Origin of the sequence: Streptomyces sp. NPDC102270 (genome assembly GCF_044766405.1) — a bacterium.
Classification (GTDB): Bacteria; Actinomycetota; Actinomycetes; order Streptomycetales; family Streptomycetaceae; genus Streptomyces.
In genome coordinates this window covers 170227-227528 of record NZ_JBIWLX010000013.1, presented here as the reverse complement: position 1 = coordinate 227528, position 57302 = coordinate 170227, and the positions used below count along the sequence as shown (strand labels likewise).

50 protein-coding genes and 1 pseudogene (2 of these 51 only partly in view) are annotated in these 57302 nt (G+C 67.6%); 12 read left to right on the top strand and 39 right to left on the bottom strand.

The annotated features are described in order from the left end of the window. Together ACIRP7_RS27815 and ACIRP7_RS27810 are read right to left on the bottom strand one after the other, a co-directional pair. Positions 1–618, bottom strand: partial view of a hypothetical protein gene (locus ACIRP7_RS27815; protein WP_403664759.1) — the 5' portion only. Its footprint begins 75 nt before the window's first position; 618 of the gene's 693 nt are visible here — the first part of the coding sequence; it begins with the start codon at positions 616–618; the stop codon falls past the left edge of the window. A 5-nt stretch (positions 619–623) separates the two neighbouring features. Beyond that, positions 624–1529, bottom strand: coding sequence for a helix-turn-helix domain-containing protein (locus ACIRP7_RS27810; RefSeq protein WP_403664757.1), 906 nt, complete (start codon positions 1527–1529; stop codon positions 624–626). Positions 1530–2652: 1123 nt separating this feature from the next. Here ACIRP7_RS27810 and ACIRP7_RS27805 point away from each other — a divergent pair. The 4 genes from ACIRP7_RS27805 to ACIRP7_RS27790 are packed head-to-tail and all read left to right on the top strand — an operon-like array spanning position 2653 to position 6302. Then, complete coding sequence (locus ACIRP7_RS27805) at positions 2653–3132, top strand: XRE family transcriptional regulator (RefSeq protein WP_403664755.1); 480 nt, start codon at positions 2653–2655, stop codon at positions 3130–3132. 43 nt (positions 3133–3175) lie between these two features. Continuing rightward, the gene (locus ACIRP7_RS27800; RefSeq protein ID WP_403664753.1) at positions 3176–3688 is read left to right on the top strand and encodes a hypothetical protein; all 513 of its coding nucleotides are present in this window, start codon (positions 3176–3178) and stop codon (positions 3686–3688) included. Continuing rightward, positions 3685–4893 (top strand): MAB_1171c family putative transporter, encoded by a 1209-nt coding sequence (locus tag ACIRP7_RS27795; protein ID WP_403664751.1) that lies wholly within the window; start codon positions 3685–3687, stop codon positions 4891–4893. Before ACIRP7_RS27800 ends, ACIRP7_RS27795 begins: the two co-directional genes overlap by 4 nt. Beyond that, on the top strand, positions 4890–6302 hold the full coding sequence (locus tag ACIRP7_RS27790; RefSeq protein ID WP_403664749.1) for an amidase family protein: 1413 nt from the start codon (positions 4890–4892) through the stop codon (positions 6300–6302). Before ACIRP7_RS27795 ends, ACIRP7_RS27790 begins: the two co-directional genes overlap by 4 nt. Before the next feature lie 355 nt (positions 6303–6657). Here the strand turns inward: ACIRP7_RS27790 and ACIRP7_RS27785 are convergent, their stop codons facing one another. The 3 genes from ACIRP7_RS27785 to ACIRP7_RS27775 all read right to left on the bottom strand — a co-directional run bounded on the left by ACIRP7_RS27785 (position 6658) and on the right by ACIRP7_RS27775 (position 9441). Next, positions 6658–7497 carry a transposase family protein gene (locus ACIRP7_RS27785; protein WP_403664747.1) on the bottom strand — a complete coding sequence of 280 codons (840 nt, stop codon included), beginning with the start codon at positions 7495–7497 and terminating at the stop codon, positions 6658–6660. 596 nt (positions 7498–8093) lie between these two features. After that, complete coding sequence (locus ACIRP7_RS27780; protein WP_403664745.1) at positions 8094–8540, bottom strand: hypothetical protein; 447 nt, start codon at positions 8538–8540, stop codon at positions 8094–8096. A 445-nt stretch (positions 8541–8985) separates the two neighbouring features. After that, complete coding sequence (locus ACIRP7_RS27775) at positions 8986–9441, bottom strand: hypothetical protein (RefSeq protein ID WP_403664743.1); 456 nt, start codon at positions 9439–9441, stop codon at positions 8986–8988. A 298-nt stretch (positions 9442–9739) separates the two neighbouring features. On the opposite strand from ACIRP7_RS27775, the gene ACIRP7_RS27770 reads away from it, so the two are divergent. Then, positions 9740–14527: a tetratricopeptide repeat protein gene (locus ACIRP7_RS27770; protein ID WP_403664741.1), complete on the top strand. Its 4788-nt coding sequence runs from the start codon at positions 9740–9742 to the stop codon at positions 14525–14527. Beyond that, complete coding sequence (locus ACIRP7_RS27765) at positions 14524–15174, top strand: DUF6338 family protein (protein ID WP_403664739.1); 651 nt, start codon at positions 14524–14526, stop codon at positions 15172–15174. Before ACIRP7_RS27770 ends, ACIRP7_RS27765 begins: the two co-directional genes overlap by 4 nt. A gap of 735 nt (positions 15175–15909) precedes the next feature. Here the strand turns inward: ACIRP7_RS27765 and ACIRP7_RS27760 are convergent. The 23 genes from ACIRP7_RS27760 to ACIRP7_RS27650 all read right to left on the bottom strand — a co-directional run bounded on the left by ACIRP7_RS27760 (position 15910) and on the right by ACIRP7_RS27650 (position 39750). After that, positions 15910–16770 (bottom strand): helicase associated domain-containing protein, encoded by an 861-nt coding sequence (locus ACIRP7_RS27760; protein ID WP_403664737.1) that lies wholly within the window; start codon positions 16768–16770, stop codon positions 15910–15912. Positions 16771–16857: 87 nt separating this feature from the next. Next, complete coding sequence (locus tag ACIRP7_RS27755) at positions 16858–17607, bottom strand: transposase family protein (protein ID WP_403664735.1); 750 nt, start codon at positions 17605–17607, stop codon at positions 16858–16860. 42 nt (positions 17608–17649) lie between these two features. Next, positions 17650–19107 (bottom strand): DEAD/DEAH box helicase family protein, encoded by a 1458-nt coding sequence (locus tag ACIRP7_RS27750; RefSeq protein ID WP_403664733.1) that lies wholly within the window; start codon positions 19105–19107, stop codon positions 17650–17652. Between the two features lie 418 nt (positions 19108–19525). Continuing rightward, the gene (locus ACIRP7_RS27745; RefSeq protein WP_403664731.1) at positions 19526–20455 is read right to left on the bottom strand and encodes a LuxR C-terminal-related transcriptional regulator; all 930 of its coding nucleotides are present in this window, start codon (positions 20453–20455) and stop codon (positions 19526–19528) included. 199 nt (positions 20456–20654) lie between these two features. Further along, on the bottom strand, positions 20655–21080 hold the full coding sequence (locus ACIRP7_RS27740; protein WP_403664730.1) for a hypothetical protein: 426 nt from the start codon (positions 21078–21080) through the stop codon (positions 20655–20657). Between the two features lie 50 nt (positions 21081–21130). Next, positions 21131–22369, bottom strand: a complete 1239-nt coding sequence (locus ACIRP7_RS27735; protein WP_403664728.1) for an acyl-CoA dehydrogenase family protein — start codon at positions 22367–22369, stop codon at positions 21131–21133. A gap of 58 nt (positions 22370–22427) precedes the next feature. Further along, positions 22428–22964, bottom strand: a complete 537-nt coding sequence (locus ACIRP7_RS27730; RefSeq protein WP_403664726.1) for a GAF domain-containing protein — start codon at positions 22962–22964, stop codon at positions 22428–22430. After that, entirely contained in the window at positions 22961–23590 is a 630-nt protein-coding gene (locus ACIRP7_RS27725) for a GTP-binding protein (protein ID WP_403664724.1), read from the bottom strand. Before ACIRP7_RS27725 ends, ACIRP7_RS27730 begins: the two co-directional genes overlap by 4 nt. Continuing rightward, entirely contained in the window at positions 23571–23936 is a 366-nt protein-coding gene (locus ACIRP7_RS27720; protein ID WP_403664722.1) for a DUF742 domain-containing protein, read from the bottom strand. The genes ACIRP7_RS27725 and ACIRP7_RS27720 overlap by 20 nt, the downstream gene beginning before the upstream one ends. 1 nt (position 23937) lies before the next feature. Beyond that, positions 23938–24414 carry a roadblock/LC7 domain-containing protein gene (locus ACIRP7_RS27715; protein WP_403664720.1) on the bottom strand — a complete coding sequence of 159 codons (477 nt, stop codon included), beginning with the start codon at positions 24412–24414 and terminating at the stop codon, positions 23938–23940. An 89-nt stretch (positions 24415–24503) separates the two neighbouring features. Next, positions 24504–26021 carry an ATP-binding protein gene (locus ACIRP7_RS27710; RefSeq protein WP_403664718.1) on the bottom strand — a complete coding sequence of 506 codons (1518 nt, stop codon included), beginning with the start codon at positions 26019–26021 and terminating at the stop codon, positions 24504–24506. 330 nt (positions 26022–26351) lie between these two features. Next, complete coding sequence (locus ACIRP7_RS27705) at positions 26352–26546, bottom strand: hypothetical protein (protein ID WP_307169379.1); 195 nt, start codon at positions 26544–26546, stop codon at positions 26352–26354. 410 nt (positions 26547–26956) lie between these two features. Further along, positions 26957–28057 carry a hypothetical protein gene (locus ACIRP7_RS27700; RefSeq protein WP_403664716.1) on the bottom strand — a complete coding sequence of 367 codons (1101 nt, stop codon included), beginning with the start codon at positions 28055–28057 and terminating at the stop codon, positions 26957–26959. Position 28058: 1 nt separating this feature from the next. Beyond that, on the bottom strand, positions 28059–30149 hold the full coding sequence (gene fxlM / locus ACIRP7_RS27695) for a methyltransferase, FxLD system (protein ID WP_403664714.1): 2091 nt from the start codon (positions 30147–30149) through the stop codon (positions 28059–28061). A gap of 13 nt (positions 30150–30162) precedes the next feature. Next, complete coding sequence (locus ACIRP7_RS27690) at positions 30163–31422, bottom strand: lanthionine synthetase C family protein (protein WP_403664713.1); 1260 nt, start codon at positions 31420–31422, stop codon at positions 30163–30165. Continuing rightward, positions 31409–34513, bottom strand: coding sequence for a lantibiotic dehydratase (locus ACIRP7_RS27685; RefSeq protein WP_403664711.1), 3105 nt, complete (start codon positions 34511–34513; stop codon positions 31409–31411). The genes ACIRP7_RS27690 and ACIRP7_RS27685 overlap by 14 nt, the downstream gene beginning before the upstream one ends. 85 nt (positions 34514–34598) lie before the next feature. After that, positions 34599–34775, bottom strand: a complete 177-nt coding sequence (locus tag ACIRP7_RS27680) for an FxLD family lanthipeptide (protein ID WP_403664709.1) — start codon at positions 34773–34775, stop codon at positions 34599–34601. Between the two features lie 36 nt (positions 34776–34811). Next, positions 34812–34943 carry an FxLD family lanthipeptide gene (locus ACIRP7_RS27675; protein WP_078935889.1) on the bottom strand — a complete coding sequence of 44 codons (132 nt, stop codon included), beginning with the start codon at positions 34941–34943 and terminating at the stop codon, positions 34812–34814. Between the two features lie 185 nt (positions 34944–35128). Beyond that, the gene (locus tag ACIRP7_RS27670) at positions 35129–35971 is read right to left on the bottom strand and encodes an SAM-dependent methyltransferase (RefSeq protein ID WP_403664706.1); all 843 of its coding nucleotides are present in this window, start codon (positions 35969–35971) and stop codon (positions 35129–35131) included. Continuing rightward, on the bottom strand, positions 35961–37130 hold the full coding sequence (locus tag ACIRP7_RS27665) for a protein-L-isoaspartate O-methyltransferase (protein ID WP_403664704.1): 1170 nt from the start codon (positions 37128–37130) through the stop codon (positions 35961–35963). The genes ACIRP7_RS27670 and ACIRP7_RS27665 overlap by 11 nt, the downstream gene beginning before the upstream one ends. Beyond that, entirely contained in the window at positions 37127–37618 is a 492-nt protein-coding gene (locus ACIRP7_RS27660) for a LuxR C-terminal-related transcriptional regulator (RefSeq protein ID WP_403664702.1), read from the bottom strand. The genes ACIRP7_RS27665 and ACIRP7_RS27660 overlap by 4 nt, the downstream gene beginning before the upstream one ends. A 312-nt stretch (positions 37619–37930) precedes the next feature. Further along, positions 37931–38596: a DUF6415 family natural product biosynthesis protein gene (locus tag ACIRP7_RS27655; RefSeq protein ID WP_403664700.1), complete on the bottom strand. Its 666-nt coding sequence runs from the start codon at positions 38594–38596 to the stop codon at positions 37931–37933. A 653-nt stretch (positions 38597–39249) separates the two neighbouring features. Beyond that, the gene (locus ACIRP7_RS27650) at positions 39250–39750 is read right to left on the bottom strand and encodes an ATP-binding protein (RefSeq protein ID WP_307169368.1); all 501 of its coding nucleotides are present in this window, start codon (positions 39748–39750) and stop codon (positions 39250–39252) included. A 163-nt stretch (positions 39751–39913) separates the two neighbouring features. On the opposite strand from ACIRP7_RS27650, the gene ACIRP7_RS27645 reads away from it, so the two are divergent. The 3 genes from ACIRP7_RS27645 to ACIRP7_RS27635 are packed head-to-tail and all read left to right on the top strand — an operon-like array spanning position 39914 to position 42789. Next, positions 39914–41314 (top strand): helix-turn-helix transcriptional regulator, encoded by a 1401-nt coding sequence (locus ACIRP7_RS27645; protein ID WP_078935891.1) that lies wholly within the window; start codon positions 39914–39916, stop codon positions 41312–41314. Next, positions 41311–42192 (top strand): phosphotransferase family protein, encoded by an 882-nt coding sequence (locus tag ACIRP7_RS27640; RefSeq protein ID WP_403664697.1) that lies wholly within the window; start codon positions 41311–41313, stop codon positions 42190–42192. The genes ACIRP7_RS27645 and ACIRP7_RS27640 overlap by 4 nt, the downstream gene beginning before the upstream one ends. Before the next feature lie 15 nt (positions 42193–42207). Then, a complete protein-coding gene (locus tag ACIRP7_RS27635) occupies positions 42208–42789 on the top strand; it encodes a GNAT family N-acetyltransferase (protein ID WP_403664695.1) in 582 nt (193 codons plus the stop codon). 99 nt (positions 42790–42888) lie between these two features. Here the strand turns inward: ACIRP7_RS27635 and ACIRP7_RS27630 are convergent, their stop codons facing one another. Next, entirely contained in the window at positions 42889–44166 is a 1278-nt protein-coding gene (locus tag ACIRP7_RS27630) for an IS701 family transposase (protein ID WP_403664693.1), read from the bottom strand. A gap of 171 nt (positions 44167–44337) precedes the next feature. On the opposite strand from ACIRP7_RS27630, the gene ACIRP7_RS27625 reads away from it, so the two are divergent. Next, a complete protein-coding gene (locus ACIRP7_RS27625) occupies positions 44338–44853 on the top strand; it encodes a DinB family protein (RefSeq protein ID WP_403664691.1) in 516 nt (171 codons plus the stop codon). Positions 44854–44867: 14 nt separating this feature from the next. On the opposite strand, the gene ACIRP7_RS27620 is transcribed toward ACIRP7_RS27625, so the two are convergent. Next, positions 44868–45742 (bottom strand): IS5 family transposase gene (locus ACIRP7_RS27620; protein WP_403664980.1). Its coding sequence is split into 2 segments (ribosomal slippage): positions 44868–45385 and positions 45385–45742, totalling 876 coding nucleotides; the frame shifts between segments, so codons are not numbered across the junction. Positions 45743–46058: 316 nt separating this feature from the next. On the opposite strand from ACIRP7_RS27620, the gene ACIRP7_RS27615 reads away from it, so the two are divergent. Both ACIRP7_RS27615 and ACIRP7_RS27610 read left to right on the top strand, forming a co-directional pair. Further along, positions 46059–46532 carry a TrmO family methyltransferase gene (locus ACIRP7_RS27615; RefSeq protein WP_403664689.1) on the top strand — a complete coding sequence of 158 codons (474 nt, stop codon included), beginning with the start codon at positions 46059–46061 and terminating at the stop codon, positions 46530–46532. A gap of 740 nt (positions 46533–47272) precedes the next feature. After that, positions 47273–48943, top strand: a complete 1671-nt coding sequence (locus tag ACIRP7_RS27610; protein ID WP_403664687.1) for an FAD-dependent oxidoreductase — start codon at positions 47273–47275, stop codon at positions 48941–48943. 89 nt (positions 48944–49032) lie between these two features. On the opposite strand, the pseudogene ACIRP7_RS27605 reads toward ACIRP7_RS27610, so the two are convergent. From ACIRP7_RS27605 to ACIRP7_RS27565, 9 genes and pseudogenes are all read right to left on the bottom strand, one after another. Continuing rightward, a pseudogene (locus tag ACIRP7_RS27605) lies at positions 49033–49790 on the bottom strand (IS5 family transposase). Between the two features lie 118 nt (positions 49791–49908). After that, positions 49909–51183 (bottom strand): serine hydrolase domain-containing protein, encoded by a 1275-nt coding sequence (locus ACIRP7_RS27600; protein ID WP_403664978.1) that lies wholly within the window; start codon positions 51181–51183, stop codon positions 49909–49911. Positions 51184–51233: 50 nt separating this feature from the next. After that, entirely contained in the window at positions 51234–52154 is a 921-nt protein-coding gene (locus tag ACIRP7_RS27595; protein ID WP_403664685.1) for an aKG-HExxH-type peptide beta-hydroxylase, read from the bottom strand. 104 nt (positions 52155–52258) lie between these two features. Beyond that, a complete protein-coding gene (locus tag ACIRP7_RS27590) occupies positions 52259–52423 on the bottom strand; it encodes a hypothetical protein (RefSeq protein WP_167347975.1) in 165 nt (54 codons plus the stop codon). A gap of 114 nt (positions 52424–52537) precedes the next feature. Then, positions 52538–53434 (bottom strand): protein kinase, encoded by an 897-nt coding sequence (locus ACIRP7_RS27585; protein ID WP_403664683.1) that lies wholly within the window; start codon positions 53432–53434, stop codon positions 52538–52540. An 11-nt stretch (positions 53435–53445) separates the two neighbouring features. Further along, entirely contained in the window at positions 53446–54090 is a 645-nt protein-coding gene (locus ACIRP7_RS27580) for a hypothetical protein (protein ID WP_403664681.1), read from the bottom strand. After that, a complete protein-coding gene (locus tag ACIRP7_RS27575) occupies positions 54087–54821 on the bottom strand; it encodes a hypothetical protein (protein WP_403664679.1) in 735 nt (244 codons plus the stop codon). Before ACIRP7_RS27575 ends, ACIRP7_RS27580 begins: the two co-directional genes overlap by 4 nt. Next, positions 54818–55444 (bottom strand): hypothetical protein, encoded by a 627-nt coding sequence (locus ACIRP7_RS27570; protein ID WP_403664677.1) that lies wholly within the window; start codon positions 55442–55444, stop codon positions 54818–54820. The genes ACIRP7_RS27575 and ACIRP7_RS27570 overlap by 4 nt, the downstream gene beginning before the upstream one ends. Then, positions 55441–57302: the 3' portion of a radical SAM protein gene (locus ACIRP7_RS27565; RefSeq protein ID WP_403664675.1), read on the bottom strand. It continues 25 nt past the right edge of the window; only the last 1862 of its 1887 coding nucleotides appear in the window; its start codon lies beyond the right edge, outside the window; its stop codon occupies positions 55441–55443. The genes ACIRP7_RS27570 and ACIRP7_RS27565 overlap by 4 nt, the downstream gene beginning before the upstream one ends.

Here is a 57302-nt window from a genome sequence, read left to right as displayed (position 1 = left end):
TGCGTTGCCCCGGGCACTTCCGTCGAGGCTGATGCGACGGCGGCGGCAGGGCTCGCCCCTGTCGGCGTGACACCAGTCGCACGGCACGCTCAGGACGTCCGGTCCTCCGGCGGCGATGGCGGCTTCGCGGGCGGCGCGGGCCGGGCGGTACGGGGCCAGCTCGGCGCGCACAGCCGGCGGGATGTAGGAGCCGACGGCGGCCATCTGGTCTTTGAGCCCCGGCCGGTGTCGCCCCGCGGTGATCCCGCGGTGAGCTGAGGGTGCGGCCACTCCGGCAGCCACGGCATCTCGCGCCGCCAGCAGCTCCGCCCGCCAGGCTTCCGGATTGTCCGGGTCGGCCCTGGGGGTCGGGTCGGTGTGCCGGGCCAGACGGTCGCGGCGGTGCACCTGCCATTCGCGGGCCACATCGGCCGGCAGGATCGGGTACGGCGAACTCACGATGCGCTTGCGGACGATCTCGCGGACGTCCCAGCCCTGGCCGGTGGCCATCGGGACGTCGCCGAGCAGCTCGTGCCACATGGCGAGCTGGTCGCGGGCCTCGCCCGCGTCGGTGCGGATGGTGCGCGGGTCCAGGCGGCCGACATAGGTGAGCACGGCAGCAACTTCGCGGCGGTTCAAGGCAGTTACTCCGTTCCAGTCGGTTCATCGACGGCAGCGAGCAGGGCGGCCATGTGCGCGTCGGCGCGGGTCATGCCGACCTGCGGCGCGGGAGTGCCGCCGGGCAGGGCGTAGAGGTTCGGGCGCTGGGGGGCGGGGCTGTGCTCGCGGGCGATCCAGGTCCGCCAGTCGGCAGCCCAGGCGGCGGCGGAGCGAGGGCTCCAGGTGCTGCGGTGGTGGCGCCACTTAGCGTCAGCGGCCTGGACGCCGTGCTCGCCGAGGCGGGCGAGATGCCCCTGCTGCTGAGCCCAGGACAGGCTCGCGTCGTCGACCTGCCAGTCCGCGGCGGAGGTGAGGCCAGCAACACCACTGCTGCTGTACCTACGGTTCACCTTCGGTTCACTACGGTTCTGGGGGTCAGGTTCAGACCCGGAGGGGGGTTGGATTCTGACCCGGGGAGGGGTCAGGTTCTGACGAGGGGGTGTAGATTCTGACCCGGTCAGATCCTGACGACGGGGGTCGGATTCGGACCCCGTCTTCGGCCAGATGCCGTGCTTGCGCAGCCGCTCGTCGTTCAGCTCGGGTACCGGGTCGGCTTCGGTCAGGGGCTCGACGTAGGTGCCGGGGTCGTCCTCCCGGGCCGCCGCGACCTTGGCCAGCCATGCAGCGGCGCGCGGGAGCCGATAGACCGTGCTGTGCTGCGGGCCGCCGAGGTCGTCGAGCACCTCGAGTTCGCCGCTCTCGGCCAGCGCGACCAGGGCGCCGCGCACGGCGTTGCGGCTCGCGTTCGTACGCTTCATCAGCGAGGTGAGGGACGCCCAGGCGACGCACTGCTCGTCGGGGATCCGGTCGGCGATCGACAGCAGAACCAGGCGCGCGTTTCCGCGGCTGGCGCTGTACTCCCATGCCCATTCGCGGGTGTCCCGGCTCATCGGGTCACCGCCCAAACGGGCCGGGTGCTGGGGGCCGGCTCCGGCGCGAGAACGCCGGGCAACCGGTGCGTGTCCAGGGAGCCAGGCGGCGAAGCGAGGACGGCTGCCGCGCGAGCCGGGGGCACCGGCCCTTTGCGCAGGGCAGGCGGCATGTAAGACTCTCCTCCGTAGTGAAACCCGCGCCGGTGCGCCTCGTAGGAAAGGACCGGTGCGGTGAAGGTGGGTAAATCTCCGCCCTTGCCGGGGCAGGAGTACCATTTGGCGTTCGGCGTCCGGGAGTTACCGCTCCTTGGGCGCCGTCGCTGTGTTCGGGCCTATCTCACCCGGCTGGATCGCGCGTTCCGCATATGGCTCCTAGCGTCGTCTGCCGCCGGGCGGGGTGCCCGGCGGGGGACGACGAACATATGCAGACCCTGCGGCAAGATCCAGACCTTGCTAAAGGACTCTCTACAAGTCGCAACGGAGGGCGGCGGCACCTGTGCCTACGGGTTGAGGCAGCGGGCCGCGATACGGGCAGCAGGCGGATCGCCCCGACGTACTCGGAGATGACCTTCAGCGCCCCTCGCGTCTCATGCCACAGCGCAGCGCAGTGGCGAACAGCGTGAGTCCGGCGGAGCCGAAAATGGCAGCGGGCTCGGCGGTACCCGCCATGGCGAGCAAGTCGGCGGCGAACCGCCGGCTGGTCTCGGTCGGCGTCGGAGGTGCGGGCGATGCTGGCGAGTGAAACGACCCACACCGTGGGCGCAGACGGCCGCGCCGCTCCGGTGCAGTCGCGGCGACGCAGAGTCGCCCATCGGCCCACGAGTATGGCGAGGGCTGGCAGCGCGCAGCGGTGCCCGAATGACCTCACAGAATTACCCGCACGGGCATCACGAAGGGGATCGAGCGTTCCCACTGTGGCCTCTGTACCTTCTATTCGAAGATCAAATGTGTTCTGGAATCACGGACGCGCGACTAATCCCGCCAGGCAAAAGTGACACGTGTCACGCATGCCATGCTCACCTCTCGGTAAAAACGGGCAGACCATCCCGAAAGATGGACGGGCGAACGCGGGGGGCGTTTGCAAGGTAGAACTTTCCATACGCAAGATCGGTGCGTCAACTGGCGTTAATCGCGGAGTACAGTGGCTGAACCGCTGTTAACCAGCACCCTGGAAAGGATCATGGAAGAGCCAACCGAGGAACCGATGGAGCTTCACGCGAAGAAGCTCGGTGACCGGCTCAATCGCCTGTTTGAAGCGGTCCACCCGCCCGATCGTGGCCCGTACAGCAACGCTGAAGTGGCTGAGCTGATGGCTGAGCGAGGGCTTGAGACGGTGACGTCCACCTACCTGTGGATGCTGCGCACCGGGCGCCGTGACAATCCGACGAAGCGTCATCTTGAAGCCCTGGCAAGGTTTTTCGGGGTACCTGCCGCCTATTGGTTTGACGATGAGGTCGCCGAAAAGACCGCAGAGGAACTGAAGTTGCTGGAATTGCTCCGTGATTCCAAGATCAAAAACGTTCTCCTTCGCCTGTCCGACGTCTCGGCGGACGGAAAGGAAGCGGTTCTCGGTCTCGTGGACGGCGTGCGAAAGATGGAGGGGCTTCCGCCCTCCAAGTAGCCCCAATCCTGACCTAGTTCAGGAAACGATCAAGGAAATGAAAATGTGGTCCACGGGTAGGTGGCGCCAGGGTGACCCCCTGGCCGAGCTGAAGCTCCCCGACGTCACGAACATCCGCGACCTACGCGACGAGGTCTCTCGTCGTACGGGGCGCGAAGTGATCCTGCAGCCGCAAGAGCAGGCTCCGTCAGTCTGCGGGGCGTGTGCCGTCCTTGAGGCCGTCATCTACGTGTTCTACGACCCGCGGACCAGCCCCCTGCATCAAGATCAGATCATCGCTCACGAGTTCATGCACCTGTTTCTTGGGCACCACGAGACCCGCCCAATGTCCGCCTTGGCGCCAGCGCTCATCACCACCATGGACCCGGCCATCGTGCAGATGATGCTTGGGCGGACCAAGTACGACGAGGCGCAGGAACGCGAGACCGAACTCCTCGCCTCGCTCCTGCAGCGCGGGATCATCGACCGGTGGCTGCGCAGCGACGAGTCCTCCGGCGACGAGGTCCAGGACCGGGTCGCGCACACCCTGCTGCGCAGGCGGGAGGCTCGACGGTGAAGGACCTACTTCACCCCATCAGCCTCGTGGTCGCCGTCCTGGGGTTCCTCTGCCTCCTGAGGGATATCCCCGCCCGGCGCCGCGACCCCGCCACCACGGCCCTGGCCGCCGTCTTCCTGCTGTCGGGCCTGTCGTTCCTGTTCTCCATCACCCCGATGTGGAACTACCTCGACCGCGTCCTGGGCACCGTGAACGTCTCCGTTCCCCTGGCCCAGGGGTGCGTGATCGCGCTGATCGCCTGCCAGCAGGTGGTCCTCACCTACTGGGGATCGCCGCCGGGCATCGCCCGCAGGAGAGCGCGGGCCTGGCTTGGCGCCGGCCTGGCAGTGATCGCGGGGCTGCTGGTGCTCTTCGCCCTGCTGACGCCCAGCGCGCCCAGGCCGATCGACTTCACGCTGTACTACGCGCACGACAACCTGTACGACGCGTATCTCACCCTGTACGTCACCGCGTACACGGTCGGTGAGGTGTTCCTCGCCCGAGGCTGCTGGCGCCTTGCCGGGCGCAGCGGCCGTACCTCTGTCCGCGTCGGCCTGCGGCTTGTCGCTCTGGGTGCCGTCGTCACCTTCGGATACAGCGGCGTCCGGATCGGCAACGTGATCGCCGGCGCCTTCGGCACTTCCCTCGTGGGCTGGGAGAACTTCGCCTGGACGTGCGGCGACGTCGGCGCCATGCTCACCCTCATCGGTTGGCTGGTTCCCACGATCACCGACCAGGCCAAGAACGTCCAATACCGGTTCAAGCAGCACCTTAGCTACTACCGCCTGCGCCGCCTGTGGATGGCCTTCTACAGCGAGGCGCCCGAGATCCGTCTGCCAATCGACCGGGGCGATCCCGCTCAGAGCCGCCGTTTCCGCAGCATCGGGTTCAAGCTCTACCGGCGGGCGGTCGAGATCCGCGACGGCCGCTTCGTGATCCGCCAGTACCTCGACGCAGGCGTCCGCGAGAGCAGCGAAGCTCGCCACAGTGCGCGAGGGCTCTCTGGCGAGGAGCTGGACGCCGCTGTCACGGCCGACCAGATACTCGCCGGCATCGCCGCCCGCAAGACGGGCGTGCGTCCCCATCCCGACCGGCTCACCGACTTCGCCGATACCGACCCTGAGACCAGCCAGCCGATGGACGACATCGATGCCCTCCTCGCCGTCGCCCGCCACCTTCCCCGTCAACGTGCCCGCACCCCCCACCCCGAGCGAGCCTTCGCATGACCGACCTGACCCGCCAGCCCGCGCACGTCCAACTGCGCGCCCTGGAACGCCGCGAAATCTCCAGCCGCGAGCTGCTCGACCTCCACCTCGATCGGATCGACGCCAGCACCATCAATGCCGTCATCACCCGCGACGACGACGCGGCCCGGCAAGTCGCTCACACCGCCGACGAGCGCCGAGCCCGTGGCGAGGCCAGCGGGGTCCTCGATGGCCTCCCGATCACCATCAAGGACAGCTTCGAAACGGCTGGCCTTCGCACAACCAGCGGAGCCCAGGAACTGGCGGACCACATTCCCGATCAGGACGCCGACGCTGTCGCGCGGCTCCGCCACCAAGGCGCGGTGATCATGGGCAAGACCAACACCCCCGCCTACTGCCAGGACCTTCACACCGACAACGCCCTCTTCGGCTCCACGCTCAACCCGCACGACCCAGCGCGGACGGTCGGCGGCTCCTCCGGTGGACCTGCCGCGGCGGTCGCCGCCCACCTCACCCCCGCCGACCTCGGCAGCGACCTTGCCGGCTCGCTGCGCCTGCCGGCCCACTACTGCGGGGTGTACGGACTGCGTCCGACACACGGACTCGTCCCGGCCCGCGGCCATGTTCCCCGGCCGCCGGGCTGGCTCACCAGCAGCGACATGATCACGCCGGGCCCCCTGGCTCGCCACCCCCGAGACCTCGACATGCTCCTCACCGCGCTCACCACACCAGCACCGGCTGAGGGCACACCCTGGCGCGTAAATCTGCCGACGGTCGGCAAGAGCATCGAGCAATTGAGTATTGCGATCTGGGCCGATGACCCGAACTGCCCCGTCGACCACGAGACCGCACAGGCCCTAATCACCCTTGAGGAGACGCTGAACGCAGCCGGAGCCCTGGTCCGACACGCACCCGGACCTGTTGGCTTCACCGACTCCACACGCCTGTTCGAACAGCTCCTGCACGCCACCGCGACGGCCGCCACCAACGACGAAACGGCTGCCGCTGAACTCGCTGCCACACGACAACTGAAGGACGACGACACCAGCCCCCGCGCGATCTTCCTCCGCCACCGGACCCAAACCCACCGCAGCTGGCTGCGCGCGAACGAAGAACGCGCCCGACTTCGATCGGACTGGCAGCGGTTCTTCACGGAACACGACGTCCTCGTCACACCGGCCGCACCAACACCCGCGATCCCGGCAGGCAGCCGCACCTTTACGGTCGACGGCCAGGAGCGGAACTTCTTCGACCAGACCGGCTGGACCAACCTCACCAGCCACATCGGCCTTCCCAGCCTGGTCGTACCAGTGACCACGACCACCCAGGGGCTGCCCATTGGCGTCCAGATCATCGGCCGGCCGTACGCGGACCGCGTTCTGCTTGCGGTGGCGGACGGACTGGCATCCTTGCTTCGTGCCTCTGCGTGAGGACGCAGCCATCGTTCCTAAGTTGGACGCTGCCCGGGCTCACCGACGACGCCCGGTAAGATGGTCGGGGAGAGTACCGGAGTCTGCGTCGGCTCCTGCAGCGCATCCAGCGGCCGGGGCTGGGGCTCGGGTACGTCACCTGCTGGCATAGGTGTTCTGGACCCGTGGAAAGCTCCCGAAGACCAGCGGCGTCCTGCTGTCTGTCTGATGGGGCCCTGGGCACCCACGGCTTCGCGAGCGGTGTGGATCCAGTGAGCACTGTGCATCGTGATGTTGCTGGTCATGGGTCTGGTGTGCGTGGGGTTCGGGACGCTCGTGCTGGTCGTGGGTGGATGACTTCGGTGAAGATCGTCGGTCACCGGGAGACTTCACGGTTCGTGAGGACGAGCAGGGACCTGACCAGGGCGGTCGCCCACGTCGGGTCGGTGCGGACCTTGCCGAGCACGCGCCAGTTCTTGAGGTGGGCGAAGCCGTGCTCCACGGGTGCCCGGACCGCTGCCAGCGCGGTGTTCGACAGCTTCTGGCCGCGGGTCAGGGGCCGGATCCGGGCGGCCTTGTAGCCGGTGATCACCGCCGGGTCGGCGTCGGGACCGCTGTCGTCGAGCCCGACGAAGCCCAGGTCGGCGATGGCGCCGAGGCCGGCCGCCCGCAGCCTGGCGGTGAGCTGGTCGTGTCGGCAGGCGGTGATCTCCGAGGTCCGTCCGGGTCGGGCCGCCGAGACCCAGAGGAGTCGGCCGCGGTCGTCGGTGAGCGCGATGACGAGCAGGCCATGGCATTTGCTCTTGCCGGAGTAGTTCTTCCGGTTCTCTTTGCCGGTGCGTCGCCGGGTGCGGATCAGCGTGCCGTCCAGAAGTACCACCCCGCCACCCTTGTGGGTGATCTTTTTGAGGGCTCGGTCCAGGCGCGGGGCGCGGGCGGCCAGCAGGCCGACGACTTCTCTGACCCACCGGGTCACGCTGGTGCGGTGTATCCCGTTGCCACCGGCCAGGTCGCCCGGCCGCTGGTCACAGCGCAGTACCGCGAGCACGATGGTGGCGATCTTCCCCGCGGGCAGGGCGCGCCACCGTGACCTGATCTTCTTCAGGTGGCCGCGTATCAGGCCGGCGAGCCAGTTCAGGGTGGCACTCGACAGCGGCAGGCGGGCAGTGTAGACAAGGCCGTCAGGGCCCTCGACGGGATGGTTGTTTTTCTTCACACCAAACTCAACTACCGCCGGGGGCCAATCAGTTACGCCCCCGCCCGCGCAGCTACTGCCGCATCAGGCAGCCATTCGTCGTCGGTGTGCGTCCGGGTCAGTGTGTCTCAGGGGAACCGCTTTACCGGGTCGGGGCAGGGTGTGGCGAGACGCGCAAAGTCGTCGGCTTGCCGGGCTTGGAACCGGCATCACCGAGGTAGTAGACAGCTCCGGATTCACGACGAGGTGTGTTCACGAGCAGCCAGCCGATGATCTGCCCCCGTGTGTCCCGAACTTGCCAGGGATCGGGACCTGCTCCCCAGTACACCTGCTGATCACTGCGGTCTCCGGGGGCGAGACGACCGCTCATGTCATGGCAGTCACGCCCACGGCTGTCGGCACACTCGAACAGAACAGCTGGGGAGCCGGTGTCATTGACGAAGGCGACGGAGCTGAAGTTGGCGGGGTCTGTGGGATCCATGGTCGTCGGATCGCAAGCACTCAGAACTCCCGCGACGAGTGCGACGACCAGCCAGGCTCTGTGTGGACGAGTACCCAAATCAAACCTCCGTTCGGCGACGAGAGCCTACAGAAGGCGAACGTTGCCCGACGTGGCGCTACGGACGTGCGGTGAACCGCCCGTCAGGGCGTTTGTGGAGCCAGCCGCGGTCGGCGAGCTTGGTCATCTTCGCCCGAAGCGGCTCCAGCCTGCCGCGCAGCGACACGTCCAGGTCCAGTCGCTCGCCAACCGCTCTGACCTGCACCGGGCCGTCCGCCTCCCGCACGATCACCAGGATCCTGCGGTAGTCACCCGGCAGTGCACCCTCGTCGGCCGCGTCGCTGCGGTGCGGGATCAGCAGGACCGCCCGCCCGGCCACCTTCGCCGACAGCGGAGCGGCCGCCTCGACATCGGCCTGGGCCTGCTCGGCCAGACGATTCAACACCCGCTCTGCGATCGCCAGTTCCTCCCGCTCGACCTGCACCTCCTGCAGCTGCTTGGTCAACTGCTCGGCGAGAGCATCCAGTTCGCTCCGGCGAGCGGTGATCCACTGCCGCTCCTGCATCTCCGCAGCCTCCCGCGGTCTCATGGCGTGCCGACTTGCTGACGGATCGTAGACTGGGCCCCTCACGGGCGCAGCCGAACCCGGCAGACTGTCGGAACCGGACATGCCCGATGATCTACGCCGTGGTCATCAGCCGCCGACCGGCATGAGTACCCGAATCGTCACTCACACCAGACCCGTGACCTGCGATTTCACGATGCACACCACTCAGTGGTGTTACTCCCGCTGGACCGTGCCTTTGCGGTCCGCCGGCCCGCCGCCCTGCGCTGCTCGCACACGGCCTGTGCTGGCGTCCGTCGCAGGGGTGTGAGGATGCCCGCTAAGGAGCCGGACGAGTGCCTCGCTGAGCTTGCCCTCGACCTCGTCGGTGAGGTCCTTCCCGTCCGCAGTGACCACTCGCACGGAGTTCGTGCTGGCGGTGGTGGCCCCTTTCCGTCCGCTGCGGTTATCGGGTTTCGAAGGCCACGTGCAGGGTCGCCTTCGAGGACGTAACGGCAAGGACATACCGTCCCTTGCCGTCGCGGCCGACGCAGACGGAGATGTCGTGCCGTCCGTTCAGGCGTGTCTCGCGCTGACGGAGTTCCTTGCGGATCTCTACCGGAAGCATCTCGGAATCAGCGATGGGAACGAGAGCGGGCAGGGCGGCCGGAGCGCCAGGGTCGGAGCACAGCCGCTCCACCAGCGCGCGGTACTCCGGCCATGACTGCGGTACCGGGCGTCGCTTCCCGTCCTGGAATAACTGGTAGTCGGAGCGTTTCCATCCTCGGCTGCTGCGTCGGAAAACGGTCTCGATGCGCAGGCGACCGTTGACGTGCGTGAGGCGGATGGCGACCGCCCCCTCGTAGGCGATCACCGGCCTGACCCCGGTTCGACGAGCCATGAGGTCGGCTTCACGCTTCACTGGCAGCGGTATGAACGACTGTTGCATGGAGGGGACTTGGGGTGCGGCGGGCACTTCGGATGGCTCCGTTCCTTACTGGGGCGGTTCGGCTGTCCTTGGGCTCGCTCCTCATCCGAGCCGATCGGTACAGAGGTGACGTATCCGGCCTCAGCCAGCGGCCGGGGTGGCAGGAGCCGCGTCGGTACGGCGCGGCGCAAGAGCGCAGACGGGGGAGACCACGAGGACCAGTCAGCCAGGTCTCGCTACGATTGTCGTAAAAAGGGGGTGAGATTGCGGTCTGTGAATCTAGGCTGCATATATGGGGGTTCCCGCGCGGCTGCGCATCACCGTCGACGAGGTGGCATTCGAGCATGGCGGCGTGATGGCGCGGCACCGTCCAGGCGGGGAAAGGGGTCAGATCGACGCGGAGTTGCGGGCAGTGGCGAAAGCGCGGCGCCGGGCGGGCGCCAGCACAGCGGCGACCGACGCGCCGGTCGAGCGATACGTGGCAGCCCTGGACCGGCTCGGCAGGCGGCTGGGAGAACACTTCCTGGCCGGAGATGCCGGAGCCGCCCTCGGTGCGGCGCTGCGGGCGGGGGAAACGCTGCGGCTCGCGGTCGAGGTCGACGACCCTGCCCTTGCTGACCTGCCGTGGGAGATGACGGTACTGCCTGGGGAGTCGGAGTCGTTCGCACTGGACCGGCGGTTGCAGGTGTTCCGCACAGTGCCGGCGCGGTCCCAGGCGGCGGCGCCGACCGCCGGACCGTTACGGATCCTCGCCGTCGTCGCCAGCCCTGAGCTCGGCGACGACAAGCGGTTGGACTATGAAGCCGAGGTCGACCGGCTGCTGTCCGCGACCGATCCGGCGGTGCACGGTGGCCAGGGAGCCGAGTTCGAGAGAGAGGAGTGGGGTTCCCTCGCGGCGATCGAAGCGAGGTTGCGCACCGGACCGTTCCATGTCCTGCACGTGACGGCTCACGCCGGGCCCGGGGTGCTGGTACTGGAGGACGACGAGGGTAACCCCGACTACGTGTCCACCGCCCGCTTTGCCTCAGCCTTGCTGTCATCGGGACACGTGCCACCCCTCGTCGTACTCTCAGCGTGCTCTACGGGGTCGACCGCGAAAACCGGTATCGAGGACTCAGATGAGTTCAAGGGGATGGCCCGGGGACTGCTCCAGCACGGGGTTCCTACCGTCCTGGCTATGACCGCGACGGTGAGTGACCTCTATGCGACCGAACTCGAGGGCATGTTCTACCAGTTACTCGCCGCGGACCCCGCCGTCGATCCACTGACGGCGTTGACCCAGGCCCGCCAGGACCTGGAGCAGGCGAGGGAGCAAGCCGATCGGACGGCACCCGGCCAGGCACAGGTGGAATGGTGGGTGCCGACGCTGTTCACCGGCGCAGATCCTGGTCCCTTGTACATGCCCGCTGAGCGGCCGGTGCCCCAGCGGACGGCCCGTATTCCGTTCGTCGGTCGACGCGCCGAACTGCGCACGCTGGGGCGAGTCCTGAAGTCGCACGAGCCGCACATTATGCTGCACGGCGTTGGCGGCAGCGGGGTGCGCAGCCTGGCCAATGGACTCGCCGAACGGTTGCCGGGAGGACCACGGATTGTCCGTGTCCGCTGTGACAGAGGGGTCGGCGGTGTCCTCGACAGCATCGCTGATGCGTTGGACCTGGTGCCGTGGCAAGGCGTCGGTTCCTGGTTCCGCTACCTCGACACGATCTGGCCGGCGATACAACACGGCCCCGTTCTGCTGCTCGCCAATGTTCCCGACGCCGCGCTCCTTCCACCGGCGGCGCCCGGCGAAGCCGACTGGCTGCTCGCCGACCAGCAACTCGCCTGGTTCTTCACCACCTGGACCCAGCTCACGCCGACCATGCCGCTGGTGCTTACCGCCCACCGGCGGTTCGCACTTCCTGGTACCCCCCGAATGCACCGGCATCAAGTCGGACCTCTGCACCCCGTCGAGGCACGCCTGCTCGCCCGACGAATGTCCACCCTGGACGCGAACGCACAGACCCGAGTCCTGCAGGCGGTCGGCGGCCATCCGGGCATTTACCATCAGGTCGCGGTGCGGGCCAGTCAGGCACTGCCAGAGGGGAACGACGAGGTGGGTCGCCTCGTTGAGGCTGTCATCGACGAAACGGCGGACGCCGCTGGCCTGACCCAGCTCGCCATGGATGCGGACCGGCGGCTACTGCTTGATGTGGCGGTGTTCAAGGTGCCGGTCGGCGCCGACGCGTTCACTGCACCGAACTCCCGTGGGCGGATTGACACGGCGCTGGATCGTCTTTGTGCAGCGGGCCTGGTCGCCCGGGCGGACGACCGTTACCTCGTCGACCGCTGGGTCGCTGGTCTCCTGCTGCGGATGTGGCCGGCTGATGCGGCCGACGCGCACCGGCGTGCCGCGGCCTTCTGGCGGCGTGATGAGCAGCCCGCCAGCCTCGCCGACATACTGCTGCAGGCCCGCCACCACTTGAAGGCGGCCGGAGAACTGGGCGAGGCGCTGCTGGTTAATAACCAGGCATGCCGGGCGCTGGCCGACCTCGGCCAGTGGTCGGAGGCCCAGCGCCACTACAAGACCGCGCAGGGCTGGGTGGACCCGGCATCCGCAGACGCGGCTCGCATTGAGCGGGGCATCGGGGACCTCTGGGTTCTCGCGGGCGATGACACGGTGGCGCAGCGGCATTTCGACCGATCCCTGGCCATGTTCCGCCGGGTCGGCGACGAGGCTGAGATCGTGGGGACCCTGAGTCGGCTCGGCGTCCTCGCCATCCGCAACGGCGAGGAGAGTGAAGGCCAGAAACTGCTCGACCAGGCACGGGCCCGCGGCGAAGAGCTCGGCGCGACACTCGGCATCGCTGACACTTACCGGTACATCGGTCTTGCCGACCTCAAGCGGAAGCGCCACACCGAGGCCGAGGCACAGCTGCGCCGGGCCCTCGCGCGCTATGAAGTCGAACAGGACCACCGGTCCGCCTGCCTGGTGCACATCGACATCGGCGACCTGTACCTTTCGCTCGATCTGCAGCACGAGGCCGGTGTCGCCTATGGGTACGCCCAGTCGATCACGGATGCTCATCCGTCAGTCGCTTTCGCGACTTTCGGTCTGATTTCTCAGCGCTTAGGCGGTCTCGCTGCGGACATGGGCATGCTCGATGACGCTGAAAAGTGCTACCGCATGGCGCTGGAGATACAAAGGGCCACCAAAGATCTGCCTGGCCAGGCCCGCACGTACCGGATGATGGCGGCCCTGTACCGGCACCAAGACAGCTACGAGTCCGCAGTGGCCGCTTTGGACGAGGCACTGGATCTTGCCGAGGATGTCGACGACGATCAGACCCGGGTCGAGGGGCTGGCCGAACTCGCCGACCTCTACAGGTGGCAGGGCAGGCACGATGATGCGCTGGATACCGCGGTCCGAGCGTTCAAGGTTTCCCTCGGGAGCGCTGCACCGTTCGCTATCGAGCAACCGCTGGATGTTCTCAACGAGGTCCGTGAAGAAATCGGTACGCGACAGTTCGACGAGAGTCTGAGGACGGCCACCGACGCAGCCACGCTGAGGCAGTTGCGTACGTGGCTTCGTCGGCACCGCAGAATGTACGCCTCCTCGCGACGTGAGGTCACACCGCGGAGGGTGCTGGCCATCGTAATGATGGCGGAGCGAAACAAACCCCAACGACTCCTCGCCAATTTCCAGCGTCAAATCACAGGCTACTTGGCCGAACTGACGCGGTCGACGTTCGCGTTCGCCGTGGTGACCGCCGTCGGGGCCCTCATGACAGGTGTGCTACTGCGCCACACGGGCCTTCCTGAAGCACTGAAGGCCCTGCTATGCATGGCCCTGGCGGGCGTCGAGGCCGCCGGAGCGGCGCACCGGGCCACCGTACTGCGGGGCCTGCGCCGGGCACCCAATTGGTTCGTCGCCACGATCAGTCAGCCCGTCGCCCGATTGGCCGGGTTGGTGAGTTGGCTCATCGGGCTGGCAAGTCTCAAGGCTGGGCTGTCGCCGGTACCCAACGTCCTGCGCCCCCTGCTTTACCCCCGGTGGAATCCGCCGTGGTCGGACTTCCACTGGTGGCCGTTCCGCTTCGGCGGCCTCCAAGAATTCGGAGTCACCGAATTTGTGCAACTCGGTGGATTCACGCTGCTTATGTTGCTCGCGTTCATGGCGTGCGCCGCCATCGGCGCGCGACTACGGACCGGTCAGCCTCTCATCTGGCCAGCGCACCTTCGCCCGACGAGCCCACGCCGGGCGTTTCGCAACATGGAAATCGACATCACGCTGAAGAGGTCGGAGGAGGCCCGACGAGACGGCACCCCGGAGAGTCGGCTGGAGTGGCAGCGAATGCTCATCCAGTCAGCGACGAAGGCACGACGCGTGGGACTGACCTCTAAGGCTGTCGACGCTCTCATCGTGGCGTACGACATCGATGGGCATGCCAGCAAGTGGTCGACGGTGCGGGAAGCCGTCCACGAACTGGCTACCCGGATGGGCGAGAGCACGGAGACGGTGATGGGCGCAGCGCCACCCATCCAGGTACTCGACCTGCTTGGCCAGGCAATCGAACACGAGCCGGTACGAGCCCGGGCCGCGCTCGCCGCGTACTGCACCCACCTGTCCCTGACCCGGCTCTCACGCCGGGATCTCGATCACCATCAAGTGCTGGAGGTGGCGGAACGTGCCGTGAAGCTCTACTCCGAACTGATTCCGACCAATGTCAAATGGTTCCGGCCGTTCGCCGCCATCGCCAGCGCCGATGCCGCCGAGGTCTTCCACGCTGCCGGGTCAGCGGACGACGCGATCGAGTGCCTGCGCTTCGCCATCACCACGCTCCGGGAGCATGGCTGGGACGTTTTTTGGTGGCGGGCGGACCTCGTGCGCTTCCAGGTCGAACTCGCCCGCAGTTTCATCGCGCTGCACCGGACAAGCGAGGGCACAAACGTCGTCCACGAGATGCTCGCCGACATCAACCAGTACTTCACCGGGCCCGGCGAGCAACTGCCGGCTGACCTCGGCGCTGCGGTCAACGAGCTACGGGACTGGGCCGACGGGGTCGACAGCGCGAACCGACCGGCCGACGAGGGACCCCGATGACCATCCCCACGACCGCGTACGCCGTCTCCGTCTTCCTGGTGCTGGTCCTGCCCGGCATCGTCTACGGCGTAGTCCGGGCGACCGTCTCCGGTACCCGCCCCCACGACCGCGGCTGGACGCCCCGGGTCTTGCAGGCGATCCTTGTCAGCATCCTCCTCAACACCTTGTACCTGCTGGTGCTCGGCAAGACGGCGGTCATCTGGGTCACCGGCGGCACTGACACCCTGCGGGCGCACCCCCGCCTCGCCGCCCTCGCCGTCCTCTGTCTCGGCCTACTCGTCCCAGCACTGCTCGCCTATCTCCGGCACGGAGAGCCACGCTGGCGCGAGGTGAGGGTAATCGGCCGGTTCCCGGTCAGAGTGCCAGCGCGCGGCACCACGAACTCGCCGGTGCCGACAGCGTGGGACCAGGTCGCCAGCCGACTGGAAGGCCGGTGGGTGCGGATCAGGCTCAGCGACGGCCGATGGGTCGGCGGCTGGTTCGCCACCAAATCGTTCGTCAGTACCTACCCCGAGCCACGCGACATCTTCATCGAGGACCAGCACCACATCGCCCCGGACGGCACGATCGGAGACCCGGTGAACGCGACTGCCGGGGTCTGGGTGTCACTCAAGGACGGTGACATCGTCGAATGGCTACGCCCCTAATCACACCCCGACAATGAGGAGACGCCGCGATGCGAGGTATCTGGCCCTTCCGCCGCCGCAAGCGCGTTGAGCGCGAGTTCGGCGACGTCCGAGACCTACAGGACACCCGTACGGTAACCGCCCGGATCGCGCCGCAGAAGCCTGCCAACCCACCGCCCGGGCCCTCGGGGACCAGTACCGCATCCGACGACACCCAGGCGCCGGACGCGGGCTGAGGCAGGCCAGTCCGTCCTCGATGGCTAGAAGACATCGACACCCGTCGTCGGCCGGCCGGGGACGGTCCTCGTCGATCTGCCCGTCCACATAGCGAAGACTCATCGAGACCGGAATCAGCACTACTACGGGCGAACGATCAGACAGGAGTTCGTCTCACTGTCTTGTCCCTTGGGGCAGAAAATGGCCACTACTAACGAGAAAGGGACATCGGGAATGTGAGCCTACAGGCGGTCAGAGTGAACAGGCCGGTGCCCGTGGCCGGGACGGGAGTGGCGTGCAGGTGCAGCACGAACGTTCCCGACACGCAGGGACGTCCCTAGAACTGGGGCATGAACCGCTTCATGAATCCTCCCGAAAGAATACCGACGGCCCAAGTTCGCAGCCGGTGAATGGTTATGGTGGTCGTTGATCTGCTGACTGGAAAACTGGTCACGATGCCCAGTGTTCACCTGAGATGTTCAGGGCCGTCCGGGGTCGAATATTCGGCACCTCACCTCTTGGGTGGACGGTTCTCTGTAGTTATGGCTGATTTCCTGCGGTGGCAGTGAGGCAGACGCCGACGTCACGAAGTTTCTGGGCATTGTGTTCGGATATCCTTCCCAGCCGGAAGCGGTAGAGGGCTGAGTTGAACCACTGCCCCAGGCGGAGTTCGGCAGGAGGTCCGGTCACATAGCTGTGTGGCACGCGCAGGTGCCCGTATTCAGATTTGAAGTCCTTAAGGGCGTGAACGTGGAGGTCGAATCGGAACTGGTTCACGTCCCAGATGAAGCCGAGTGCGTCGAGTGCCCTACGCTGATCTTCGGTGAGCTGTTCTGAGATGTGACGGACCCGTACGACCTGGATGCCGAGGTTCCGACCTCCGACGGTGTGCGCGTGCGGTACATCGAGATGGCCGTGCCTGTTCCTGAAATCGGTGAGGTCTTTGATGAATTTTTCCCACCAGTCAGGGATGTTGTTCCATACGAACCCCTCGGCATCCAGTGCCTCGACCTTGGCCATGTCGACTTCACCGCGTCCGTGCGCTACACGGTATTTCTTGGCAATGGCGCCGAGTTGGAAGGTGGTTCCGTCGTCGTGTTGTGCTACGTAGTCCTGGGGGATGCGCAGATGGCCGTGTTTCGCTTTGTAGGCGCGCAGTTCGTGGATCAGTAGTTGGAATCGGTGGTCTGCGTATGCCCACACCATTCCAAGCGCATCCATCTGCTGTATCTGGCCCGGGGTGAGTGTGCCGTCGCGGTGCCGCCTGCGCAGGTCGGATATCTGGCTGCCCAGTTTCAGGCCGGTGGGGGTGATGTGGTTTTGGGGAACGAGGAGATGGCCGTGCTCGGCCCGGTAGATCTCGGCGGCGCGCAGCCATTCAGGCCAGGACGGCGTGGTCATCCGCACCGTGCGCACACTGACGGCCCGGGCGAATCCTTCCGGGACCGGGATCCCGCTGAGGGAGAGCCATTCGGGCAGTGAGCTTCTTCAGCGTTGCCGCTCCAGGGTGAGGACGGCTTTGGCGATTGACGTCATGCGGTTCGGACTGCAGCGGGCTCTGCGGAAGATCCGCCAGGACTTCAGGCGGGCGACGCCTCGTTCGACTGGTGCCCGTGCCGCGGCCAGGGCCCGGTTGACGGTCTTCTCGGTGGGGGTGAGTTCCTGCAGGGGCCTGCGTTTGATGCCCGTGGTCAGCCAGGGGCCACCGCCCTGGTAGGCAAGATCCGCCAGGATGGGAACGCCCTGGCGCTCGCAGATCCGGATGATCCGGTGGGTGCGGGCGGCGGTCAGGTCATGGGTGCGGCCCGGCAGGGCGGGCGAGAGCCACAGCAGCCGGCCGCCGGGGTCGGTGACCACCTGCACGTTCACACCGTGGCGCCGGTGTTTGTGGGAGTAGTCGGCCCGGCCGTCGCCGACCCGGTCGCACTCGGCGAGGGTGCCGTCGAGCAGGACGAAGTCGGGTTCGTTCTCGCGCAGCGTCTTCAACAGGCCCGGTGCACGTTCGGCGAGCAGGTCGACGACCGCGCTGGTGTAGGCGTGGGCAGTGGACTCGCTGATCCCGAATCCAGCGGCGATCTTCGCGAGAGTGGTGTGTTCGCGCAGGTACACCAGTGCCACCATCGCGCGCTGGGACGGGCGGAGCTTGCAGCGTCGGTCGCCCTCACGGGTGACGATCAGCATGGTGACCCACTCCATGAGTGCATGCGGAAGGTCGAGTGCGGCAGGATGGATGACCAACGAGGCCCCCGAGCAACGTGATTGAGACGTCAGACATCTCGATCAACAGCCCGGGGGCCTCGCTCGTTGCGCTTCACGGCCCATCACCCGATCGGTGGCCAACTCGAAGAAGCTCAGTGTGTCGGCCGGCCCGTTTTGAGGGTCGGGCTCGGCGAGCGTGCGCCGGGCGCTCTCCAGTTGCTGCGCCAGTTGCTCGTCGTGGGAGGCGAGTGCGCGCACGGTCTGCCAGACCGGGCCGAAGACGGAATCGGACAGGGCTGCTTCAGCGTCCTGCCCGGGATCGAGGACGACGGGGACGATGATCGATGCGGTCTTCGGCCTGCTGCGGTCGCCTCGGCGCAGGGCCCGCCCGGTGGCCTGGATGGTGTCAGTGGTGCTGCGGGCGTTGAGGAAGCACACCGCGTCGACCGCCGGCACGTCGACGCCTTCTGACAGCACCCGAGCGTTGGAGATGACGGTCAGGCCCTCGTCGTCTCCGGCGAGACGGTGTAAGGCGCGGCGCCGCCCGCGGGGACTTTGATAGCCGTGGACGAAGTCGGCGTGCAGAGCAGAGGGCCGCTCGTGGGGGGCGAGCAGGGCATAGGCGTGCGGGAGGAGGGCGGAGAACCATTTCGCGTCCTGGACGCTGCGATGAAAGGTGATCATGCGGCGGATGTCGTGCTCGTGCGCCGCGCGCAGTACGGCTAGCTGGGTGGCGAGCATGGATGCCGCGACGCCGGCCTTGCCGACCTGCAGGTAGGCGTCGGCCGTCCCGAGCAGGGCGCGGACCTGCTCGCCGGTGACGACGGGCACCACGAGCCGGTAGTGGGCAAGCAGGCTGAGCTGGATGGCCGTGGCGAAGGTCATCCGGTAGGCGACAGGACCGTACAATCGCTCGTCCGCCATGCTGATCACGTCGTCGTGATCGCCGGTGACCACCCGGGGCGTCGCCGTCAGATACAGCCGCCGCCTGGCAGCCACGATGTCGTCGTAGTGGATGGCCGCCCAGGACTTGCCCGCGGCCCCGGCGGTACGGTGGGCCTCGTCGATGATCGCGACGTCCGGCGGGGCAACTCCGTAGCGGGCCTGGGCCTCGGCCAGGACCGGCAGGCTGGCGTAGGTGCAGGCGATGGTGAGCGGCCCGGCCGTGTCGGCAAGCCGCGCCAGCTGCTCAGGGTCGACGGTCACCGCGGTGTCCGCGGTCGGGATGCCATTTCGTCGGGCGCCAAGGATCTCCTTGTCGGAGCACACGGCGACGATGCGGCCCAGAGCCCGCCGGCCGACATGATCTGCCCATTCCTTCATCGTCTGGTGGACCAGCTCAAGCGTCGGCACGACGACCGACCGCTGGTTGTGGCCGGCCGTGGCGATGCGATGTGCCACCTCGGCCCCGACACGGGTCTTGCCCGTGCCGCAGGGCAACACGGCGGTGGTCCGGCTGGTAGCGGACAAGACCTTGCAGGCCGCGTCCGCGGCCTCGCTCTGGTGCGGGAAGAGCAGACGCTCGGATGACGTCAGCATCGGGGTTCTCTGTCCAATTCCTGTGGGCGGGGCGGTGAGCATGGGTCTGTCATGGGACGACCTCTTGCACGGCTTTGGCCGCCGGGGCGGGCTCTTGCGGAACAGACGGCTGGTTCACGGCAGCGCTCACGGCTTCGGCGAGCTGCCGGTGTGCCTCGGCGTCGTTCCGTAGGGTGGCGTTGCGCAGGTCTTCGAGGCCGCGCAGGGTGTTGCGGACGGCTTGGACGTGCTGGTCGCCGACGGCAGGCGGGCTGTAGTGCAGGGAACGCAGTAGCTTTTCCGGCCTGCTTGTGCACGGTTTCCTGCAGGAGCAGGCGCATGTCCGAAGGATCGTCCATCCGTTCGCCGCGGGGCTGGCGGATCAGCAGTGCGCGCAGCCGCGGTTCGATACCGAGCAGGCGCGGTGCGCCCGCGGGGCTCAGGCAGTCGGCGGCGTGCCGGTACGCGTACACCTCCCGCTGCAGGTCGCCGGGGGTGCGCGGGATGCGCAGCTCGACGATCCCCTGGGGGGGGTGGACAGGCCCCAGCAGCGGGCACCGGAGCCGTCGTCGGGCAGCGTCCACGCCGGGCGGCTGCCCGCATGGTTTTCGGCCCAGGCGGCGAGCGCTTTCGGTAGCGACGGCATGCCTGCCGGCTGGGCAGGCGCCCCCTGGTTCGGAGAGAGCTGAACTGAGGGGCGGGTCGTGTCGGTCGGCGCGGATCTTCCGGCGCGGGAGCGTCGGCGCGGTTTTGCCGCGGACCCGAACGGCAGGGGTGTGTGGAGAAGTACACCGGTGCCTGTGGGGGTGATGCTGAGTGGCGGTTGGCCGGGGAGCTGCTGTGGAGTAAAACGCGGGGAGACTGCATGGCAGGACACCGCGCCCGTCAGTACAGCGAACGTGGCAAGCCGGCACCGGTTGGCCGCGCCGAAGAGGGTGACCAGGCGCCTGATGTCGGCCCATACCGCGTCGGCCGCACGTCGAAGCCGGGCGGCGATGCGCGCCCCGCTCAATCCGGTCACGATCAAGTCCAGGAGGCTCTGATCGTCGTCGTGCACGGCGGGCCGAATGGTCGGCACGCCGTCCAGGTGTTCTCGGGTGACCAGACCGTATGCGGCGCCGAGGGCCGCGAGATGTTCCCTGTTGTCCGCTGCGAGCACCTCGCACAGGCGGTGTGTGCGCGTGTCGACGGTGATGGTGCTGCAGCCGCAGGCTACGGCGATCTCGTGGCGGCGGCGCCCGTCTGCGGTCAACCGCAGGATGGCGAGATCCCGGGCGTCGAGAGGGATGGCCACATGAGCATCAGGCGCGGGTGCGGCATCGGGCGGCTCGGCGGGCGGGGTCTTGGGGCGGTCGCAGGCTGAGGGCATGAGTCTCGTCATCGGTGGTCTCGGCGTGATCGGGAGGCAAGGACGGCTGGCGGGACCGGACGGCTTCCGGGCGGTAGGGCGCAGGCAGCGAGGCCGAAGAGGGCCTGGTAGATCTCGATGACCCGGGCGTTTGGCGAAACGGGCGCGGTCGGCGGTAACTGCACGGGACGGGGTACCGCATGCAGCTACGTGCAGGTCGCTACTTCTGTGGTCCGGTGGAGTTCTGGGTGCCGCGGCGCTCGGCGGTGCCTGCTCGCGTGCCTCGACAGATGATGCCGTGCGCTCGCTCCAGCCAGCGCAGAAGCTCCTGCAGCTGGCTGATCAGCACCAGCAGATGTTCGTACGCCAGGTCCGCCCGTGGCCGGGAGGCCACGCGCCCCTCGGTCCGTTCGATGAGCTCGTGCAGTTCGGACCGTTCCTCTTCACCGAACGTTGCGGCGAGGACGCGGCCGTGCGGGATCAGGACAGGGGCGAGCTCCTCCAAGGTAGTGAGCGTGTCGGCGACGGCACGTGGGGCGGAGACGATGCCCCGGTTCGCGATGCTGTCCAGCACCCGCCGCGTCTTGATCAACAGCGCGGACACATCCGCATCGGCCTTACGCACGGCGGTAGTTGTGCTCGTCATCGAGGTGCTCCGGGTCGATAGAGTCGGGTGTGACAGACGGCGCTCGGGAGTCAGGCAGCTTTGCCGGTGGCGAGGAAGAGAGAGGTCTTGGCGGCGAGCCGTTCGGACCACTGGACGGGAGGGGCGCCGAGCTCGGTCTCGGCCAGGCGTTGGCGCTGGACCTCGCCGGTCCCGGCGGGCGAGTAGGTGTGCTGGACGTCGCGCCATAGCCGCTGGAGGGGGTAGTCCGTTCGCACGGCGTGGGCGCCGTGCAGTTCCATGGCGTCCTGGCCGGATCGAACGGCCCATTTGTGGTTGAGATACTTGGAGTTGATGAGTTCGCCGTCGCAGCTCTGGCCATGGTCGAGCATGTGCACGGCCTGGTGGGCGAGTTCGCGGCTGGCCATCAGCCGGGACTTCATGTCGGCGACACGATCACGCAGGACGGGAAGGTCGGCGAGGGTGCCGTTATAGCGGCGGCGTCCCTCCAGAAAGTCGACGACGCATTCAAGAATTGCTTCATGGATGCCGAGGGACACCGCGGCGAGGTTGGGTCGGCCGTAGAGGATGCTGCTGCTGTAGGCGATGTCTTTGCCGTCGCCCACTTCGCCAATCACGTTGGTCTCGGGTATGCGTACGCCGTCGAAGGTGAGCTTGCCGAAGCTGAAGCCGTGGAGGCCGAGGGCGGGCCGGTGCGGTTCGACGGTCAGTCCGTCGCGGTCGTGTTCTACGAGGAAGGCGGTCAGGGCGCGGGAGCCGGCCGTGTCAGCGGAGGCGGTGCGGGCCACGACGCAGTGGACGTGGGCGATGTGGCTGTTGCCGATGTGGACCTTGCTGCCGTCGATGATCCAGTCGCTGCCGTCGCGGCGGGCGGTGGTCTCCATGCCGAGCACATGGCTGCCGGTCTCCTCTTCGGTCACCGCGATCGACAGCAGCGTGTCCCCAGAGGAGATCTGGGGCAGCAGCATGGCCTTCTGCTCGTCGCTGCCGAAGTGGATGATCATCGATACGGGCAGCTGGCTCGCCTGCAAGATGGCGCTGGCCGCGCCCGATGCCCGCGCCACGCTCTGGATCATGAGGGTCTTGGCGAGATGTCCCGCATGCATACCGCCGTACTGGCGCGGGATCGTGGCGCCGAACCATCCCTGCTCGGCCATGAGCAGGGCCAGGTCGCGTTCCACGGCGTGAGGGGAGGACTCCATGCGCTGGACTCGGGGGGCGACTTCCGCAGCGGCGAACTCGTCGAAGTGCTGGACCAGGGCTTCGTAGTCGGGCGTGAGATCCGGAGTCGTGGACGACATCGTGGGCATCGTTGTCTCCCCCTCGGGGTGGTGGTCGCGAGTGGTGCGGCCGGGCGCGCGGGTGCTGCTACGAGCTGGTACGCCGGTAGAACTCGGTCATGAAGAGGTCGCGGTAGTGGTCGATGAGTGTCCACAGCGGGCGGCCTTCCGAGCGGTCTCGCGGCTCGGTGCCGACCACGCAGACCGTGCCCCAGACGTGGTTCGTGCGCTCGTCGATGAGAGGGGCGCCCCCGTACACGCGGACCCCGATCTCGTCGACGACCGGGTTGCCGGCGAACTCGTCGAAGTCGAGGACATCGGTCAGGACCAGCGAGCCCCGGCGCTGGACGACGTGCGGGCAAAAGCCGTGCGTCAGCGGCATGGTGCGGCCCACCACGGGCAGTTCGCCTCCGGAGGGGTTGGCGAGACCGAGGAAGAACTGCTGGCTGCCGACCCAGTTGAGCATGGCGTACGGAGTACCGGCCGCGTCGGCGACCTGTTGGGTGAAGGCGTCGAACGCGCCCACGGGCGGAGCCGTGGGGTCGAAGAATTCGGGCAGGTGGCTCTGCCAGTCGATGTCGTGGCTGGCGGTGGACAGGAGGTCGGACGGAGCGTGGGGGTTCACGGCTGTGCTCCTTGAAGGGCGGTGGCAGGGGAATGTGGGCGGGTGAGTGCGTGGTCGATGAGATGGGCGAGTACGCCGGCTGCGTCCGCCCTCTTGCGGGCGTCGCACAGCACGACCGGAACCGTGGCCGGCAGGGCGAGAGCGGCTGAGACTTCGTCGGGGTCGTAGCGGCAGGCGTCGTCGAACTCGTTCACGGCGACGATGATGGGCAGGCCGCGTCGCTCGAAGTAGTCGACCGCGGGAAAGCTTTCGTCGAGGCGGCGGGTGTCGACGAGGACGACCGCGGCGAGGGCTCCTCGCGTGAGCTCGTCCCACATGAACCAGAACCGGGTCTGCCCAGGCGTGCCGAACAGCATCAGAACGGTGTTCAGCTGGGGGAAGGTGATCCGGCCGAAGTCCATGCCGACGGTGGTCGCCTTCTTGTCGAGCAGCAGCGTGAGGTCGTCCACGCCTTCGGAGGCGGCCGTCATCACGGCTTCGGTACGCAGCGGGGTGATCTCGGAGACGGCGCCCACAAACGTGGTCTTGCCTACCCCGAACCCGCCGGCGACGACGATCTTGACGGAGGTGGCATTCGCGCCGCCGAGCCGGCGCGGGAGCCCGAGGTCAGAGCTTGAGGAGTCCATTGCGAAGGGCCTTCAGGAGAGCAACGTCGGGAAGGTCAGCAGAGTGCGTGGTGGTCATCGCATTCAGCGCACCGATGTCGATCAGCCGGGACATGAGGATCCTGGTGATTTGGAAGGGCAACCCGATCAGGGCGCCGATCTCAGCGACGGCCAGGGGCTGCTCCCGGCACAACGCCATCGCCTGTTCGACTTCCGGCGGCTGGCCGGCAGGCGGTTCTCCCTCGGCCCACAGCAGCGTCTCGATGTGCAAGTCGTGCGTGGGCTTGGTCTGGCCGCCGGTCAGGACGTAGAGGCTGGGGGCCTCGGTGTCCTCGACGGTCCAGGCCGGGCTGCTTGCGGCCGCCATGTCACTGGCCGTCACCGGTAGGGGCTTCGCCCACGCGTGCCTGTGTGGTCAGCAACTCGCCCATCCGCTTGATCAGGTCGACCATCGCGAAACCGACGGCTCCCTCGTCCGCGCGGGGGTTGGTCAGCACACCCAGCACGCTTTCGACCTTTTTCGGGTCGCGTCCCGCATTTCGCGCCACTACGGACGGGGGGCTCCCGGCACTCATGATGAACAGCAGGAAGCTGCTCTTCCTGATGAGGACCTGTTCGACACGGCCCTTGCCGTCGTCGACTCCGTGAGCGATCGAGTACAGGCCGTTGATCACCGCGGCCAGACGGTCCGCCAGTTTGCCGTCCATGCTCGGTCCCGCGTGAGCCAGCCGCAGACCGTCCTGCGTGCCGAGCAGGACGCCTGTCACATCGGGCAGCTGGGCCAAGTCGTTGAGGAGCTCGTCCACAACCACATCCGGCTGTGCTGCCGTCGAGTCGGTGGTCATTGCAAATTCTCCGTATCTCCGTACGTTGTACGGACTGGTGCTCAGGCGCGAAGCGAGGCACGAAGGATGTGTGGGGCGCGTTGTGGTGGTCAGCTCGCGCTTCCCTTTGGCGGTCGCGCCTCGCTGTCTGCCGCGGCTTGTTCCGCGCGATGCACGCCTTGGGTGAAATTGCTGACGAAGGCAGGATCCGGCGGCGCGAGCGGGACGGGGGCGGCCTCTGGCTCGGGAGGGGCCGGGCGCTCATGGACCGTTGCCTGTGGTGTTCGTTGCGGCAACCGGGGGCGGGTGTCAGGTGTTGCGCCGAGCGGCGGCGCTGTCGTGGTCGCTGTCGAGGCGACGGGTCGCCGCTCAGGGGCAGGTCGCGCGTCCCGGTAAGGCAGTGGCGCCGTCCCCGCTGGGACTGGGGCCGCAGGACTGGGCCGAGGACCGCCGGGCGGCCGAGGACCAGGGTGCCTCGTGAGTTGCGCTGCCGGGACCGGTGTGGCGGCAACGTAGGCGTGAGCCTGTGATGGTGGCGTCGGCTCGTTCTGCCAGAGCAGGAGTTTGTCCGGCATCACCACGAGCGCCGTGATCCCGTGCATGAGATTCTTCTGCAGTCGCACTTGGATGCCGTACCGGCGGGCGAGTTTGGCCACCACGAGCAACCCGGTCTGTCGCTGGGCCAGTTGCTCGGCCAGGTCCGTGTCCTGGGGGTCGGCCAACATTCGGTTGCAGCGATCGAGTTCGCCCTGGGCCATGCCTATGCCCCGGTCCTCGATCTCCACGGCCAGACCCGCGGTGACCCTCGTCGCGCGCACGACGACTTTGCTGTCCGGCGGGGAGCAGAGAGTGGCGTTCTCCTCCAACTCGGCCAGCAGGTGGATGAGATCGGGTCCCGCGAAGCCCGGTATCTGCACATCCAGGGTGGATGTGTGCATGCGGACCCGGGCGTACTTCTCGATTTCCCCCGACGCGCCGCGCAGCAGGTCCACCAGCCCGATCGGCTGGTTCAGCGTGCGCGCCTTCACGCCACCCAGAACCGCCAGCCGTCCGGCTGACCGCCGCATGCGCTTGAGCAGGTTGTTGACGTCGAACACGCGATACAGCACGTCCGGGTCCTGGACCTGCTTGGTCAACTCCGTCACGATGCCGAGCGCACGTACGAGAAGCAGGGTCAAGCCCCCGGCCAGATAGACAAGCGCCTGCGTCAGTTCTGTCTGTCGGCCGTTCACCACCGCCCGCCAGGCGTCTGCGTGCAGTTGGAGCAGAGCGGCCTCAGTCTCGTTCCACGGGTTGCTGACGTCGTTCGCCTGGGCTGTGGAGAAGTCGGGAGGGGAAGGCCGTTCTCCCCGATCGATCTGCTCCAGAGCATCGCTGATGCTCTTGCGTCCTTCGTTCACGCCGGCTTGGAAGTGCCGCAGCCAGCCATGTACTGAATCGCTGTACTCCCTGCGCTGCCGGTGCAGCTCAGCCGCCGTGCGAACTGCCATCCAGTCCGCGCAGACCAGCACGGCCAGGCCAGCGGCTGCTGCCACCGCCCCGATGATCCAGCCATCCACATGGACGCGTGCCGTCGAGGCGACGGCAGCCGCCATATACAAGATCGCCGCGACGAAGAGGGCGGGCACGAGTACCAGAAGCCGCAGCCGCAGGTGCAGCCCCTTCTCGGTGCGTAGTGGCTCGGCGCCGCGCGCACGCCGGCGCTGGCCACGTCGGTGACCGATTGGTCGCGGGCATGACTGATCAGACATTGGTGACCTCGCGGAACGTGGTCCTGACAGGGAGGAGGGAAGGGCAGGCAGGGAACGAGCGAGCAGCGCACCCGCACCGGGCGAGGGGACCGCAGCGAGCAGGCCGGGATTCGTGTGGGAGTGGCCGCCGGGGCATGCGCGCCAGACCGCAGCCGACGGGGGAGGCGGCGTACGGCCCGGGCCCACGGGGGTGCCCCGGCGGCCGGTCTATATACGGATCTCGCTGATGGTCTCGACCGCACTCTGCACGACGCGGCTGATGGACGGGGCAATGGAGCTGTCGTGGAGATAGAAGCCGAGGAGCACGGCCGCTATTGCGTGGCCTGCCTTGAGGCCGCCTTTGCGGATCAGCAGCCACACCATGACGGCCAGCACAACAACCAGGGAGACAGTGATGCTCACGGAATTGGGTTTCTGCTGGGCGAGTGCGTCCGGGGGGCCCCGCGTTGCCAATCGGGTCGGCGGCAATGGGCTGTGTGGCTGCGGGGCTTGAAGCGTCGGCGCGCGCGAAGGATGGCGCACCGGCGCAGCTGGTGACCGCATTGGTCCGGGCGCGGCCGAGGTGGGCCGTCATACCGGCTAAGGCGGGAAACGAGGCAGGCAAGATGTCCTCCGGGGGCGCAGACTTGTCGTCTCGCGTCATGTCCGCGACGCCCGGGTGACCGTTTCCGGCCTTCAATTGATTTTACAGGTATATCAGGGAAGTGATCGATGCTCTCAGGTCAGAACCCTGTGAAAAATGCATGGCGCACAAGGGCGTTGGCACCCAGAACGGGAAATACCGCTGCGCTGCATGCTCGGTTCGATCACGGCTAGGAAGAGTGCTTGCCAACGAGGTGCTGCATAACTGCCGTCGTGCTCACCTCCACGGCATCGAGGAGATCCCGTTCCAGCATGTGCGGCATTGCGCCGCATCCCAGCCCAGCGGAGGCGACGGCCTCGGTCAGCCTGCGTTGTTCTCCTGCGGTCATCTCTGTGGAACAGGCGGCGTGCGAGAGGACGTCTCGCGCGACGTAAGCGTCTCCGGAACGCACCGCGTCGTTCAAGAGGTGACGGGCGACCTCGGCCTGGTTGGAATGCGGGGAGAGGTCGAGAACGGTCAGCCCAACGCGTGTGCGGAAGATGGCCAGTTCAGGCCCGGCGTCGAGGCTCAGGCACTCCACTGTCATCTTCTCGCCCGCGCCTTCCGACGCCCTTCCGCCGACCATGAGGCAGAGCACCGTAAGACACGCCGCAACGGGGTGTTCCCAGGCTTCGGTTAGCGTGCTCTCGTCGATGATCCGTCGTGCCGAGGCGGGGTCTCCACCGAGGCAGCGCGTCACGATTTCCACCTGGCGGCCGTCGAAGAGGCGCTGGCCAATTCCTTTGTGCTGCACAGCATGCGCCCGTGCGTGGTCCCATTGATTGGCTGCGACGAGCGCACGCGTTCCATCGCCCAGCAGCACCGTCCACAGCCACTGGCACACGGTCTGGTGATCCTCTGCTGTGGCCGTGAGATTCCGGAACGATACGGGGCGATCCTCAAAGACCAGATCAGTCTTGCTCCTTACCGCTCGGTTCAGGGTGTCGAGCAGTCGATAGGCACGTTCACCTTCGCCGTCTCGGATGTGCAGACGGGCAAGGTTGACGAGGGGTTCCAGGGCATACCGTGCTTCCTGCGCGCCCAACGGCTGGGCGCGCAGGTAGATCTCGGCGTGGCGCCAGCACAGTTCGCGTGCCAGGCTCGGAAGACCGCAGTCACTGGCGATCAGGGCCGACTTGTTCATCGCTGTGGCCGCCTGGCTGAGACCGCGTTCTTGGTGAGCGGTCTCAGCCAGGGTGCTGATCTCCTTGACGCGCTCGGAGAGCGGCGGGCACGCGGGGCGCGGACGAGCGACCAGCGGGAACCGCTGTGCTATCCGGTTGGCGTCCATCTCACTGCCACTCGATGATCAGGCGGTTGAGCGCGTTGTCGAGTGCGAAGCGGCCAGGCTTCGGTGTGAGTGCAGTGGTGTCGACTGGGTGGATCTCGAACTGCACCTCGTGGCTGCGGTAGTCGCGGTCCCAGGCGCGGATCTGCTCGGCGACCTTGTTGGCGAGGGTTTGCGCCTCGGGCCCGTGGCCGATGACACCGAACTCGTACAGGGTGGCGCCGTCCGGGGCTTTCTCCGCGGCCGTGCGGCGGGTGAGGTACGTCAGCGTGCCACCTTCAAACACGGCGGTGGAGCTCGTGTATGGGGCGGTGACCACACCCCGGTCGATGGCCTCTCGGGTTGCGGGCATCCGGCTGAGACCGTTCGGCATTGTGCAGGTCAGCCACAGCTCCAGCCACTCGGCCGACTCCGGTCCCCGGAAGTTCACGCCGGTCCATGCCTCGGTGCGGGTCTGGCCCAGTACACCGGCCAGGGCCTCGGCGTCGACGGCCTGGTCGCCGTTGGTCACGAGGGTCACAGAGCCGTCGTCCGTGAGCTTCACGAAGCGGCGCGGGTCGTCCGCGATGCCGCGCCGGAGCGGCATGAAGGTGTTCATCTCGGAGCCGACGCTGCGCCAGGCGCCGTCCTCTGCCCGCTCGAAGGCGATCGAACGCGAGACGCTGCCGCGAAGACGCAGCGGGGTGAGGAGTCGTCCGCCGGGGGCGAGCTGGTCGAGCCAGGCGTGCGGGACTCCGTGGGCGCCGACCGTGGCGACAATGCGGTCGTAGGGAGCGTTCGGCGCGTAACCGAGTGCACCGTCGCCGAGGATGACCTCGACGTTGTCGATGCCTGCAGCATCGAGACCGGCGCGGGCGCCTTCGACCAGGTCGTCGTCCACATCGACGGTGGTGACGTGGCCCTTCTCGCCGACCAGGTAGCCGAGGAGTCCCGCGTTGAAGCCGGTGCCGGCGCCCAGCTCCAGCACCTTGTGCCCTGGCTCCGCCTCCAGCTGTTCGAGCATGGTCGCCACGATGTCGGGCTGGGAGGCGCAGCTGATGGATGCGCCGCTGTCGTCGGACTTGATGTTGACGGGCGCGTTGCTGTACGCCGCCTCCAGCGGGGCATCGGGGACGAAGAGGTGGCGGGGTACCGTCCGCATTGCCTCCTCTACGCGGGGCGTGCGAACCGAGCCCTCTGTGACCAACCGGTCGATGAGCTGTGTACGCAGGTGGTCGGCGGCGCTGGCTTCGATGGTGTCACTGTTAACGTCGCTGACCGTAGTGCTCGGTGACGTGGTGCTGTGGGTGGGCGGGGTGCTGTCACTCGTTCCCATGACTACCTCTTTCGCGAGTGTTGACAAGGTGTGCTGGTCCTCCCGGGAGAGGCCCAGTCGGTTGAAGTGGAAGATGGCGTGGTGGGCGAGTACGGCCCGCAGGCCGCGTTGGAGTTCCCCACCGTGGTGGAGGGCGGCGAGTCGGCGGCCGAGGGCGTCGAATGCGCTGATCCAGTCGGTCAGCGTCTCCAGTCGGCCGTCGCGGGCGAGGCTGCTGGACGCGCTGGCGTCGATGGTCATGAGCCGCTGCATGGCGGTTCTCACCTGGTCGGATGCTGTTGTGCCGCCGGCTCGCTCAGCCGCGACTTTCGCCCATACGTCGCCCTGCTCGTACCAGTCGAGGCCGGCAGCGCGCATCGCCACGCTGAGCATCAAGACGGCCAGCTCCCGTCGGCCGAGTGGGTCGGGTATTCCAGACTGCTGGCGGGCGAGGTGTTCGAGGATGTGGCGGCTGTCCTCGTGGAAGTGGAGGTGGGCGGCGGCCATGGCGGCCGGTCCTCCGAAGGCGGTTTCCTCCGGCTCGTAGATCTGCGGCTTCCAGGAGGCGAGGGCGCCGGCCGAGATCAGTTCATCCAGCGCGAGGTCCAGGCGCTTGGCCGCGGCCGGGTCGGCGGGGCGGTATCGCAGCCGCCAGGTGGGGAACTTCCGCACGAACGACCAATGGGCCAGCTCGGCGTTGTGGGCGGCCAACAGTGGCAGCAGGTGCTGTGCGGCCGTTGTCTCCGCTTGGTCCCATGCCGTGAAGATCAGGACGCGCTGCGGCCATTCTTCCGGAGCCATGCGTTTCTCCAGGTCAGTTTGTCAGGAAACAGCTGTCCCAGCCGGACAGGGAGGGGCCTTCGGCGGAGTAGGCGTGGAGCGCGAGCGCCGTGCCTGCGGCTCCTTCGAGGAGTCCGATGTCTCCGCCGTCGGCCGGGCTGCACAGCGTGTGGACGAGGGTGTCGGGGGCGGTGTCGGTGATCGGCGCGAGCAGGCTGGGCAGGCAGTCGGTGAGGCCGGGGGTGATCGCATCGGCGGCGGCGAGTTGCGTGATGTGCGCCAGTCCGGCGAAGCCGTGGCACAGGGAGAGGTCGACGGTGGCGTTGAGTTGGCCTGGATCGGTCATCGCCTGCCGGAGGGCGGTCTCGGCAAGACGTTGGCGGTGGGTATCGCCGGTGGCGAGGGCGGCGAGCTGCTGGGCGCGTGCGAAGCCTGCGGTGCCGTAGCACCAGGATGGGCGGGAGGGACCGGGGCCGGGTTTGCCGTTGCGCAGTTGGTCGCGGGTGATCCAGTACGGCCACCACGGTCCGGCTGGTCCGTCCTGCTGCCATCGGTCCAGCCAGCTGAGGATGCGGGTGATCGCTTCGTTCTGGTTGGGCACGGTGATGCCCTGGCGGGCGGTGAGGGCCAAGAGTGCCAGGGGGCCGCCGATGCCGTGGGCCACGCCGTTGTTGGCGTGGCCCTCCGGGTAGTCAGGGGAACGTTTGCCGGAGGGGGCAAGGTGGCTCCACCAGCCGGGGAGGAGTTCGCCGTCGTGTTTGACCGGCTCGGTGAGCCGCACCAGGTAGGCGAGGACGTTCCGCAGGAGATCGGGGTTGGTGCCGCGATGCAGCAGCAGCGCGCCCAGGCCGCTGAGTCCGCGGATTGTGTCGTACTCCGCCAGCTCGGGGCACGCGCCGTGGTCCATGCGGTCGTGGGCGGCGCGAAGTCGCGTGCACACGAGGTTCGTTACGTGTGTATCGAGTGTGCTCAGGGCGCGGGCGTACCGTCCGGGGCGGTCGGCGGCGGAGTGGAGGGCGAAGGCGAGCGCGGGTGCTCCGTAGTAGAGGTGGGCGTCCGCTCCGCCAACGGCTCCGCCGTCGACCGCGCAGGCGAGCCAGTCGTGTACGCGCTGCCAAGGGCCCTGCTCGGCGCGGGCGCGCTCGATGTGCAGCAGAGCCACGCCGACGGCGCCGTGCGCGAGGGATTGTGGCCACCAGCCCTGCGTGAGGTCGAGGTCGCGCACGTTGTCCGGGGAGGCGAGCCGGTCGGCGATGGCTCCGGCGGCGAGGCGGGCGGTCTCATGCAGGTCCATGGTTGTTCCCCCTCCGTGCCGTCCAGGCCAGGGCTGCGGCGCGGGCCAGCCGGACGCAGATGCGCTCGTCGTCCTTGTCGATGCCAGTGGCCCGAATGTGGTGGGCGTGCAGGAGCGAATCGAGCACGAGGTGGGGATCGAGGTCGGATTCGCGCAGCCGGGGCCGGTACCGGGCGATGGCCTGGTCTCGCTGTGCCCAGGCCGCGGTGATGGCCTCCCCGCCGACGCGGGCCCGCAAGGCCGCCCAGCCGTCGGTCGGGTCAGCCAGGCGGACTGCTTCGGGAAGGACCTGCCGGTCGAGGGGGCGCGGATCTGTGATCTTCCCGTATCTGGACAGCCACTCCATCGCTTCGTCCACGCTGCCGGTGAAGGCGGTGGCGAGGGACACGAAGTTCGCTGTGGCGAGGACTCGTGGGTGTGGGCGGTCCGGCTGGGCGAACTGCACGGCGAGGGCACGGGAGTCGGCGGCGAAGACATCTTCGGCGAGGCTCATCAGCGGACCCGTGCCCCAGCGCCCGGTTTCGGGGTAGCTGGTAGCCAACTGCATGTCGTTCACCAGGCCGGCGCCGCGCAGGTGTGCGGCCCAGTCACTGATGTGCGTGACGGCCTGCCCCACATACGTGGATTCGGGGAGGGCGATCCGCAGTCGCAAGTGCGGACGCGGGTCTTGGTAGCGCATGAACCACCATGTCGGTGGGGTCTCCCAGCGAGCGAGGAGGCCGGGTAGGTGCTGGGACAGGATCTCGGCGTGCCGTTCCGGGTGTCCGTAGAGCTTGACCAGGAGCCAGGGGCTGGTGCCGGGCAGGTGTCCGTGGTCGCGGGTGAGCAGGCGGTCCGCGGTGACGGGGGGGACCGTTGGCCACTTCGGGGCGCGGGTGGCCGTCATGGGGATGACGATCTCGTGGGCGCGGCCGGCGAACCAGCCGCCTCCGTCGGGGGAAGTCTCCGTCAGCACGGCGGTCTCGGCCGTCGCGAGGTGGCTGCGCAGTACGGCGCGGTGGGCGCTCTGAGAGAGGTCCAGCGGGAGAAGCTGATCACCTTCGGTCAGGGCAACGGTCTCGGGCACGCGGCGTTGCGTGCGCCACTGACCAACTGCCGTGTGCCACTCGTCCCATGACGCGGCTCGGTCGGGTAGGTCGGAGGCGTGCATCAGCCAGCGGGCGGGCGCGAGGACAGCGCGCCCGTATCGAACGCGCGGGAGGTAGGGCAGGGCTGCGGCGGCTCCCCACGAGAAGTCGGTGACGACGGCGGACTGGGAGCGGCTGATCTCGGCGAGGAATCGGACGAGGGGCGGTGTGTGGGCCCGTAGGTCCAGGGCGTGCATTACGTGCGGTTCCACCAGGCACTTGCGTGAGAGGGAGGCGAGATAGAGCCTGCGCCGATCGCAGCCGACGGCCAGGTCGTCGAGGTCGATGGTGCGTTCATCCGTGGTCCGGTGCTCAGCCATGCTGATGACGGCTGGCAGCATCTCGGGAACGCGGCTGACGTTGGAGTCCGCTCGGTCAAGCGGGGCGAAGGAGAGTTGCGCGGGCAGCGCCCCGGGTGAATTGGTTGGGAGTCCTTCCAGCACTGCGGCGGCGCGAGCTCGGTCGTCGGCATTCAAGAGCGCGAGGAACCTGCCGCTCGTGGTGCCGATGCCGCGTGACGGATGGATCGCGCAGAGCGCGAAATCACCGCGGGCGAGGGCGTCGGCGGAAGCCGCCTCGACGTTGAAGGAGACCTCCATGTGCGGGGGTACCTGCATGCTGCCCTGGTCCCCGACCTGAAGACGGCTGATCAGGTCCTCGTCCAGCGCGATCTCGTCGCGGCCGTCAAGAGCGGCGGCTTGGGCGAGGGCCAGAAGCCGCTGCTCTCGTTTGGACAGCGGCTCGCGCGCCTCCGGTTCGCTGTCCATGTAGCCGGCGGGGAGGCCGAGCCCCGCATCAGGGTCTGTCACGTCCCGCAGCGGCACCAGGGAACCGATGCCGTACTTCTCGAAGAAGCGGGTGTGGTACTCCTTCCAGCCGGGCGTGCCGAACGGCGCCGGCGTGAGGCGGGCCAGTACGGTGGCGGCCTGCTCCGCCTCTCGTGCGACCTGGGTGGGCAGTACCAGCGAGCAGTTCATGCGCAGGTCCATCGCCACCGGGTGATCCGTGGCGGCGACCTCCTTCATCTTCTGGCGGAGCGCCCGGCGCAGGCGCCGTCCGTCCATTGGCGTGAGGGCTTGGTTGTGCTGGGCCACGGTGTCGCGCACCGCTCGCAGGTCGCAGAGCAGACCCGCCACGGGCGGTACATAGTCGGCATGGACGGCGTCCAGCTGCTGCACGAGGTGGTCAAGAGGATCAACTACGGCGGAAGGGGCGTGCAGGCTGCTGACGAGTGCGCCGTTCCGGATCAGGCTCGTGACCAGCTCCCTGACCCGCGGCTCCGGAACCTGGGGGAACCCGGCTTGCACCTTGTCCGCGAGGAGGTCGTACCTGATCGGGGATCGCGCAGCGTCCAGGGCGGCCCGCACCGCAGAGGTGAACCTGATGGACACCTCTGCCGTCGGCTTGCCGGTGCTTCGCGACCGGGCAGGGTAGGGGACGATCAATCGGTCCCCCCGGACGAACGAGGTGTTGCTGGCCACCACGGGGAGCCGTCGTAGCAGTTCGGGGCAAGCCTCCAGGCGACGGATCACCTCGGTGACCCAGGCGGCGTCCGGGCGGGCCACGGCCCGGTGCCACTGGCCCCACCGCACATCCGGCCGCTCCCCGAGTGTGGCCAGCGCGATTCCGGCGAACAGGCCGTTCGGTGTCGCGCGGCCGGTCATCCGTTGCACATACCGGATCACCGACACCAGCGTCCGGCGGACCTGTCGGGCCTGCGGGACGGCGGTCGTCGCGCACAGGGCGTCCATGTGCCGTGCGAGAGAGGGACTGGCCTGCTCCACAGCATCCGATACCTCGTCGAGGGCCCACAGCGCACGGAGCCACGTAAGCCACTGCTGCACTTGGCCCGGAGACTCGCCAGTGACGTCCGGCCACGGCGGCAGCGGCAGCCGCGTGTGGCGGGCGGCCCTGACGAGCGCCACGTCCGCGCACTGGTAGAGCACCTCGTGCCTCGAGTTCATGAGCCCTTCCTGTTCCGTGTCCGTGCGGTGCCGGCCCGCACGACGAACCCGCATTGTGCGGACCGGCACCGGTTGATCCGACGGGTCAGGCCACGTTGGTGGCGCAGGACCCCTTGCAGGTGGGCTTGCAGCCGTCGTCGGTCAGGTTGATCAGGACGGCGGACCCATCGCCGGACTCCAGGACGCTGATGTCCAGGTCGAACGGGTCACCGGCCGGTGCAGCAGGCGGGCTGGCCTGCTGCTTGACCGTGCGTGCCTCCATGTGGGTCTCCCTGCTCGTCGATTTCGCGGAGGGTGCTCAGGCGACGGCGGTGGCGCACGGGCTGGAGCAGGTGCTGCCACAGCCGTCGTCGGTGAGGTTGACCAGCGTGGCCGAGCCGTCGCCGGACTCCAGGACGCTGATGTCGAGGTCGAACTCGTCGGTCTCCATGTGCGTGTCTCCTTCTCAGGTTGGGCGGTCAAAGCCGCTGTGTGTGCCGCCTGTTGGCGGCTTCCGACACGGTTGGGTCACCGCGTCGGGGGTCTGGTGGGGTGATCAGGCGCCGCTGCCGCACGTGGCCCGGCAGCCACCAGGGGAGTTGGCTGGTCACCGGCTTGATCACGCCGGTCTGCTGATCACACAGCTCGGCCATGCGCGGTCTCCTTTCGGGCCGTGCCGGCGTATGACGCGGCCTGGGGCAGGACCGGGTATTCGAGTGCCAGTGTCTGTGGCGCGGTCAGGCCCGGGGAGGTCAGTTGCCAGCCGTCGAACAGCCGGGTGATCTGTTCCTTCGTCCGCAGGTGGACGGGGCATCCGGCCGCCGTCATGGTTTTGGCGAATCTGCGTACGGGTTTGCCCGAGAGGTCGGCGGTGGCGTGCGTGATGACGAGAGCGCTGCCGGTGGCGGCCACGTGTTTGTACTGGTCGACGAAGACGGTCAGGGGCTGCGCCGCGGTGTCCTCGATGTGGTGGAGCACGCTGCCGAGGAGAAGGATGACCGGTTCTCGCCAGTTGATCGTCTCCAGGATTTCTCTGGAAGCGAGGATCGACTCGGGGTCGCGTACATCGGCGCACAGGCTCTCGACGACAGCGGGCGCCTTGCCCGTCGTCATTGCGTCGGCGTGGGTGTGCACCAACACGTCGTTGTCGATGCACACGGCGCGGGCGCCGGGATGAATGCGGGTCAGGACATCCACCGGCGTTGGGCCGTGGGGAAGGCCGCAGCCGAAGTCGACCAACTGCCGGATGCCCGCGATGGCCAGGGCCTGCACCATCAGGAGCACGTACATGCGCTCGTGGCGGACGGCGCTCTCCAAGAACGGCATGCGGTCGGCCGCCCGAAGGGCCCCGTCACGGTCGACGAAGTAGTGGTCTCGCCCGCCGAGCAGGTAGTTCTGCAACCGGGCGCTCGACGGCCGTGCCTGCAGCTCGGCGATCGCTGCGGAGGGATGGAGGAGCATCGGGTGGTCAGGTCGCATGCCGCTCCACCTCGTTGGTGGTCGTGTGGAGTTCGGGCAGACGCCACGACGGACCGTCCGGTGCGCCGAGCCACAGCGTGTGTTCGGTCTCCGTGATCGTCACGCCCAGCTGCTCAACCTCTGGTTCTCCGGCCGCGTGCCACTGACCGAGCGCGTCGAACAGATCGGAGCCGAGATCGCGCGGCCCCCACTCGTAGATGCGGGGGGAGTGGAGGAAGACCACTGCCCGAGACGCCTGGTGGTCATGAATACGCAGGCGGTCGGCAACGTCGCCTTCGAGCTGCGCAACGCCGCGCACGACCTGCATTCGAAGGTCAGGGCGAAGCAGGCCGGCGAACAACCGGGCCGCCGTCCGTACGTGCGCCCCCCTAGGGTCCAGGGCTTCCGACGTCCTCGGGCTGCCCTGCGACTCGACGGGGGTGCCCTCACCAGGTCGGTGCTCGCGCAGCCACACGGTCTGCAGAGCCGGTCCGGCGTGGAAACGTCCGCTGGCCGATGCCCCGTCCCGCGCCACGGTCAGGACGAGCAGCGTGCTGGATCCGCCCAGCGCGGTACGGACGGGCAGGCACAGTCGGCCGCCTGGACGAACCCGGGTGACCCAGTCCCACGGCACACGGCGTACTGCACGATGGGACAGGAGGCCGTGGAACGAGCCCGCCGGCCCCAAGACCTCGGCCTGCGATCCGCTGACCACGCGAACCCGCGGGTAGGGGCGTAGGCGCTGCCGGGCGATCTCGGCGAGACGTTCTGTGTCCGCGGCCGTCACCACTTTGCCGCCCTGGAGAAGGTGGTCCAGAGAGGCTGCCGTCCAGCCGCAGTCTGTGCCGATCTCGGCAACGGCCGTCCCCGGCACTGGAGCGAGCGCGGCCAGGCGCGTCGTGGCGTCTTCTTTGGACGGGATCACTCCCGTGACGATGCCGGGGCCGCCCTCCCCACCGTCGTCGACGTCGAAGACGAGCATCTCGGAGCGATGGACGAACTTCGCCCACTCGCCGGCGTGCTTACTCCGGTCCACCCTGCGCCAGCGACCACCTCGGTGCGTACGGATCACGTGGGGCACGAAGTCCTGTCGCCGATCGCAGGTGAACACGTCCCCCGCGTGCTGGTGAACGTGGCCACTGCCAGGTCGCAGGCTGTCGGCCTCGACGCGGGCGTTCATGCCTGTCCTGCCATGGCGACGACGTCTCCGGAGTTGTCACGGCCGGTCGCGGGGCCCAGGAGACGGAACTGCCATCCTCGCGTGACGGCGTGCGCGGCCGAGGAAGCGCCCAGCGCCCGCAGCAGGCGTCGAGCGTCCTTGCGTACGTCGTCCAGCGGACGCTTCGCGACGGCCGCGATCTCCTGGACGGTCTTTCCGCCGGCGAGCCCTGCCAGGACGGTGCGCTGCTCCTCCGGCAGCTCGACGATGTAGTCCACAGGCCCGGGGACGTCCAAGTGTCCGTGGCGGTAGGCGAGGTGCACCATGCCCGCCCGCTCGGAGGTTCCGAGCTTTCCGCCGATCCGGAGGATGTACGTCTTGACCGTGCTGTCGGACACTCCCATGTCGCAGGCCGTCTCCGCGGTCGTCCTTCCCTGAGAGATGCCCAGCAGGGCCTCCCGCTCCTGAGGGGAAAGCGGCGGCGAGATGGGCTCGTCCGGGGCCGGCATGGTCGTACTCCTTCGGTGTTCTGGCACAGTCGTCGTCTTATCGGGGCCGGCCCACTTTGCTGATCGGCTGGTTGGGGCGTGAGCTACGAACCGCCGTAGAGCTGCAGGGCGAGTTCGGCGAGGACGTAGACGGTGGGCAGGCTGATGTCGGTAGCGAGGAGGACGGCGACCCGGTGCGCGCGAGCCTGTTGCCAGCCACGTCGAACGCGCCCTGGGGCCGGCTCGTCTCTCCGGGGTGAGCCCGAAATCGGCGGGGAGGCCGGAGCACGGTGAATCCGCTGAGGGTGCGCCGCGCGATAGGACCCGGTCACGTCACTCACCGTCCCGCTCGCAGTCCTGTTCGGCGTAGCGCAGCAGGGCCTCGGTGTGGACCGCGAGACGGTATGCGTGCTCCCTCGCCGCCTTGAGCCCCTCTCCCGGAGCGGCATCGCGGGCCTCCTGTGAGCGCTCGATCGCCTCACCGCATGCGGACCACCCTCGGCTCCCGGCGGAGAGCGATTCCAAGTGGATCGAGACGTGGGGGACGAGCGTCGTGACGTATCCGCTGAGCGCTTGCGTGACCGCCGCGAGGGTGTGTGGATGTGGGTACACCCCCGCCTGCTCCCAGGACTTCGCCGCACGAATGGCTTCGCGGATACGCGTCGAATCGAACCCGGCGCACACAGTCCTCCCCCAGCCGTCGACCACGTCGTCAGAGGTATCGACAGCAGGAAGGACGGCGAGCAGCTCCCGCCCGACCTCGGACATCCGCCGGTGCAGGGACGCCGCACGCACGGCGTCGCCGGGGATCTCTTCGTCGAGTAGGGCACGCACGCGTACGACCAGTCGATCGTCTTCCATAGGAGGCTCGTTGGCATCGAGGGGAACGACTGCTCCGAGCAGTCGCATCAAGTGGCCGCGCATAAGCAGCAGTTGGACGTGTCGCTCGTCCGGGTCTTCGCTGACGGAGGCCGACTCGCCGAAGACCAGTCTGGTCACTTCGCGATGAAGGGTCTCCTGCACCGCGAGAGGCGACGGTCCGGGTGCGAGGGTCGATACAACGGTCCGCAGTTCACGGCCCAGTTCCCTGAATGAGCCCTCCGGCCAGGACACGCCGTCCCCATGCCGACCGCCGATTGTGGGGGCTGAGGTCGTGGTGCGAGGCATAAGGACAACTCCATTAGTGAGATCCGAAGTTGGCGACCGGGGAGCCACCTCGACGGCCCCAGAGGAGCCACCGAGGCAATTCGAGCCGCCACTCGCCGACAAGGGCGGTTCGTGCAAGGAAGACACGACGCGGCGAGCTACACGGACATCGTTCAGGGAGCTCGGAGACGCCGGTACCGCCGCACAGGACTCGGTCGGGACGTCCTGGGACGTCCCACGAGTCGACTCAATGTTCAGACCGAACTTGCCGCCACAAAGCAGACGTTGTGCAAAGGAGAGTTGGCTCGACAGACGGGTGAACTGGCGGGCTGCGACGGCATGCCGCTCGTCCTTCCTCCTCCCTCTGTGCCGGAGGCAGAAGCTGTAATGCGGTCGACGGCATCGTGATCTGGTAAACCAGCTCTCCTGACGCCGAGGGGACTTGGTCGAGGGCAGCGTCGGCCCGCTCAACCGGCGCGTGCGCTCTCTGGACGTCTCCCCGCCCGTCATGACGTCTCCCGCGCCTGCGGGTTCCCGTTCGTGCCGTTGTTGCTGATAAGGAAGGTCGCCCACACGTCCTTCCCGCCCTTGAACGGGGAGCAGCCAAAGTCGTCGGCAAACGCCATGACAAGGGGCAACCCCCTGCCGTGCTCAGCCTCATCGTTTGCGTGAGTCGGCTTGGGCAGCGCGGGATCGAAGTCGCGCACGCAGACGCTCAGTGCCCCGGGGAGGCGGGTGAGCGTCAGCTGCGTGTTCCTCATCCCGGTGCGCAGGGTGGGTTGTACGTGCCGCAGGACGTTGGTCAGCAGTTCCGTAACCACGAAGGTCGTACCGTCGGTCAGATCAGCCAGGCCCCATAGCTTCAGGTGGGCGCGCACGATGGTCCTGACGATGGGCACGGCCAGCTCGGTCACATCGAGGTCTATCGACAGACGTCCCGGCGTGCTGCGCGTCGTAGCGCGCACGCCGGTGGCTGGCGCAGCGGATACTTCCAAGAGGTCGGCCATCACAGGTCCACTTCGGGTCTGGTGGAATCCTCAGCAACGAGGTTTGACTGCGGTGTGTACTGGTGCGGAACCGGTCAGCCACCATTCAGTCAGGCCGCGAGACCCGCGTGCAGATCCGGATGTGGAGACCTGAGATATCCGCATCACGACCCAGGGACCGTCGATGCCGCAGCCAGAGAAAGCGCTCAACCCAGACGCCTCACCGCAGGAGTGGTTTGGTGCAGAACTGCGCTACTGGCGCAAGCGCCATCCCGGTTTGCGTGCCGCTCAGCTCGGGCCAATGGTGCAGGTCAGCCCGGATGTGATCTCCAAGATTGAGAAGGGGCAATACCGGTGCCGGTACGACCTCGCGGAGCGCCTGGACGCGGTCCTCGAGACCGGCGGCGTGCTCACCCGAGCCTGGGGCATGGTGTTCGGCGATGCGGATAAAAAGCACCGTGAAGCGGATAGTGTCCGCCAGGGGCCGGTGGAGGGGGCTCTTCAGGTCCACGGAGGACGCATCCTGGGCAGAGACACTCCAGTCCCGCTACCGGGGAGCCTTCCGCCAGTGGACCGACGCGCTTTCCTGGCCGCCACCAGCCTTGCCGCCATCACTCCGATAGACCTCGCCAGACTCGTAGCCCCGGCCGCACCGCCGGAGCTCCCTAAGCGGATTCGTCCCACCGAGCTTGAGCAGCTGCGCCTCATCGCCGATGGCATCCACCGCTGGGACAACGCCCAAGGTGGTGGGGGCCTGGTCGGCGACTTCGCTAGCCGCTCGATGGAGTGGGCTGTACGGCTGCTGTCCGTCGACTGCCCATCACGGCTTCGCCCGGAGCTCCTCGGCAGCGTCGCGCGGCTGGGCATCGTCGTAGGCGCCACGCACTTCGACGCCTACGCACACGATGAAGCCCGGGTTGCCTTCAAGGTCGCGTCCGAATGTGCGGAGGAGGCCGGGGACTGGTGGCTACGCGCCAAGACGTTCTCCTTCCTGGCTCGTCAGGCGATCTGGCTCGGCGATCCGGACGAGGGCCTGACCTACGCCGAGAAAGGGCTGGTGCGCTCCGACCGGCTAACCCCGACCATTCAAGCCATGCTGCATAGCGCCCGCGCCCGCGCTTTCGGGAAGATGCACGATGTACAGGGCACGCTGGCCTCGGTCGGCGCGGCCGACGACGCATTCGCCTACTCGAACCCGGCGGAGGACCCGCCGTGGATGGCGTACTACGACGAGGCGCAGCACCACGGCGACACAGCCCATGCGCTTTGGGACCTAGCCATCCACGCCGACCAGGACCCGGGTCGGGCTGCGGAACGGTTCACAACGGCGGTCGCTGGACACAGCGACGACTACGCTCGCTCTCGTGGGATTTCCCGTACGAAGCTGGCGTCGCTCGTTATGGCGAAGGGAGACCCGATGCAGGCCATTGCTATCGGCCACAAGGCGCTCAGTGACGTCGGACGCCTCACCTCGCGCAGGGCGGGCGATGACCTCAAGGAACTCCGCCGATTCGCGTCGGAGCACCGCACGTTGGAGGAGGCGGCGCACCTCCGGCAGCGAATCACGACTACCTTGCAGGCATGACGATCTCGGCTGGACCCGCCCGTGCCGTACTGGAAGAGGCTTGCGCCCTCGCCGGGCTCGAGCCCGCAGGCGCCGAGCCCGTTCGCATCGCCGAGAACGAAATCTGGCGCCTCCCCGGCAATGTGGTCGTCCGTATCGCCCGCGCAGGCCAGTGGAAGGCCGCGGTGCGTGAGATCCTCGTGGCTCGGTGGCTTGCCGACAACGGGGTGTCGGCTGTCCGCGCGCTGCCGGCCGAGCAGCCCATCGAGGCTGCCGGACGACCCGTGACGTTTTGGGTCGAGCTTCCGGCGCATGAGGCTGGCAACGTCATGGATGTTGTCACGTTGCTGAAGCAACTTCACGCATTGCCGGTCCCGGATCTGCCGCTCGACAGGCTGGACCCGTTCGTACGTGTGCCCGAGCGGATCGAGGCGGCCACATCGCTGTCGGAGGATGATCGCGCCTGGTTGCGGGATCGGCATGTGGAACTTCGCGAGCGCTGGGAGCACCGGCCCCATGGCCTGCCCGAGTGTGTCGTGCACGGTGATGCGTGGGTGGGCAACGTCGTCCGCACGACGGCCGGTCCGGTAATGCTGGACTTCGAGCGGGCCTCCGTCGGGCCGCCAGAGTGGGACCTGGTGTCCACCGCGGTCAAAATGACCACGACCGGCGCCGTCACCGCGGCCGAGTACGCCAAGTTCTGTGCGACGTACGGCACGGACGTCACGCAATGGGAGGGGTACGACCTCCTCGCCGGTGCCCGCGAGTTGCGCATGACAACCTACGCGGCCCAGCACGCCGTGACGCGTCCCCAGTGGCAAGCCGAGGCTCAGTATCGCGTTGACTGCCTGCGCGGCCGTGCAGAGCCGCGCCCCTGGCGCTGGAAGGCGATCATGTAGCGGAGGGCGTATTCCATGTATCCGGTTGAACGTTCCAACCAACGCCTCGCTCTGCGCGAACTCGCCCTTGAGGACGTGGATGCGGTGCTCGCCATCTACGGAAGCGCCGAGGCTACGGAACACCTGTCGTTCGAACCGCGTACCCGTGAGCAGGTTGCGCAGATTGTGGCCCGGTCGATTGCTTCCGCCACCGCGACCCCACGCACGGAGTACGCGCTCGCCGTCATCGAACGGGACATGAACGAGCTGATCGGGTTCGGCCGCCTTGCCACCGACCCACATCAGCAGCGCGGAGCCACCTTGGGCTTCGCTCTGCGCCCAGACGCGTGGGGCGTCGGCTACGGCGTGGAGACGGTGCGGTTGCTGCTCAGCGTCGGGTTTGACGACCTGGGCCTTCACCGCATCTGGGGAGCGCGGTCCCCCCTCAACGACGCGTCGGCCAAGACGATGGCAGTCGCTGGCATGGTCGAGGAAGGAGTGATCCGCGAACACGTCCTGAAAGCCGGGCAGTGGCGAGACTCCGTCGTGCACGCGATCCTCGACCGAGAGTGGCAGTTCGCCACCCGGTACAAGACTCCTTCCGAACCAGATCACTAGTAGGACTCCGTTAGGTTGCTCTGGCTCTTGGGTTCTGGCTGGTGGCGGATGTTCTGGGCAGGGGGCGGTGGCAGGTGGTGCAGGTACCGGTCCAGCAGTTCAGCAGGTCCTGGATGGCGTCGAGGATCTGGTAGAGGGTGAGTTGGCTGTATCGGCTTTTGGGGCCAGTCGCTGTTCGGTGAGGAACGCGTGGGCGGCGGTGACCAGGGTGACGTGGTGATGCCAGCCGGTCCAGGAACGTCCCTCGAAGTGGTCCAGGCCGAGGCCGTGCTTGAGTTCCCGGTAGTCGTGCTCGATGCGCCAGCGGATCTTGGCCAGGCGGACCAGCTCGGCCACCGGGGTGTCGGCGGGCAAGTTGGACAGCCAGTAGTCGGTGGGTGCTTCGGCGTCTTCGGGCCATTCGGCCAGCAGCGTCACTTCGGGCAGGATGCCGTCCCAGTGGCCGTGTTCGGCGGTGACGGCGGCCTGGGCCAGACGGCGGGCCCGGACCCCTGCCGGCCGCACCCGCAGTGCCAGAAAGCGCGAGCGCATCGGCCCGCGAGAGCCTTCCCGCCACCTCACCTCGGTGAACGCCTGCCGCCCATGGCCGGCCGCCAGCGCGGCCACCGAGGACGGCTTGTCGCGGTAGCGGGGCTGCGGCCTGCGGCCGTTTCCGGACCACGCCGGGGCGGTGGGCTGCACGTCGTGCGGGTGGACCGTCACGTCCGAACGGATGGCCACGACATAGCCGATGTCCCGGCCGGTCAGGCCGTCGCGGAAGTCGGCGTTCTGCCCGTAGCCGGCGTCGGCCACCACCACCGGCGGCACCAGACCCCACCCGGCCAGCTCATCGATAGTGTCCAGGGCCAGGCGCCACTTCTCCCGGTGCCCGACCTCTTGCGGAATACCCGTCTTGCGCCGCCGTACGGCATCGTGCGCCCACTCCTGCGGCACGAACAACCGCCACTGCAGCGGACAGGATGCGGTGTCGGAGACCGCGTGCACGCTCACCGCGACCTGGCAGTTGGCCTGCTTGCCCAGCGCCCCGCAGTACTGGTGCGCGACCGCCACCGACATTCTTCCGTCCTTGGGGAACGACACGTCATCGACCGCCCAGGCATCCGGGCCGATTTGCGGCACCATCCGCTGGGCGATCCGCCGCCGTACCGGCACCGGATCCCAGGTCGACTGGTTCACGAACTGCTGCAGGTTCTGCTCGTTGCCGTCCGGCAGCCGTTCCGCCATCGGCTGGATCGACTTCCGCCGTCCGTCCAGCATCAGTCCCCGCAGATAGCAGTCGCCCTTCGCCCGCTGATCCTTGCGCGGCACCGACGAGAACACGTCAGCTACGAATAACGCCAACGTCGCCCGAGCACGGTTCACTTCATGTGCGTCCACACCCCCAACATGCCCCCAAACACGACAGCGAGGCAGACCTAACGGAGTCCTACTAGGGTCTGTCCGACGGATCTTGTAGGCCGTGCTGGCGCAAGGCGGTGGTTGCACGCTTGCCTGCGCGGCTTCTAAATCACGCGACACCGCAGCCGAGCTGTGGGAACCTCACCCGCGATGACACAACGAACCGATACACCCCCCACGTGGGACGAACGTACGCAGCTGGCCACTTTCCTGGATTACGCCCGTGACACGGCGCGAGCCAAGTGTGAAGGCGTGTCCGAGGAAGATGCCCGCAAGGCACCGCTCCCGAGTTCACCGTTGATGACGATGTGCGGGCTGATCAGCCACCTGCGATGGGTCGAGCATCACTGGGTCCAGGTGATGTTTCTCGGCGAGGAGCCCGAGGGGCCGCTCACGGCGGCGACCGACGACGACCCCGACCCCGAGATGCGGACAGCGGTCGACATCCCGTTGCCCCAGCTTCTCGCCGAGTACGAGGAACAGAGCGCCCGCTATCGCCGCCTGGTGGCCGACCGCGACCTGAACTCCAAGGCCGAACGTCCTATCGGCGACGGCCGCCACGTGGACCTGCGTTGGGTAGTCCTCCACCTCATCGAAGAGATTTCCCGCCACAACGGTCACCTCGATGTCGTGCGTGAACTCGTCGACGGACAGACCGGCGTCTAACTTCTGCCTGGCATTCATGGGCGGAGCCAGAGTCTGATCGAGGCGAGGGTGACGGCGCCGTGGAAGACATAGGCGCGTTTGTCGAACCTCGTGGCCACGGCCCGGAAGTTCTTGAGGGCGTTGATCGTTCGCTCAACTTCGTTCCTCCGCTGGTAGATCGTCTTGTCGAAGCCGGCGGGTCGGCCACCTTTGCTGCCCCGGCGTTGGCGGTTGGCCCGCTGGTTCTTCGGTTCGGGGATTGTGTGCTTGATCTGGCGCAGGTAGCGGCGGTTGCGGCGGGAGGAGTACGCCTTGTCGCCGCCGAGGTGGTCGGGCCGGGTGCGCGGGTGTCCGCCGCCGAGGCGGCCGACGCGAATGCGTTCCATGACCGGGATGAGCTGCGGGGCGTCACCCCACTGACCCGGCGTGATCAGCAAGGCCAGGGGGCGGCGTCCACCTTCGCTGGCGAGATGAATCTTGCAGGTCAGGCCGCCCCGGGAGCGACCGAGTCCCTCGTCGGGGCGGTGCTGCCGGGGCGTGCGTCTTTTCCCGACAGCACCGGCGCCGTCTTACGGGCCCCGGCGGCGTGCTGGTGGGCCCGGCAGGAGGTCGAATCGACGCTCACCATCGACCAGTCGATCCGGCCCTCCGCGTCGGCGTCGGCCAGGACGGCCGCGAGGATCCTGTCCCACATGCCGTCCGCCGACCAGCGGCGATGCCGCTCGTACACGGTCTTCCACGGACCGAAACGCGCAGGCAGATCCCGCCACGGCACCCCGGTGCGCAGCCGATACAGGATGCCGTTGATGACCTTGCGGTGGCTAACCCAACGGCCGCCTGGCTTACCGGACTTCGGGAGATGCAGCTTCAGCCGGGCCCACTCCGCGTGCGTTAAATCTCCTCGCCCCATGCCCATGCCAACGACCCGAGACCGATACCGTCACAAGATCCGTCGGACAGACCCTAGCCCGACACCAAGGTCGCCGAGCTCTGCAGGGTGGCGTCGAAGAAGCCTGCGCGACATGGACCAGCGTCCTGGATGCCATGGAGGAGGGGATCTACTCCGGCCGGGCGCGACAGAGGGGCGTCGAGATGCGACCACTTCTGTCGCCCTACCGGAAGCGCGGCATCTCCACGGTGGGCGTACTTGATGCCCGCGCTGCGGCGTAGCTGGCCCAAGTAGATTGAACGCAAGTGTCGTTGAGACGTAGTCGAAAGGCTGGACCATGACTCTGGAGATCAAGCCGATCGGGGAAGTCGTCGCGGGCCGTAGGGAGGTTGGGGACGACTATTGGGGCGACATCGAGTCGGTAATTCAGCTTGATGAGGATGAGTTTCCACTCGACTCTGTGGAGGGCTTGGAGGAATTCTCTCATTTGGTGGTTGTGTGGCACTTCGACCAAGCGTCCCCGAGTGACGTCGAGTACCACGCCCGCAGCCCGCGAGGAAACCCGCAGTGGCCGGCAACAGGCACCTTCGCGCACCGCAACCACCGGCGCCCCAATCAGCTCGCGCAGTCCTTCCCTCGCCTGTTGGGAGTCGACGGCCTCCGTCTACGGGTGACCGACCTGGACGCCGTGGTCGGTACAAGAATTTACGACCTCTCTCCGTTCTTTATCGAGATGGGGCCGCGCGGCCCGATTTACGAGCCCGCGTGGCCTAGTGAGATGCTGGAAAACTACTGGGTAGAGAAGGGCTGAAGAGGGGCGCAGTCCGGCTGGGGGCAGGTTGTCGTCGGTGACCTCGATCCGCAATTCGCTGTCGGGGTGGTGGACCCGAGGTCTCACGCCTCCGGTACTGTGCTCGACGGCGTTGGTGACAACTCGGAGAATGGCTAGGGCGTCCGCCGTCGGCCCCAGCACGCGACTTGAGCCTACAAAAGGCCGATAACAGTCGGTGAAGGGCAGGCGGCGATCGGTCGGCTTCATGCCCGACCGTGAACGCGTACGGCTCACAGTTATGGTGGCTGATGCGCGAGGACGGCGACTCTTCGGGAGCGAGCCCCGGCGTATCCGGGTATCAGGGGCTACACGATGGGTGGCGAGGTCGTTCCGACCCACGATCTTGTTACCCCCGCTCTCCGAGAGAAAGCAGGGGCAGGTGTGTCTCATGGTGATCCGCGGTCGCTGTGGCCACCAGTCGATGGAATGGATCAAGCAGGCAGAGAGATGACCGGCGCCGATCCGCGGCTCGCCCAGGTGCTGCCAAGCCCTCGCCGCTGGCCTCACCGTCCCAAACCTTCAGAACAAAAGCCTGACATGCATCCTCCAGCATGACTGACTAATATGGAGAGGAAGAGGCAGCCGGAGTCCCAGAGTCCGGCAACTGGGGTTGTCCGTTTAGTCGAAGCGGCACAGCTCGCCAGCCGAGACTGGACCATTTGCAGATTAACTCACTCTCCGGTCCCTCGGCAACGCCCTTCTGCCTGGAGATGGTCAGCGTGTCCGCCGATAAACCCATCCTTCTTCTAGTTCATTCCGATCCGTGGATGCGGCGCGAGCTAACCCAGGAAATACTCACTTGGTCACACAGCGACCTTGATGTGATTGCTGTGGCAAGCGAGAGCGAAGCTTACAGCGCAATCTACGGAAAGCCAAAGGCGCAAGAACTCATCGCTATAGTAATTGCTGACGAGAAGTTGATTGACGACGACGGCGAGCTGTTCCTTCTGGGAATTCGTAGGAAATTCCCAGGAGCTTCACTGGCATTGCTAACCATGCGCGACGATGCGAGCAGTGACGGCATACGCAGGGTTTCCAGTTCTCCCATTTCGCTGCGCGAGGCAATCAAGCCTTTGTACACCTCCTGGAGCCCTCGTAAGCCCAGCGTGGTAATAGCAGGCCCTAAGGGCTCGAGCCGGGCTGATGAGCTGACAGATTTTCTCTACCGCAACGCCGCCATATATGACTGGTCGGACGAATCGGGATCCGAGATCTCTGTGACGATCGGTAGCAAGCGGTGCAAGAACTGGACACTAGAGGACCTCTTCAAGGAACTCCGGATTTTTCCGGACCCGAAACACCTAATAGATCACCCATACGACGTAGTCATTGTCGGGGCAGGGCCTGCAGGCTTGTCCGCCGCCCTCAGCGCTAGCGTGAACGCTGGATTCTCCACTCTGCTGATAGAAAGCCACGCCCCGGGCGGATCTGCCGCGACCTCCATCAATCCTATCGATAACTATCTCGGTTTTCCAGACGGCATTTCTGGGCTGGCGCTAACCAGTCGGGCCATCCGGCAGGTTAGCGATCTCAGCACGGTCGACTTCATGCCTATGCTCAGGGCGCGATTGATCAAGCACGACAAGGGCCCTCACGGTCACGGCCGCTATCTAGTTGGTACGACTAATAGCTCTACCGGACAGTACGTTGAAGTATCTGCGGGGATGGTGCTTCTAGCCTGCGGAATGCAGCCGCATAAGCTCGACTTGAAACTTCCACAAAGGGGCGTATATTACGCAGCGCTACCCTGTGACCAACTGCGAGAGAGGGGCAAGGATGTCGTAGTTGTGGGAGGTGGTAATTCTGCCGGTATGGCCGCCTTGCAGTTCGCGGCAGAGAGTCGATCTGTCTACATCGTCGCCGCAAAAGGATTCGACCTGATGTCGCAGGCGATACAGGAGGAGATAGCAACAAAAAAGAACATTGAGATCCTACCTCAACACAGGGTGATCGGATTCGGCGGGAAAGAACAGTTGACGTACGTGAAAGTAAGGGGCGATAGAGATCCGACGGGGAAAGTCAGGAAAATCAATACGACCTCCGCTTACATATTGATCGGCGGTAAGCCGGATACGAAATGGCTCCACCCAGATGCTGACACTCAAGCTATGGGAGCAGAGAAGGTGGATCTGACTAGGGCTTGGTGCATCAAAACTGACCACTTCTTGAGGTACCACAGGGGTAAACTTTCGTTTGAAACTAGCCTGCCCGGCGTGTTTGCCGCAGGTGACGTACGCGTTAATGCGCTGCGACGCATAGGACAGGCAGCGGGGCAAGGTGCAGCAGCAATCGCATCCATGGAAACCTACGCGGCTGAGCACTCCAAGATCCTCAGAGACGAGACGAGCCCGGCCTATACAAGATTCTCGATACTCCGGCTCTCTCCCTAACCGGTCAGCTATATCAAGCGCACCAACGGCCGCCGGTCTCTATCCTAGAGCTCGTAACAGGATCACGAGCGGGCCTTCTTTAGACGTCTTCAGCGGATGAGGCTGCAGTCCAATGAGACAAAGGTGGCGTGGATTTCGTTCGGCGTTCCCAGCGGACGGTGAGGCGCTTGAACTGATGGAGCGGGGCGAAGGTCTGCTCGACGACGTAACGGAGTTTGCCCAAGCCCTTGATGTTCGGGTCGCCCTTTCGGGAGATGACCGGCAGGATTCTGCGCCTGCGCAGCTCACGCCGGTTGGGGTCGTAGCCCTTGTCACCGAGAAGCGCGGCGGAGCGGCGGCCGCGGGCGCCCAGGACGTCCGGCCACGGGCGGGATGCCGTCGATGAGGGTGAGGGTCTGGGTGACGTCGTCGACGTTGGCCGCGGTGGTGATGACCTTGAGCGGGGTGCCTCGACCGTCGCAGATCAAGTGATGCTTGCTGCCCGTCTTCCGCCGGTCGACCGGCGACGGACCGGTGTCGGCTCCCCATTTTTCGCGCGGACGTGGGAGCCGTCCACACACGCTCTGGACCAGTCGAGTTCGCCGACCGCGTTCAGCTCGGCAAGCAGGATGCGGTGCAACTGGTCGAAGACGCCGGCCTGCTGCCAGCGATCCAGACGCCGCCAGCAGGTCTGTCCCGAGCCGAACCCCAGCTCCAGGGGCAGGAGTTGCCAGGCTATGTCGTTGTGGAGGACATACAGGATGCCCTGCAGACACAGCCGGTCTGCCACCGGCTGCGGGCCCGGCGACTTCTCTGGCCAGGGCGGCAGCAGCGGTTCGATCAGAGCCCACAAGTCGTCGTGCACGATCCACGGCCGAGTACCCACACCATCCCGAACGGCCGAATCGTCACATCGGTCACGCCCGACGAGGGCACTTCAACAAGATCCTTTTACGAGCTCTTATGAGGTTGGGATGGGGAATTGGTCAGTCCGACCGCCGCTGGTATTGCAGTCCTGGCGCGCGGTCGAGATCGAGTATGAAGCTGTCGGGCGTGGGCCCGCTATCGTCGGCCGACGCGGTCGGGAGCGTGAGAGTGTAGCCCTTCGCCGCATATGTCGCGACCCCACTGCGGGTGAGAAAGTCGTGCGTTCCTCTGCGCCACAGGTAGAGCGAACTCTTGCTGCGCGTCAGGCGTAGGGTGCCGGGCACCTCGTCGCAGGCGTATGTGCCGAGCGGGATATGGGGTGTGTCGGCGCCGCTCCTTTCCGCGACGATGGGTGTGGGTTCGGGCTGGCGGTGCAGGAGTTTGGACAGGTCGGCTTCGAGTGTGCGACCGAGTTCAGCGCGGGCAGCGGCAGCGACCTGGTCGGCGGCGATGCTGGCATGGTTGGACAGACAGATGATGCGGAGCCCCGCGCGGGTGAGGTGTGCGGCGGCGGAAAAGCCCTGCTCATGGCCGTAATGGAAGACGGCCGCTCGGCCGGGCCGCGGGTCGCCATACAGCCCGGGCCCGTACGTGAACGGCGGGTGGTCGCTTGGCCGGTAGTCGACATGGCGCTCATGCGGAAGTCCGTCGGCGGCTGACTCGCTCCATTCCTCCCAGAGGTATCCGAGCCAGCGATCCAGGTCGGCGGCGGTGGACCACAGGGAGCCGGGGCCGGGCAGTGTGACCGGGCCCTGCTGGTGCTGCCAGCCGTCGGCCGTCACGTGGTAGCTGGCGGCAGCACCGGGGATGACCTCGCGGGGATCGGTCTTGAAGCGGGCCGCGGTCATGCCGAGCGGCGCGAAGACCTGCCGGTCGGCGATCTGCTGGAGCCCGGCGCCGTGGACCTGGGCGAGGACCTCCGCGAGGAGGAGGTAGCCGGTGTTGCTGTACAGGAAACGGCCCGGCTCGACGGCTCGGCGTTGCTGGCGGTAGGCGAGTTGGAGCAGGTCGTCGGCGGTGTAGTGGTCGAGGTCGCGGAAGCCGGCCAGGGACAGCAGGGTCTCGGCGTCCCGGATGCCGCCGCGGTGCCGGATGAGGTCGGCGACGGTCACGTCGGGGATGCGGAAGTTGGGCAGGATGTCGCGCACCGGCCGGTCCAGGGAGAGGAGGCCGTCGCGGGCGGCGCGTACGCACAGGTAGGCGGTGATCTGTTTGGCAATGGAGCCGACGTTGAATGCGGTGTTCTCCCCGATGGACACGGCGAGTTCGAGGCTGGCGGTCCCAGTGTGCGCTTGGACTCGCGGGCCGTCTACGGGATGAGCCAGGAGGATCACGCCAGGCTGGGCCAGTCGGTCCGTGGGTGCGGCCGGGCTGCTGTCGGGGCTCACAGACTGATCGCTTCGTGGTGGACGGCGTGCAGGTGCTGGCGCAGGTCGGGATCGGTGATCAGATCGAGCGCGTGGGCGTGGTCGTCGACGGTTCCGGCGAGCAGTCCGCGCTGCTGGTCCAGATATGTGGACAGGAACCGGTGGAGATCGCCGCTGGTGGAGGGGAGGACGCGGGCGGTGTAGATCATGGTGAGGGGGAAGGCGAAGCAGGCGTGAAGGAAGCCGAAGGCGGGCCGCATCGTCCTCTTCCACGGGGAGTAGAACGTGGCCTCCTCGCTGATCTTGCAGGCAGTGGCGGCGAGGGCGTCGTTGAGCCAGTTGTGGCCCGCCTCATGGACCAGGTCGCGGGCGAGCACTACGGGGTCGTCGACGTGGTCGCAGTAGATCGTGCCGGGCAGCCGGGTGATGGTCCAACTGTCGAGGGTGTCGCCGAGCTTCTTGCGGTGCAGCAAGCATAGGACGACGGCGTGGCCGGCGAGCAGACCGGCGAAGCCGTGGCGGGCGCCGACGTCGTACGCGGCGGCGGCGAGTTCCCGCAGGTCCGGTGGGGCGGGGATGGTGTCGGGACCCAGTACGTAGTAGGGGGTCTCGGAGATCGCCGAGTGGGGCATGCGGTCCGGGTCGGGCGCGACCACGATGCGCGGGCCGATGACGGTGGGCACGGACAGCGCCGGGGCGTTCGTGTCCGGGTGAGCGCCGTACCAGTCGAAGGTGGCAGTGTCGCGGGCGCGGGCGGCGGCCTCGGCGCCTTCGAGGACGTGGTGGGCCAGGCAGTAGTCGGCGGCCGAATTCGCGGAATCGGGTGTGCCGTCCTGGTACTGGCCAGCGGATTTGAGGACGGTGCGGATCCGGTGGGTGCGGTCGCGGTGCTGGGCCGGGATCGGGGCGAAGGAGAGGGCAGTGGCGGGAGCGTCCACGGGGCGGGTCCTTCCGACAGCAGCTGGGCCTGGGGCCGGGCCCTTGGCGGTCCGGCCCCAGGAGGTGCTCACCGGCGATGTGCTGCCGGTATGGTGCGCGATGTTCAGGCGTCGGTGCCTGCGGGGGCCTCGGTCATCGCGGGGGCCTCGGCGGTCGGCCAGCCCTTCGCGGAGACGCTGGAGGTGTGAGCGGTGGTACGGACGGTGGTGTCGTCGCCGCGCAGGTCGTCCACGGCAGCCAGGAACTCGCTGATTCGGTCGTCGGTCATGAGTGTGCTCGTCCTTCCGATCAGGGGTGATAGGGCGGTGCACCTTCTGGGACCGGGCACCGCGGGGGCGAGCGTGCGGTGGGCATCGCGGTCTCCTTCCGGACGGCGGCGGGTTCAGTGGCTGCGCGGGGGCGGCGTGGCGGCGGGGGTGGCCGCCTGGCGCAGGGCGTCGCGCAGCTCGCTTATGGCGGGCCGGTCCTCGGGCGTGGGGGCGAGCGCGGCGGAGATAAGCAGGCGCAGGTCCGGTGGGGCGGCGCCGAGGCGGGAGTGGCCGTGCCGGGGCATGTCCTCGCAAAGGAAGCGGTAGGTCAGGACGGCGAGGCTGAAGACGTCGGCAGCCGGGGTGGCGCGGTCGTAGGAGGTGGCGTACTCGGGGGGCCAGTGCACTTCCGGGCCGCGGGTGGCGGGTCCGCGTGGGGTGTCGGTGTGGCGTGCGGCGCCGAGGTCGGTGATCAGCCCGTGGCCATCGTGGATAAGGATGTTCTCCTGGTAGACGTCGCGGTGCACGATTCCGCGCTCATGGAGGGTGCGCAGGCCCTCGGCGACGTCGGCCAGCAGGCCCAGCCCGGCAGCCTTCTCTCCAGGCGTGAGAGTCGGGGCGGTGGTGAGATGGGAGCGGAAGTTGCCGCCGGGGCAGAAGGGCATGGTGTACCAGTCGAACCGGTCGGTGCTGCCCTCCTCCAGCAGCGGCACGACGTGGTGCGCGCCTTTTGCGGCGCGGGTGACGGCAATCTCGTGACGGAAGTCCTCGCGGGTCAGGGCCCGTTCGGTTTCCGTCATCTCTGCGTACCAGTAGAAGCCGTAGGCGGCCTTGCGGGCGCTCTCATCGAGTTCGGCCAGGACGTGGTTGCTGCCGAAGCCGGCCTTGAGGACCACCGGGGGCCCATCGTCGTGGCTGGCGAGGACCAGGGTGCTGGCGCGGGTGAAGGAGAGAAGGTCGTGGACGTGCCAGCCGTCGTGGCGGAGCTGGTTGAGGACCCAGGCTGCGGGGTGCATCGGGTGCAGGTGCATGGGGCGGCTCCTCATCTTCGCGCCGTGGGCGGGGCGGCGTTGTGCAGCCGGTCCAGGCAGGCGGCGGTCAGCAGGTCGAGGTCGGGCTCGTCGGTGCACGGGTGGCGCAGTACGGGCAGCCCGGTTGTATCGGTCCACGCGGTGGCGGCCTGCTCGTACAGGTCGGCGAGCCGGGCGGCAGTCGGCGGGTCCTCGCCGAAGCGGCGGGCGGTGGCCCGGTGGGAAAGCCGGGTGCGGCACAGCTCGGGCGCGGTGGTCAGGAGGACGGTCAGCTCCGCCCTGGCAGCCTTCACGCTGGCGAGCTGTTTCACGTAGTCGGTGACGGGGCGGTTGTGGAGCAGGGCGAGCAGGCAAGCTGTAGAGAGGGTGAGGCGGTCGGCGACCACCGGGCCCAGGGACAGGGCGGGGGCGAGGTTGTGGCGGGCGTGGAGCTCCAGGTCCAACCGGGCGGCGGCGACCGCGTGTTCGGCAGTGGCCGCCGGGCGGCCGGCCCGCAGGCCGATGATGGTGCGGGTGGCTGGCAGCGACAGCCAGGAGAATTGGCCGATGTGCCCGAGGACGCGATTGTCGGCCGCGGTGACGCCCAGGAGCTGGTCGCGCAGGGTGCTCTTCCCGGCTCCGGCAATTCCTTCCAGGGCGAGCAGCACGGGCCTCACCCCTTGGGTTCCTCGGCGATGAGCCAGCTGATGAACTTCGCGACCCGGCCATGGGTGACCGGTTCGGTGCCGTGGGTGAGTTGGGAGCCGTAGAGCAGGGCGGTGCCCACGGCGGGGTTCACGCTCCACCGGGTGCGGGGCATGGCTGCGTACCAGTCGGCAGAGTGGTCGGCGCCGTCATGGGCCAGCCACATGCCGTCCGCATAGCCGTGGCGCTGGGCATCGTGGTCCAGGCGGGTGTCCCACAGGCGGTCGCTGGATGCGCTTTCGACGTAGAACGCGCCGCCGGCCTCCGCCGCGTGGATGACCACGCTGATGCCAGCGATCTGCCGGGGCCAGGCGAGCGGATCGGGGGCGATTCCGTCGAGGTGGCCGGTGATGTGCTGGCCGGGGCCGTATTCGACGTAGGTCCACGGGCGGCAGGCTGTGATCGACGGCATGACGCGGGACAGGGCGGGGCGGGCGCGGTCGAAGGCGTGCTGGAGCAGGTGCTCGGGCTCGTCCGGGATCTTGGGGACCTCGACTCGGCCCGCCGGCTCGTACACGGCCATGGCCTGCTCGTGCGAGTGGCCGGGGATCTCGTGGATGGAGGTGGCCCGCTGTGTGCCGAAGTGGGCGCGGTTCTCCTCGGTGAGGAAGGTGTTCATCATGGCGGCGAGTCGGGCGCGCTCCTCGGGGTTCAGGAAGTCCTCGATGCTGCCGACCGTGACGGTCTCGGCTACATGGATCACGAGCCGGTCCTCCTCGTCTCAAGCACGCGTCGGACGTCGTCCAGACCGGTGCAGTGGTTGAGCCAACTGGCCACAGGGTGGCGGGTGGTAGCGGTCGGGTTGGCCCACAGACCCAGCAGCTCGGCGGTCAGCGGCAGCTCCTCGGAGCTGGGCAGCTCGTCCGGCACGGTCAGCCGGTCTAGTGCCGGGCAGGAGACGGCGTGCTGGGCGGCGAAGACCCGGCCGAGCCGGGCCGCCGCCGCGCGGGCGCAGGAGCGCAGGAGTGTTTCGGTGGGCTCGGCCCGTTGGTAGGTGCGGTATTCGGTCTGTGCCCATCCGACGGCGACCGTCCCGCCTGCGGCAGCGATGCGGCAGGTGACGCAGCACCCGCTGCCGGTCTGCGGGCATGGCTCGTGATGAGCCGGGAGGGTGGCGGCGGCTTCGATGAGGGCTGCCCAGGCGGAGTCCGGTAGCAACTCGCCGGCGGTGGACTCGCGGCCTGGTGCCGCACGGTGATTGCAGCACGCCGGGCCTGCCCCGGGCGATGGGCCGGGCTGGAGCGCGGGTTCGATGAACAGGGCCTGGAAGTACACGACCCGCCCCAGTAACTGGTGAATCGTCATCGCGTCGGTGGCGCTACTCACGCCGGCACCTCCCTCGTGGGCGTGGTCGTCTGCGGGACCGGGCAGCAGCAGGCGTCGCCTGCGGCGGGTCGTTCGCCGCGCAGTGCGTCCGCGACGACGTGGGTGGCCGCCTCCAGGGCTTGGAAGTACGCCGGCCAGTCGTACCCGAGGGCCGGGTGTAGCACCAGGTCGAGCACAGGCGTTGTGGCCCCGGTGGCCTCGCACGTCAGCTCCGCCCGCCCCACGGTGACCTGCACCGGGGCAGGCAGCTCGGGGGCCGCCGCGGTGACCGTCCGGCACAGAGCTGCAGCAGCCTGGGCGTACTCGGCCCGGTCGCGCGGGAGGATGCCGACGCGGCGCTCGGTGGCCGGAAGGTCAAGGCCGGTGTACGGGTGGCCCTGGCAGCTGTCGTATGTGACCAGACCCCACGATCGGGTGAATGCGTCGACCAGGGGGCGGACGCTGGTCTCGATTGCTTCGTGCCACTGCGGGTGGGCCGGGTCCAGATCGTCCGCCTCGTGCACGCCAGGCAGGCCAACGGCGTTGATATTGCCGTGCGCGCTGGTGTGCAGCCGCACCGGGGCGCGGTGGGCGTCGGTGCGATCCCAGCGGGCGAGGAATGCTGCGACGTTGCGCATGCTGTTGGGGGTGCGGGGGCGCCAGCGCACCGTACGGCACCAGACCCCCGCCGGGTGGGCGGGCTGGGCGAGGAGCGCGGCGATGCCGTCGATCACCCGTATTCGGTAGTCGCAGTAGGCGTCCTGGTCCCCGGCCTGCTCCTGGCGCCATCGGGTGGCCACACAGCCGCCGCCGCACGCGGACCGGTACGAGCACGTCGTGCATCGGTCCATCAGGGCCTTGCCCGCGTTGAGTAGCGGAAGCCGCCGCTGAGCGGCGACGACGCTGGCCTCGTCGGGGATCTGGCCCAGGCGGCCGAGTTGGGCCTCCGGCCAGGGCAGTTCGTCACAACTGCCGAGCCGTCCGTCCGGGTAGAGCGTGAAGACGTGGTCGCACTTCATGCTTGAGAAGTGGCAGAAGCCGCTGTCCAGACCGCGCAGCCGCCTGATGGTGGAGACGGCCGGTTCCAGTTTCAGGCGGGCGAAATACCCGGCGTCGATCCAGCGGACGGCCGCGGCGAGGATCCACTCGGCGTACTCGGCCGGGCTGATCGCCCAGGCGGGCCCATCGGGGCCGCGGACCGCAGCTTCCTGTAGCAGTCGGCTCGCCGGGAGGCGCCGCCCCTGAGCGGTGGTGGAACGCTGGACGGAGGCGTCGAAGCAGGGCACGAAGCTGACGGCGTTGACCGCCTCGAAGCCAGCGAGGTGGTCCAGAACTGCCTCGGCGCGGCCGAGCACCGGCGGGGTGACCGCGGTGATCACACCCGTCTTCCGGCCGCGTGCGGCCAGCAGCCGCAGGGCGGCAGCGATGCGCGGGTAGACCGGCTGGCCGTCGTAGCCGACGCGCCAGGCGTTGCCCGCCGCGTCCCCGTCCAGTGAGATGCCGATCTGTAGGTCCGGGTACAGGGCGTCGAAGAGGTCCAGCCACTCTTCGTTCAGCTGCACGCCGTTGGTCTGGAGGGAGACTCGGACCACGGTGGGCTGGGCGGCCAGTTCGCGCAGGACGTCGGCGACGTGGTCGCGGCCGGCGGTCAATGGTTCGCCACCGTGGAGTTCGACGGCGAGTGGACGCCCCTGGAAGAGCTCGGCGACCCGGCGCACTTGGCCGGCGTCGATCCGCGCTCCGCCTGGGGACTCCTTGCGTTTCTCGTAGCAGTACAGGCAGTCGATGTCGCAGGTCTCACCGCGTAACTTCAAGATCACCGATACGGCGCTGTCCGTGTCCTGGGTGTCCAGGCCGCGGTACAGCTGGGCTATCGGGT

What these genes read in the sequence shown, in the direction of transcription:
- ACIRP7_RS27810 (WP_403664757.1), bottom strand. Translation starts at nt 1,529, where the DNA reads ATGAGCCGGGACACCCGCGAATGGGCATGGGAGTACAGCGCCAGCCGC.
- ACIRP7_RS27800 (WP_403664753.1), top strand. Translation starts at nt 3,176, where the DNA reads ATGTGGTCCACGGGTAGGTGGCGCCAGGGTGACCCCCTGGCCGAGCTG.
- ACIRP7_RS27790 (WP_403664749.1), top strand. Translation starts at nt 4,890, where the DNA reads ATGACCGACCTGACCCGCCAGCCCGCGCACGTCCAACTGCGCGCCCTG.
- ACIRP7_RS27780 (WP_403664745.1), bottom strand. Translation starts at nt 8,540, where the DNA reads ATGCAGGAGCGGCAGTGGATCACCGCTCGCCGGAGCGAACTGGATGCT.
- ACIRP7_RS27770 (WP_403664741.1), top strand. Translation starts at nt 9,740, where the DNA reads ATGGGGGTTCCCGCGCGGCTGCGCATCACCGTCGACGAGGTGGCATTC.
- ACIRP7_RS27765 (WP_403664739.1), top strand. Translation starts at nt 14,524, where the DNA reads ATGACCATCCCCACGACCGCGTACGCCGTCTCCGTCTTCCTGGTGCTG.
- ACIRP7_RS27760 (WP_403664737.1), bottom strand. Translation starts at nt 16,770, where the DNA reads ATGACCACGCCGTCCTGGCCTGAATGGCTGCGCGCCGCCGAGATCTAC.
- ACIRP7_RS27750 (WP_403664733.1), bottom strand. Translation starts at nt 19,107, where the DNA reads ATGCTGACGTCATCCGAGCGTCTGCTCTTCCCGCACCAGAGCGAGGCC.
- ACIRP7_RS27745 (WP_403664731.1), bottom strand. Translation starts at nt 20,455, where the DNA reads ATGCCCTCAGCCTGCGACCGCCCCAAGACCCCGCCCGCCGAGCCGCCC.
- ACIRP7_RS27740 (WP_403664730.1), bottom strand. Translation starts at nt 21,080, where the DNA reads ATGACGAGCACAACTACCGCCGTGCGTAAGGCCGATGCGGATGTGTCC.
- ACIRP7_RS27735 (WP_403664728.1), bottom strand. Translation starts at nt 22,369, where the DNA reads ATGCCCACGATGTCGTCCACGACTCCGGATCTCACGCCCGACTACGAA.
- ACIRP7_RS27725 (WP_403664724.1), bottom strand. Translation starts at nt 23,590, where the DNA reads ATGGACTCCTCAAGCTCTGACCTCGGGCTCCCGCGCCGGCTCGGCGGC.
- ACIRP7_RS27720 (WP_403664722.1), bottom strand. Translation starts at nt 23,936, where the DNA reads ATGGCGGCCGCAAGCAGCCCGGCCTGGACCGTCGAGGACACCGAGGCC.
- ACIRP7_RS27715 (WP_403664720.1), bottom strand. Translation starts at nt 24,414, where the DNA reads ATGACCACCGACTCGACGGCAGCACAGCCGGATGTGGTTGTGGACGAG.
- ACIRP7_RS27700 (WP_403664716.1), bottom strand. Translation starts at nt 28,057, where the DNA reads ATGGACGCCAACCGGATAGCACAGCGGTTCCCGCTGGTCGCTCGTCCG.
- fxlM (WP_403664714.1), bottom strand. Translation starts at nt 30,149, where the DNA reads ATGGCTCCGGAAGAATGGCCGCAGCGCGTCCTGATCTTCACGGCATGG.
- ACIRP7_RS27690 (WP_403664713.1), bottom strand. Translation starts at nt 31,422, where the DNA reads ATGGACCTGCATGAGACCGCCCGCCTCGCCGCCGGAGCCATCGCCGAC.
- ACIRP7_RS27685 (WP_403664711.1), bottom strand. Translation starts at nt 34,513, where the DNA reads ATGAACTCGAGGCACGAGGTGCTCTACCAGTGCGCGGACGTGGCGCTC.
- ACIRP7_RS27680 (WP_403664709.1), bottom strand. Translation starts at nt 34,775, where the DNA reads ATGGAGGCACGCACGGTCAAGCAGCAGGCCAGCCCGCCTGCTGCACCG.
- ACIRP7_RS27675 (WP_078935889.1), bottom strand. Translation starts at nt 34,943, where the DNA reads ATGGAGACCGACGAGTTCGACCTCGACATCAGCGTCCTGGAGTCCGGC.
- ACIRP7_RS27670 (WP_403664706.1), bottom strand. Translation starts at nt 35,971, where the DNA reads ATGCGACCTGACCACCCGATGCTCCTCCATCCCTCCGCAGCGATCGCC.
- ACIRP7_RS27665 (WP_403664704.1), bottom strand. Translation starts at nt 37,130, where the DNA reads ATGAACGCCCGCGTCGAGGCCGACAGCCTGCGACCTGGCAGTGGCCAC.
- ACIRP7_RS27660 (WP_403664702.1), bottom strand. Translation starts at nt 37,618, where the DNA reads ATGCCGGCCCCGGACGAGCCCATCTCGCCGCCGCTTTCCCCTCAGGAG.
- ACIRP7_RS27650 (WP_307169368.1), bottom strand. Translation starts at nt 39,750, where the DNA reads ATGGCCGACCTCTTGGAAGTATCCGCTGCGCCAGCCACCGGCGTGCGC.
- ACIRP7_RS27645 (WP_078935891.1), top strand. Translation starts at nt 39,914, where the DNA reads ATGCCGCAGCCAGAGAAAGCGCTCAACCCAGACGCCTCACCGCAGGAG.
- ACIRP7_RS27640 (WP_403664697.1), top strand. Translation starts at nt 41,311, where the DNA reads ATGACGATCTCGGCTGGACCCGCCCGTGCCGTACTGGAAGAGGCTTGC.
- ACIRP7_RS27635 (WP_403664695.1), top strand. Translation starts at nt 42,208, where the DNA reads ATGTATCCGGTTGAACGTTCCAACCAACGCCTCGCTCTGCGCGAACTC.
- ACIRP7_RS27625 (WP_403664691.1), top strand. Translation starts at nt 44,338, where the DNA reads ATGACACAACGAACCGATACACCCCCCACGTGGGACGAACGTACGCAG.
- ACIRP7_RS27615 (WP_403664689.1), top strand. Translation starts at nt 46,059, where the DNA reads ATGACTCTGGAGATCAAGCCGATCGGGGAAGTCGTCGCGGGCCGTAGG.
- ACIRP7_RS27590 (WP_167347975.1), bottom strand. Translation starts at nt 52,423, where the DNA reads ATGACCGACGACCGAATCAGCGAGTTCCTGGCTGCCGTGGACGACCTG.
- ACIRP7_RS27585 (WP_403664683.1), bottom strand. Translation starts at nt 53,434, where the DNA reads ATGCACCTGCACCCGATGCACCCCGCAGCCTGGGTCCTCAACCAGCTC.